This is a genomic window from Pseudoclavibacter sp. JAI123, assembly GCF_013409665.1.
GTDB lineage: Bacteria > Actinomycetota > Actinomycetes > Actinomycetales > Microbacteriaceae > Pseudoclavibacter.
The window spans coordinates 961817-1019487 of sequence record NZ_JACCCM010000001.1; the positions used below are offsets into that span (position 1 = coordinate 961817).

The following is a 57671-nucleotide window of genomic DNA, read 5'->3' on the forward strand; positions in this document are numbered from 1 at the left end:
TCGCGCCGTACAGCTCCTGCTTGGCGCGCACGTCGATGCCGCGTGTGGGGTCGTGGAGCAGGATGACCGACCGGGAGCGGTTCATCCACCTGCCGAACACGAGCTTCTGCTGGTTGCCGCCGGACAGCGAGCCGGCGGCCTCGAGCGGGCCGCGCGTGCGCACGGACAGGGCGGCGAGCACGCCGTCGAGCCAGCCGCGCTCGCGGCCGAGGCGCGGCTTCCCGCCGAGCTGCCAGGCCTTGAACCAGGGGGCGAGGAGGTTCTCTCCCACGCCGAGCTCGAGCGCGAGCCCTTCCTTCTTTCGGTCTTCCGGCACGTAGCCGAGGCCGCGCCGCACGCCGCGCACGGGGGTGAGACGGGTGACGGGGTCGCCGTCGATCGTCCACGAGTCGGCGGTGGCGGCGGATGCGCCGAACAGGGCACGCAGCAGCTCGGCCTGGCCGTGCCCCGCGAGCCCGCCGATGCCGACGATCTCGCCCGCGCCGATCGTGAGAGAGATGCCGTGCACGCCCTCGGCGCGGAGCCCCTCGACTTCGAGGACGTCGCTGTCGTCGGTGCGGGCTGGCGGGTCTGGGAAGAACCGCTCGGCCTTGCGGCCCGCCATGAGGGAGATGAGCTCATCGTCGGTCCAGGAGCCGCGCGAGAACTCGCCGGCGAGCCCGCCGTCGCGCAGCACGATGCCACGGTCGGCGATCTCTGCGATCTCGCCGAGGCGGTGCGACACGTAGATGACGCTGCCGCCGCGCGCCGTGAGCTCGCGGATGCGTGCGAACAGCCACTCGACGCCAGGGGGTGTGAGCGCCGATGACGCCTCGTCGAGGATGAGCAGCTTCGGTTCGCCCGCGAAGGCGCGGGCGATCTCCACGAGCTGCCGGTTGGCGAGCGACAGGTCTGAGACGAGCGCTCGCGGGTCGATCTGCGGGAGCTCGAGCGACTCGAGCAGCGCGCTCGCGGCCGAGATCGCCTTCTTCTGCGAGAAGCCGCGAAGCGGCGCCCCGTCCGGGAGGCTCAGGTTCTCGGCGACGGTCCACTCGGGCACGAGCGCGAGCTCCTGGAACGCGCACCGCACGCCCGAGCGACGCGACAGGCGCACGCTGCCGGACGCGAGCGGCGCATCCTCGACCGTGATCGTGCCGGAGGTCGGCGTGACGGCACCCGCCAGCATCTTCGCGACGGTGCTCTTGCCCGCACCGTTCTCTCCGACGAGCGCCAGCACCTCGCCGGGGTGGCAGACGAAGCTCACCCCCTGCACTGCCTTGACCGGGCCGTAGCTCTTGACCAGGTCGGTCGCGACGAGGAGCGCCTCGCCGCTCTGCGCCTGCCCGGTCGCTGGCGGCCCTGGCGCGGCGGCGGGCTGGAGCGCGTCCGGTGCCGCTGCGCCCACTTCACTTGCATTCATGACTCGATGTGTCCTCGCTGATCGATGCGATTGAGACCTGTCGGCGGCCCTGTCGAGCAGGGCCGCCGGAGCCGGCTAGGAGCCGGAGTAGTACTCCATGACGTCCTCGAGCTTCAGGTCGAGGCCGGGGAAGTCGTAGCCGAGCTGGAAGTTCGCGGGGCGATCTTCGAGGCAGTAGTCGGCGGCGTTGTCCGTCGTGATCTCGAGCGGCGGGAAGAACTGCTCGCGCTCGATGTCCTCGCCTTCGAGGAGCTTCACGGCCTGCTCGAGGCCCTTGGCGTAGATCGACGGCTGACCGAAGATCATGTTGCCCGAGTAGCCCTCTGGCCCGTACTCGACGAGCGCGCACGCCTCACCGTTGTAACCGGAGCCCCCGACCGTCGGGACGAAGGGGATGCCAGCGGCCTTGTAGGCCTCCGCGACGCCCTGGCCACCGGTCAGGAACGAGTAGACGCCACCGATGTCGGGGTTGGAGCGCAGGATGTTCGCCATCGACTCCTGCGCGGTGGCCTCGTTCCAGCCGTTCGTGTCTTGGGCGACGACCGATGCGCCGCCGGCTTCGAGCGCGTCGATGACGCCTGGCATGGAGCCCTCGTTGAGGGGAACGCCGGCGAGGCCTTCGAGCACCGCGACGTCCTTGTTGTCGGTGAGGTTCTCGAGCAGCCATTCGGCGCCGATGGTGCCAGCGCTCGCCCAGTCGGTCGAGACCGTGTAGACGTCCTCGCTCTCGTACGGGCCGCCGTTGGCGATGACGGGGATGCCCTGGGCGGTGGCCTGCGCGATCGCGGGGTCTGCGCCGCTCGAGGAGGCGGGGTCGAAGAGGATGAGGTCGACGCCGTCCGCGATGAGGTTCTGCATCGCGGCGTTCTGCTGGGCGGCGTCGTTGTCGTCGGTGCGGACGATCTTGAGCTCAACCTTGTCGACGTACTCGGGTGAGTTGGCGAGGGCCTGCAGCGAGGCGAGGCCCATCTCGCGCCAGGCCTGGCCGCCGAGGGGCTGCTGGAAGCCGATGACGAACTTGCCGTCCTCGCCACCTGCGGAACCGCCGCCGCCTTCGGCCGGTGCGCTCGTGCATCCGGCGAGGAGGACCACGGCCGAGGCCGCGGCGACGAGTGCTGAACCCATCCTGAAGCGCGATGTGGGTCGACGAGAGTGCATGATTTCTCCTTTGAAATCTGGCGGATGCTGCTGGCGACAGGGAGTGTGGGGTTGGCCGTCTGAGGGAGGTCAGGGGCTGTTCGCCGGCTTGCTTCGTGACACTAGCCCAAAAATGGCAGCGCTACCAGTAGCGCTGCCAAATTGGTTTGGGACGGTGACCCGGACTGGAAGGTCGGGCACACGGATGCGGGATGGGCGACCCCCGCCACCCTGTGCTGTCGGTGCGCGCTGCCCGACTCTGTCGGCGCGCTGCCTGACTCAGTCGGCGCGCAGACCTGCGACGGAAGCATGCTTTTGCGCTCGGGAGCCTGCATTCGTCGTAGGTCTGTCGCTCGGCGGCGGCGTGCGGATCGCTGCTCGACGGCGGCGTGCGGATCGCTGCCAGAGAAGTGGCCCCTTGGGAACCGGCATCGGGGCCACTTGACTGGCAGCGATGGGCCGTGCAGAGGGGGAACGGGCCATTCGGCTGGCAGCGATGGGTGCGGGTTGCGGGTTGCGGGATGCGGGATGCGCACATCACCTCACGCCCGACCTCGCCGCTCGGGAGTGCTGAGAGGCGCCGAGGAGTGCTGAGTAGGGTCGCAACGACGAGGGGATGCGACGTGGGATCACTTGCTGAAATTTCAGGGACCGTCGGTGCACAGATGCGCGAACGGCGCGACGAGACGCTTGCGCGACGTTCGGTGCTGCTTGGTGGCGGGGCGGATGTACCCGCCGAGCCGAGCGCGAAGCCCGGAATCACCGCATCCGTTCCTGCGTCGTCTGGCGCCGAAACCGCACCCGCCGCGGAGGCTGTCGGTGCGCACGCCCGGCACGACTGGGTCGCGCAGCCGATGCACTCCGACGCGGCGATCCGCGCGCAGACCGGGCAGGGCTGGGACGACTGGATCGACGCGATCGACGCCGGTGTGGGGCGCGACGCCGCGCATCCGCGGATCGTCGAGTGGGTCATGGCCAACTCGGAACAGAATGGCTGGTGGAGCCAGGGCATTGCGGTCAGCTTCGAGCGGATGACGGGCCGGCGCCTCGCCGGGCAGATGCCAGACGGCACGTTCACGGCCAACCGCTCGCGCACGCTTCCCGTGGACCGCGAGGTGCTTCGTGCGCTCATCGCCGACGACGAGAACCGGGATGCACTGCTCGGCTTCGAGACGGAGTTCCGGTCGAAGGTCGCGTCGAAGACCTACAAGGTGCTCATCGCGCGCGGCGGCGAGCCGATCGGCGGGCTGCTGTTCACGTTCGACGCCACCGCGGATGCCCGTACCAAGCTCGCCATCATGCACGAGAAGCTGCAGGTGCTCGACGAGATCGAGCTCTGGAAGGCCTACTGGGGCGATTGGCTCGACGCGCTCGAGGCGGCGCTGGTCTGACGGGGCCGGCCTAGGAACCGCCCCGCACGCGCGCCATCCGCCCGCAAACATGCGGCAGGCGCATCTTCGTGACGCCGGGACGATGCATGCGCCGTGCGGATGCACGCGCGGGCTGACGCGGGCGGTGCGCGCCAGCGAGAACACCGCGCAGCCCGCACCTCACGCGCCGAACGGGAACGGCGGCTCGTGGGCCCGGTACGACTCGATCCGGTCTGGATGCTCGCGGGCGACGAAGATGCGGCGCTCGTCTCCGGGGCTCGCGGGATCGTAGATGACGGTGACCTGGTCGCCGATCCCGGGCAGCGAGTCCTCGTGGAACAGTCCCGAGGGGGTGGTCCAGCGGGTCTGCCCGTGGTGGTCGGTGAACTGGATCGTCCAACGGCTGACGACGCGCGCGCTCGCGGGCGGACGCTCGACGCCCTGCGTGACGACGCCCGAGGTGCGGGTGCCGGTCGCGAAGACAGCTTCGAACGTCGACCTCGTGCGTCGATGTCGCCTGGCGCGAGCAAGGCGCCGCCACACCGACAACGCGAGTCCAAGCGTGAGCAGCGACGGCAGCACCCATGGCAGCACCGTGACGACCCACGGGGTCTGTTCCTCGACCGGGGTCCCATCGCCGTTCGAGATCAGCGGGCCGGTGATGAAACTCGTTTCTATGGCCAGCGCGGCGAGCGACGCCCACGCGCCAACTGCGGCGCCCGCGAACCAGATCGGCTGCCCGTCTGCCAGGGCGCGCGTGAAGTCCGTCTCGCCCGTGTAGGCGCGCCGAGCGACGGCCTGCGCAATCAGGAGGCCGACAGACACGAAGATGCCGATCGGGATGAGGAGCGGCAGCAGCGCGACGAGCGGGAAGGTGCTGGTCGCCTCGAGTTCGGCGATGAAGAACAGCGAGCTCAACCCCACGACTCCGAGAAATCCACCCGCCGCCAGGCCGAAGTCCATCACCAGGAGCACGGCGAGTGCTCGCCCGCTTCCTACGCGGTCGGCCGTGGACGCGTGGCGTTGCGCGATCGCCGGGTCGACGGTGCTCATGCGTAGTCCTCCGCTCGGTCCGGAGAGGACCTCGAGACGAAGATCCGCGAGGTGTCACCCGGACGTGCGGGGTCGAAGAGCACCCACACGCGCTGCCCCGGCTTCGGGGCGGTCTGCCACTCGAAGGCGTTGGTGCGCTTCACCCAGCGCTGGACGCCCTGGGCGTCCGTGTACGTGAAGTGCCACGACGCGATCGTGCGTGTGCCCGGCGAGATCTCCACCCCCTCGGTGATCGTGCCAGGCACGGGGCGGCCCGCCGTGAGCATCCGCCGGACCGCATCTCCTCGCCGCGACGATCGGCGTCGGAGCAGCGTGCACGTCACGAAGGCGACGACGGTGAGGGCTGCAGCGAGTGCCGGCAGCCACAGGGGGAGCCAGTAGGAGGCCCAGGCGCTCGACGACCAGGTGTCGACGGTGGCGAAGTGCTCGTCGCGCGTGAAGCCGACGTGCTGCGGCTGCGACCAGAGACCGCTGAAGGCGAGAAGCCCGACCGTCGTGCCCGCCAGCGCGATCGTGAACGGGTCCATGGGCGGCAGCGGACGCGGATCGCCGATGAGGTTCGCGTAGACCAGGAAGTAGAGGGGGAGTGCGCCGAGCAGTAGCACGAACGCGGCAGGGAGCGCGTACCAGGCGCCGTTGATCCACGGCTCAGCATCGAAGTCGCGGATCCCCAAGGCCATCTGGCGACCGGAGTTGCGCTCGGCGATCAGACCGAATCCGAGCAGGGCACCGAGGAGGAAAAGCGCGGCGCCTGCCGTCCAGAGCGCCGCGAGCGTGCGCGGACTCCCGATGCGGCGCTCCGCTCGCGCTCGCCGTGCTTGGACCGGGTCGATGGTGCTCATGGCTGGATAGTGACAGGCGGATGCGCCCCGCACCAGTCCCGGATGCTTCGACTTCGCCGCGCAGGTGCCCCGCGGTGAGGGCCGACGGCGCAGCTGGCTCGTGCGGGTTAGCGCGCGGCCCGCTCCGCATCCGCTGCCCCGTCGGCCCCGGCGACGAGGTCTTCGCCCGCGTCCTCGGCGTCGGATCCGCGGAGCTTCGCGATGCCGCTCATGAGGTGGTACACGACGAGCGTCGCCACGGTGCCGAGGACGATGCCGCCGAACGTCACCTGGCCGCTGTTGATCGTGAAGTCGCCGATCGCGACGATGAGGCCGACGCCCGCCGTGAACTGGTTGGTGGGTGACGAGAAGTCGACCTTGTTCTCGAGCCAGATGCGCACGCCGATGATGCCGATCAGGCCGTAGAGGGCCGTCGTGATGCCGCCGAGCACGCCCGCCGGGACGCTCGCGATGAGGACTCCCACCTTGGGGGAGAGCGCGAGGAGGATCGCGGCGATCGCGGCGACCCAGTAGGCGGCCGTCGAGTAGACGCGCGTCGCCGACATGACGCCGATGTTCTCGCCGTACGTGGTGGTGGGGGAGCCGCCGCCGAAGCCGGAGAGCACCGTCGCGAGGCCGTCGGCCAGCAGGGCCCGGCCCGCCATCGGGTCGAGGTTGCGGTTCGTCAGCTGGCCGACGCCCTTCACATGGCCGACGTTCTCGGCGATGAGCGCGAGCACAACCGGCACGAACATCAGGTAGACGAGCAGGTGCTCGACGGCGAAGACCGGAGCCGTGAACGTGGGGAGGCCGATCCAGGCGGCCTCGTCGAATCCCGCGAGGTCGACCTGATCCATGAACGCGGCCACGATGTAGCCGACGACCACGCCGATGAGGATCGACAGACGCCCGACCATGCCCTTGAAGGCGACCGCGACGACGATGACCGTCAGGAGCGTCACTGACGCGACGAGGGGCGACGCCTCGAAGTTGTTCTTCGCCGCCGGGGCGAGGTTGAAGCCGATGAGCGCGACGATCGTGCCTGCGACGACGGGCGGCATGAGGAGGTTGATCCAGCGGGTACCCGCGAGGTTGACGATGAGCCCGACCACCGCGAGCAGCGCGCCGACGACGATGATGCCGGCAAGTGCGACGCCCTGCCCGTCGGAGGCGACGGCCGCGAGGATCGGCGCGATGAACGCGAACGACGAGCCGAGGTAGCTGGGTACGCGGTTTCGGGTGATGAGGAGGAACAGCATGGTGCCGATGCCCGAGAACAGCAGCGTGGTGGACGGCGGGAAGCCAGTCAGCAGCGGCACGAGGAACGTCGCGCCGAACATCGCGACGACGTGCTGCGCGCCGAGCCCGATGGTGCGCGGCCAGGTGAGGCGCTCCTCGGGCAGCACGATCTCGCTTGCGGGGACGTTCTTGCCGTCTCCGTGCAGTTTCCAGGGCAATGCCACGGCGGTCTCGCTTCCAGGTCGTTCGGCGGGGATCGGCCTGCGCGGGGGATCGGCGCGTGACCTCTACGAGATTAGGGGATTCGGTGGCCGCCGTCGCGCGCCAGTCAAGGTGACGTGGGAGTGAGATCCAACTCGGTAGCGGCGGCGATCCAGCTCACGTCACCCTGAGTGTCGATGCCGTGCGTCACCCTGACTGTCGCGCGGAACAGGGCGGCGCAGAGCGGTCGAGCGGCAACGGGCACTCCGCGCGCTGGCTACGCTTGTCCCTGTACCGCGAGCAGCACGATCAGGGGAGCCGCATGAGCGACAGCCACGAGTCCGCAGTCGACTATGAGCAGGCGGAGGCGGGTGGCGACGGACACGTTGCGACGCCAACGCGTGCGACGCAGGTCGCGCCGACGAGACGTGGCAGCGGGTCGACGTTCAAGGAGCGCCTCGACACGTTCTTCGAGATCACGCACCGCGGCTCGAACGTGCCGCGCGAGATCCGCGGTGGCCTCGTCACGTTCATGACGATGGCGTACATCGTCATCCTGAACCCCCTGATCCTCGGCGGATTCTCGCAGGACCAGGCGACGCTCGACGTCGAGGGCGGCTGGCTGCAGGCGTCGCAGGTCGCAGCGGTCACGGGGCTCACGGCCGGCGTCATGACGATCCTGTTCGGCGTCATCGCGAACCTGCCGTTCGGCCTCGCCGCCGGCCTCGGCATCAACTCCTTCCTCGCCGTCAACGTGGTGCAGCAGGTCACCTGGGCCGAGGCCATGGGGCTCGTGGTCATCAACGGCCTGGTCATCGTGGTGCTGTCGGCGACCCGCTTGCGCGAGATGATCTTCCACGCAGTGCCGCCGCAGCTGAAGACCGCGATCACGGTGGGCATCGGCCTGTTCCTGGCGTTCATCGGGCTCGTGGATGCGGGCTTCGTCACGTCCTCGGGGAACGCGTCGCCGCCCGTGCAGCTGGGTGTGGGCGGTTCGGTGACGACGGTTCCGACGCTCATCTTCGTGATCGGCCTCATCGTGATGGGTGTGCTCATGGCCCGTCGTGTGAAGGGCGCGCTGCTCATCGGCATCGTCGGCACCACGATCGTCGCCGTGGTCGTCGAGGCCATCATGAAGCTCGGCCCGGCGTTCGAGAACGAGGGCGGTTGGTCGCTCAACGTGCCCATGCTGCCCACGCAGATCGTCTCGGTCCCAGACCTCGGTCTCATCGGCGCGTTCGACTTCGGCGCGTTCGAGCGCATCGGAATCCTGGCCGGCGTGATGCTCGTCTTCACGCTTGTATTCACGAACTTCTTCGACGCGGTCGGCTCGCTCACTGGCCTGACGCGTGAGGCTGGCCTGCAGGACAAGGAAGGCAACTTCCCCCGCCTCAAGTCCTCGCTGGTTGTTGAGGGCATCGGCGCCGTCGCCGGAGGCGCGACGTCGAGCTCGTCGAACACGATCTTCGTCGACTCAGCGGCCGGCGTCGGCGAGGGCGCCCGCACTGGCCTCGCGAGCGTCGTGACGGGCGTCATGTTCCTGCTCGCGATGTTCTTCACGCCGCTGACGCAGATCGTCCCCCTCGAGGTGGCGGCCGCGGCGCTGGTCGTGGTCGGTGTGCTCATGGTGTCGCAGGTGCGCGAGCTGAAGTGGGACGACTTCTCGGTCGCCCTCCCGGTCTTCCTGACGATCGTCATCATGCCGCTCACCTACTCGATCGCGAACGGCATCGGCGCGGGCTTCATCTCGTGGGTGCTCGTGCAGACGCTCACGGGCAAGGCGCGCAAGGTGTCGCCGCTGCTGTGGATCGTCGCGGTCGGCTTCCTGATCTACTTCGCCCGCGGCCCCATTGAGGGCATGTTCGCCTAGCCGCTCTGGCGGACGTCCGCTCGCCTGTGTGACGTCCGCCACCGGAACATGAAGCCCGGTTGCAGTGCGTGCATCCGCGTGACTTCAACCGTTCGAGTCGAGGGGGGTTTCTCGGCGAGAGTGCGGTGCATGACGCATCCCTCTGCTCCTCGCCGTGTGCCCCTGGCCGTGCTCGATCTCGTGCCGATCGTCGAGGGCGGTACCGCCGCTGAGGCGCTTGCGGATGCGCTCGAGCTCGCGCGATCGGCCGAGCGGGCCGGTTATTCGCGCTTCTGGCTCGCCGAGCATCATCTGAACCCGGGCGTGGCTGGAGCCTCGCCGCTCGCGTTGCTTGGCGTGCTGGCCGGGGCGACGGAGAGCATCCGCATCGGCACGGCCGCGACGTTGCTGGGCAACTACAACCCGATCCAGGTGGCGGAGGCGTTCGGGACGGTCGCGCAGCTCTTCGGCGCGCGCGTCGACCTGGGGCTGGGCCGCTCGTCGTTCAAGCACCTGATCGCTGCGGCCGTCGCTGCTGAGGCCGGCGCCGACTCGGGGGCCGCCCCGGAGCCCGGACCCGAGCAGGCACCCGTCGAGAACCGTGTTGTCGACGGGCTTGTCCTCCCGCCGAGTCGCCGCCTCTTCCTCCGTCCGGAGCGCTTCCTTGTCCAGGCGCGGCTCCTTGGCCGTTCGGCCGACGTCGAGGACACGTTCGCCGACGATGTCGCCGACCTGCTCGCCTTCTTCGCCGACGACTACGAGGCAGCGGATGCTGTGGCTCCCGTGCACGTGCAGCCGGCGGCGGGCGCACCAGTCGAGGTGTGGGTGCACGGTTCGTCGGCGGGCCCGAGCGCACGCCTGGCGGGGGCACGCGGTCTGCGGTTCGGCGCGAACTACCATGTCGCCCCGCACGCGGTGCTCGACTCGATCGCCGAGTACCGGGCGCACTTCCACCCGAGTCCCGAACTGACCAAGCCCTACGTGACGGTGTCCGCCGACGTGCTTGTCGCGGAGACGGAGGAGGAAGCGCGTCGACTCGCCGGCGGCTACGCCGAGTGGGTGCTCTCGATCCGCGAGGGGCGTGGCGCCATCCCGTATCCGACCCCCGAGCACGCGCGCGAGATCTCGTCGCTCAGCGACGAGGAGCTGCGCACCGTCATCGACCGCCTCGACACGAGATTCGTCGGAACGCCGGAGCAGGTCGTCGCGCAGCTCGAGACCCTCCAGCGGGTGACTGGCGCCGACGAGCTGCTGCTCACGAGCATCACCCACGACAGTGCCGCGAGGCGCCGTTCGCAGGAACTGCTGGCCGACGCCTGGTTCGCCGACGGGGTGAACGCGCCGACGGATTCAGTGGGGCTCGGCCAGCAGGACCTCGTGGAGCAGGGGACCATCTCAGCGCTGGGAGGAAACGCGTGAACCGGGCCGTTGGCATCGAGGATGCGCGCCTGGGCGTCGAGGTGCTTGGTCCAGTCGCCGGAGACACGGACGGTTCCGCGCTCACTGCTGCGGGGGACCTGCTTCGGGCCCGCTACCGCAGCGACGATCTACCTGATGTTGGCACGCTCTCGACGGTCATCGAGCGGCAGCTGGCACACAAGTCGGTGCGCTCGTTCCTCGCGGAGGACGTCCCGGACTCCGCCCTCAACGCGATCGTCGTCGCAGCCCAGTCGGCAGCGACATCATCGAACCAGCAGGCGTGGAGCGTCGTCGCCGTCCGTGACGAGGCGCGCAAGTCTCGGCTCGCGACGCTCGCGGGCGACCAGCAGCTCATCCGTGACGCCCCGATCTTCCTCGTGTGGGTCGCCGACCTGAGCCGCGCCCGCGCGCTCGGCGCAGTCAGCGGCGTCGAACTTATCGGCACCGAGTACCTCGAGGCGGTGCTGGTCTCCGCCGTCGACACTGCCCTCGCGGCGCAGAACGCGGTGCTCGCCGCCGAGTCGCTCGACTACGGGGCCGTGTACGTGGGAGCCGTCCGCAACAACCTCGTGGAGGTCGCGCGAGAGCTGAGCCTTCCGCCAGCATCCTTCCCGGTCTTCGGACTTGCGTTAGGCCGCGCCGCAGCCGATGACACAAGCGGTGTCAAGCCTCGCCTTCCGCTTGCCGCGGTTTTGCACTCGGAGCAGTACTCGCCGGAGCAGGCCGCTGCCGCCGTCGACGCGTACGAACCGTTGATCGCCGCCTATTGGCATGGAGTCGGCGCGGCACCCCGCGTGTGGCGCGAGGCGGTGATCGAGCGCTGGCGACATTCAGGCAGCCTGACCGGCCGTGACAAGCTCACCGAGCGACTGCGCTCCCTTGGCTGGCCCGCGCGATGACGACGGTGGATGTGCCCATCCTTGCGCTCGAGATTGCGAGCCTGTTCGACCTCATCCCAGAATCGATCCGCGCGTCGACGCAGCCCGAGCGCCTTCGTGCTCTCGACGACGCGCTCGCCGTGATCGCAGGGAGTGACGTGGGCCTGCTGGTTGTCGGTGACAGCTTCGTCGACGGGAACGTCGCCGCTTCGCTCGATGCGGGTCTCTCCCTCGCCTACGTCGCAGGCCGCTTCCCTGAATTGGGCCTCGTGGTGTCGACCGACATCGCGTTTGTCGAGCCGTTCAACGTCGCCCGCGTGCTGCAGACCATCGACTACGCGAACGGCGGCGGCGTCGCGTGGGCGCCGAGGATCCACGCCGAGGAGCGCGAGTTCGCTGCGGTCGGTCTCCGTGGCAGGCGTGTGGATGCAGACGCCAGGTTCCGCTTTGCCGAAGAGTTCATCGGCGTCGTCCGTGGGCTCTGGGACACGTGGGAGGATGGCGCGATCACTCGAGACGTCGCGCGAGGACGCTACCTCGACCCCGATCTTGTGCACTACCTGCATCACGACGGGGAGTTCTTTTCCGTGCGCGGTCCTGGGCTCACGCCGAGGTCGCCGCAGGGACGCCCGCCGATTCTCTTGCCTGCGTCTGGCGGAGACCTGGAGGCTCAGGAGCTCGCCGAGCGGAGGGCAGACGTTATCGTCGTCGAACGTCCGCTCGACGGGCAGACGGATGCACCGCGAGGCTTCGCTCAGCCCGTATTGCAGCGCGTCAGTGCGAGCAGGCTGGCCCGCGAGCCGGGGCTCGCCGAGGCTCCGAACGCCGCCGGTCTGATCATCGATCTCCAGGGCGACGACTCAGCTTTCGACCTCTGGCGGCGCGAGCTCGCCGGCCTGGCGGGCAGGAAACGCATGAGGGGCGAGACACTGCTCAGCCTGCTGGGTCTTCCGGAGTACTGGGCGACCGCGCCCTTGGCGGGAGCACGAGGATGACGCACACGCACACGCACACGCACACGCACACGCACAGCGTCCAGCAGGCGCCGGCGACGCGAAACGGGCTCATCCTCGGGGCGTACTTCACTGGCAGAGAGCGCGTCGCCTGGCAGCATCCGGAAACGGGAGACCTTCTCGACATCGCGACGATCGTCGAGAACGCGCGCATCGCCGACCGCGCCGGCTTCCAGCTGCACTTCCTCGCCGAGGGGCTGAGCCTCCGCGAGGAGCGAGGGCGGGTCGCCTGGCACTCGATCAACGGCAGGCACGACGTGGCGACGCTGCACGCCATCCTCGCCGGCGCAACCGAGCAGATCGGACTCATGAGCACCATCAGCTCGAGCTTCTACGAGCCGTTCGACCTGGCCCGCAAGCTCGCGACCATCGATGTGCTGAGCGGAGGCCGCGCGGGATGGAACGTTGTGACCGCACAGTCGGCAACGAGCTCCGCGAACTTCGGACACCGCGCATCCCTGCCCTATGAGGAGCGGTACAAGCGCGCGAGTGACGCCATCGGCGCTGTCCAGCACCTGTGGCGAGGGAGCTCGGCGCAGCGAGGCTACAGGGGTGCGTTCACGGAGCTCTCGGTCGAGACCGCCTGGCCCGCTCGACCCCAGGCCACTGGGCCCGTGCTCTTCACCGCGAGCGGATCGGATGCGGGCGCCGACTTCGCCGCGGCCCACGCCGACGGCGTGTTCATCCTGCCGCAGGACCTCGACCATGCTCTGCGACTCACCGCCAGGCTCAGCGACGGACTTGCATCGCACGGCAGGCACCGCAACGAGCTCCGAGTGATCTCGGGGCGCGACATCGTCCTCGGCGATACGGATGCAGAGGCTCGCGAACGGTTCTCGCAGTACATCGATCTTGAGCTGACCGATGAGGATGTGCGTCTCGAGCTCGAGCAGGTGTGGCAGCAGGACCTCTCAAACCTCGACCCCGACGGGTCGCTCCCTGCCGAGGACCCGGATCTCGAACGACTGCAGCGGCACCTGTCGACTGCACCCGGGGTCGAGATCCGTGACGCCCGGGCGCACCTCGCTCACTGGCGCGGGATCGCCGAGCGGGAAGGGCTCACGAACCGAGAGCTCGTGAAGCGGCGCATCCTGCGCCCCGCGTTTGTGGGCAGCCCCGCGACGGTCGCCGACGAGATGCAGCGCTGGTGGTCGGCGGGAGCCGTCGATGGCTTCATCGTGCAACCGCACGTCGTGCCCGGCGGGTTGCGAGAGTTCGTCGAACGGGTCGTGCCGATCCTGCAGGAGCGGGGCATCTTCCGCACGGAGTCCCCGCGCCAGTCGTTCCGGGAGGCCCTCCGCTACGTCTGACGCCGCGCCTGAGCGCGGCGCCGCGTCGTTCGCGCCACCCGGTGCGGACCTCACGCCGCTGGTCCCGTCGCCCGGGCCGCTGACCAACATCAGTGCTGAATGCGCCGGATCTGGCCATCGAGGGCCAGATCACCGCGATGCTGCACTGAAGTTGGACAGCGAACTCGGTGCCGCCTGCCCGGTCGGGCCGCGGATGCGACGCCGAGGGAGGGCGCCGCTCAGCTCCCGAGCACGCGTTGTGTGAGGGTCTCGTCGCGGTACTCGGTGGGGTAGACCCCGCGCTCTTGGAGGATGGGGATGACGAGCTGGTTGAAGTCGGCGAGCCACCCTCCGGAGATGTGCGGCGTGAAGACGAAGCCGTCGACGGCGCGTGCTTCCACGAGCGAGATGAGCTTGTCGGCGACCGTGGAGGCTCCGCCAACGATGAGGTCGGTGCCGCTCGCGGCGATGAGTGTCTGCCGTGCTCCGAAGCCCGTTGCGGCTTGGATGCGGCGGAGTCGGTCGACGGCTGCCTGGGCGGGTCCGTCGAGGTAGAGCCCGATGGAGAGGCCGAGCTTCGCGACGGCTCCTGCGGGCGGATCGATCTCGGGCAGGGGGCCGTCTGGGTCGATGTCGCCGAGGGGTAGGTTCCAGATCTGCTCGAGGTATCGGCGCAGGCGTACGGGGTGGATCTGGAAGGGAAGCACCTCGCGCTGCAGCTCGCTGGCTTCCGCATCGGTCTCTGCGACAAGCACTGCTGCGCGCGCAAAGATGCGCAGCTCGGACGGGTCTCGACCCGCCGCTGCCGCGCGGCGGTGGATGTCAGCAGTGAAGCCAACACCGTGCTCGAGGTTCGCGTAGTGCGTGTACACGCCATTGGCCTGAGCGGCCGCGAAGTCGCGGCTGCGCGGTGAATCGCCGGAGAGCAGCACGAAGGGCGCGCCACCGTTGGCCGCGCCGAAGCGCTTGGCTCGCACATCGAAGTGCTTACCCGAGAACGAGAACGCTTCACCCGCTGGGCCGCGGAGGTACTCCCGAACGACGGCGAGTGTCTCTGCTCCTTGGCTGTACCGGTCGATTTCGGACCGGTCGCCGATGTTGCGGTAGTTGCGGTGCGCGGTCGGGCTGCCGCCGAGGACGAGGTTCCAGCCGGCGCGGCCACCGGTGAGCGCATCCAGTGTGTGCAGTCGGCGCGCCAGGTCGTACGGGTTGTTGTTGGTGGTGTTGATGGTCGAAACGAAGCCAACGTTGTCGAACTTCTCGGCGAGGTAGCTCTGGGTGACGACGTTGTCGAGGCGGCCGACGACGTCGTGCTCGGTGATTCGGTTGTCGCTGTCGAAGCCGACGGAAGAGGTCTCCGCCTGGAAGTAGAAGTCGTAGAGGCCATCTCGCGCGAGTTCCGCCGCTCGTGTGAACGATTGGGCCGTGTTGAGCTCAGGCAGCAGGTCGGGGTGCCAGATCTCGTGTGGCTCTTCGCCGTTGTACTGGGCGGCGATGTGCACGCGTCGCTTCTGGTCTGTCATGCCTGCTCCTCCTCGAGTTGTGCTGCGGACGCGCGCAAGGCCACCTCGTCGAGCAGGGGGCTTTGCGGTGTGTGGATGAGGAGGGTCGTACGTGTGCCGTCGCCGTGGACGACTTCCCTCGTCTTGCCGTCGCCGACGATGATCGGTGGTCTGCCTTGAGGTGATGCGGGGGTCGCGGACGGCCCGTCGATGCTGAGGTGCGCTCCGGAGAAGTGGATCGGGTGCACGCGGTCGGCGTCCACGAACCTGTCTGTCTTGGCGTCGCGCACGATCGCGTCGGGTTTCCAGCTGGACCAGAGGGCGTGCAGGACGGCGATTGTCTCGTCGAGGTAACCGGGGGAGTGCACGTCTTCGAGGTAGGGGATCCCGTGCGCCCGGAGGTCCTCAGGGGTCTCGCGCGCGACGAACGCCACTCCTGCTCGTCCGTCGGAGAGGATGTCGAGGCTCGCCGTCTCGCGGGCGATGGCGAAGGGTTCGGCTATGCCGAGGTCGATCTCGGGGACAACCGTTGTGCCTGGGAAGCGAGCTACGAAGGCGCCGGCGAGTTGGGCGGTGCCGAGCGCGGCGTGTGGGTCGCCGAGGCGCGGGGCGGTGATGAGCACGAGGTCGACGTCGAGCGGGAGTCGTTCACGAGCAGGCGTGGAGAGGATGTTCGCGAGTTCGGCGGCCGTGAGCGCGAGGCCGGTTGGGGTCTTCGAAGGCAATGGCCGTCTTTCTGCATGGGTTCGGTCGGAGAGATCACCAACTTCGGTGACAACTCGCACCCTTCGGCCGCTGGGCGGCTCGAAAGGGCTGAGTTGTCACCGAAGTTGGAGGCTGCGTCGTCTACTCCGCGGGAGCCGTGGCGTCGTAGAGGAAGAGGCGCGACTCGGCGTCGTAGGCGACGCCGGAGACTCCCGACGCGATTCCGTAGAACTGGGTGACGGGGATGATCGGCACCTGGAAGCCGCGGTCGAGGACGTCTGCCTGGAGGTCGGCGAGAAGCTCATTGCGAGCCGTGACGTCGCCGATCTCGTTCTGCTCGGCGAGCGGTGCGGTCAGCGGATCGCTCTCGGGCAGGTTGCCCCGGTTGCCAGCGAGCGGCGACAGCTGGCCGCGCAGGGTGTCGCCGTCGATGTCGGTGGTGTTCGAGAAGAGCACCTCGTAGCCGAAGGTCTTGGTGAGCTCGGTGAAGTCACCCGTGAATTCGGCGTAGCTGGCGTCGATGCCCGCGGCGTGCAGCTGCTGCACGAGCAGGTCGAGGAGCGGTCCTGATGAGGTGTACGGGCTGGCGCGGGTGATGTCGAGGACAAGAGTCTGGCCATCCTTGGCCCAGATGCCGTCCGCGTTCTTGGCCCAACCCGCCTCGGTGAGGAGCTTGTCGCCTTCTGCGGTGTCGAACTGGAGCTTGTCGGCGAGGTCGACGTAGCCGGGCACGTTCGGTGTGAGAAGGCCCTTGGAGGGTTCGGCGTTGCCGGCGAAGACGACGTCGTTGATCTCGTCGCGGTCGATGTAGAGGGACACGGCACGCAGCACGTTCTCGTCGTTGAAGACGGACTTCTGCGTGTTGAAGTGGAGGCGGAGTGGGAAGCCAGGGGTGATGCGGGAATCGATCGTGGCGCCCGCGGCCTCTGCACTCTCGAAGTCCTGTGCCTCGAGGCTCTGCACGAGGTCGACCTGGCCGGAGGTAAGAAGTCCGAGGCGTGAGCTGGATTCGGGGACGAGACTGAAGATGATCTCGTCGAGCAGCGCGCGGCCGTCGTGGCTGGCCCATGTGGGGCTGGAGTCGTAGTCGTCGCGGGCGGTGAGGACGACGTCCTGGTTTTCAGCGTAGCTTTCGATGACGAATGCGCCCGTGCCGATGACGCCGGTCGAGCAGCGTTCTGCCGCGGTCTGCTCGAGTGTGGCGGGGGCGAGGAAGCTCAGGAAGTTGGATGCGGTGCGGTTGAGGAATGACGCGTTCGGCGCGTCAAAGACGACGGCGAAGGTCTGGTCGTCGATGACCTCGGTCTCGACGTAGCCGGTGAGGTAGCTCGGGCCGCGCTTGGCTTCGGGGAGGACGGCCGCTTCGTCGAAGTTGGCTTTGACGACGTCGGGGGTGAGCTCGGTGCCGTCGGAGAAGTGCACGCCTTCGCGGAGCGTGAATTCGAAGCGGGTCGCGTCGTCGTTGGGGGTCCAGGACTCGGCCAGCCATGGCCGGAGTTCGCCGGTGTCGGGGTCGATGGAGGTGAGCGTCTCGGTGACCTGGCGGTAGATGTTGTGCTCGGCTGGGCGGTCGGTCTGCCAGGGGTCGAGGCAGGAGACGACATCACCGAGGGCGACGTTGAGGGTGCCGCCGGTGACGGGTTCGGCTTCGCCGGTCGCGGCTGAGCTGCTGGCGCAGGCGCTGAGAGCGAGGGCGGTCACGGCGAGGGCGGCGCCGGAGCCGACGAGGCGGGCTCGTCGTGATGGTGGGGCGATGGGCATGTGCGTCCTGTTTTGTCGGGGTGGGGATCGGGGTGTGGGTGAGTGCGTGGGGCGGGCCTGGTGGCGGGATGTGCCGCTAGCGCGACTGCCAGGCCGAGCGGAGGGTCTGTTCGGGGGCTTCGGTGCGGAAGAGTCCGCGCTCTTGCAGCACGGGCACGACTCGTTCGGCGAACTCGAGGACTCCCTGCGGCACGACCTGCGGCTGCACGATGAAGCCGTCGGCGGCTTGGGTGTCGCGCCAATGTTCGAGGGCGGTTGCGATGGTCGCCGGCGTGCCGGTGATGGCTGGCCGCACGGTGAAGCGCTGCACGATCTGGCGGTTGCTGAGTCGCTCGGCTTCGGCGAGTTCGCGCCACTCGCGGATGTAGGCGCGCGGGTCTCGCTGCTGTGCGGGTGACTTGGAGAGGATGATTCCGAGGGCTTCGTAGTCGGGTTCGATGGTGGGCAGTGGTCCGTCCGGGTCGAGGTCGGGCAGGTGGCGCTGCCAGATGCGTTCGATTTCGAGGACGACGTCGCGGTCGGAGAACTCGAGGTCGAGGAAGTGCCTGAACTTCTCTTCGGCTTCCGCGTCGGTGTCTGCGACGACGAAGCGGAGGCCGGCGACGATGGCGACGTCGTCCGGGCCCCTGCCGAGGTCCGCGGCGTGCGCTTTGACTCGCCGGTAGGTGTCTCGGGCGACGTGGATGTCTCTCGGGATGATGTAGACGCCGTCGGCGTGCTCGGCGCCGAACCTGTTGCCGGTGTCCGAGCTGCTCGCTTGCACGATGACGGGGCGCTCCTGCGGCGGCGTCGGCCAGCTCGGTGCCCCCGTGACGGAGAAGTGCTTGCCGGAGAAGTGCCGCTCGACGGGCCTTGCTTCTCCTGCTTCCCACCCTCGCCAGAAGGTCTCGAGCACGTCGAGGAATTCGCCGGCGCGCTCGTAGCGCTCTTCGTACGGCAGGAAGTCGCCGCGGCTGAAGTTCGCGGAGGTGAGCGGCGGGGCGGCGGTCACGAGGTTCCAGGCGGCGCGGCCGTCGCTCAGCACGTCGAGCGTCGCGAGTTGGCGCACGAGGTCGTATGGCTCGTTGTACGTGGAGTTGAGGGTGTTGATGAAGCCGACGTGCTTGGTGACGCCGGCGAGCACTGACTGGATGCCGATCGTGTCGGGCCGCCCGTTGACGGTGTGCCCGAGGACGCTGCCGTCGTGTTCGGCGAGGCTCAGCGTCTCGGCGAGGAACATGAAGTGGAACAGTGCGCTGTCTGCCGCCTTCGCGTTCTTGATGTAGGTCTCGACCGCGATGAGGTCTTCGTTGTCTGGATGCCTCCAGGCGACCTGCTCTTTGCCGGGGAAGTGGGCGCCGAGCAGCAATTGGCGGGGTGCTTCAGGCATGTGCGTGCTCCTTCCTGAGGGTCGAGTGCGGTGCGAGGCCGAGGCGCTCGCGGAGGTGCCCTGCGTCTCGTGACCTGCGCCGCGCATCCCGGAGCGGATGCTCGCGGAGCGTCGGGAGGAGCTCCGACAGTTCGGTGCCCCGTGCGTCGACGACGACGCCGTCGAGGAGGGTGCGCTCGTTGACGTTCGAGGCCGGCACGAGGCGCGCGGTGAGCGGCCCGGTCTGCTCGTCTGCGAGGCCACCAGCGCGGAGGCTTTCAGCGCGGAGGCCTTCGTGGGTGAGCGCTTCGAGCTCCTCGGTGGGGAGATCGGTGACCACGACATCGGCCCAGGCGAACGCGGATCTCACGGATGCCGTGTCGGTCGCGATGGTGAAGATCGGCGAAAGGCCTTGCGGTGACCTGGGCGTGAGGGAGGGGCCGCGGACGCGCAGGTATCTGCCGTCGTGGTCCACGCGATGTACTTTGGCGGGGTCGAGGTACAGGCCGGCTTCTGGGTCGCGAACGAGCGCATCCGGTTCCCACGAGTCCCAGAGCTGCCGAACGGTGTGGACGAACTCGGCGGCGTAGGCGGCGACTTCGGGGGTCTGGCCAGAAGTCACGTGTGCGATGAGCTGCTCTGCGGCCCGGCTCCGGCGCGGTTCGACGAGCAGTCCGCCATTGCCGTGGCTGGCTTCGTCGAGCGTCTGGGCCCGCTTCGCGACGTGGTATGGCTCGAGTGAGCCGATGGGGACGCCAGCGACGAGGCCGAGACCCGGAACGCTCTGCGAGATGACCGAGAGCGCGACGATGGGGTCGAGCCTCGGCTCGGGGCCGCCCACCGGGCCGAAGTCGTCGTCGATGAGGAGATAGTCGATGCCGAGTTCATGCAGTTCGACGGCGGCTGTGGCGAGCTTGCTGCCCGAGCCTGGCCGCCAGGATTCGGCGGGCGGGATGAGCGCGGAAACAGTGTCGAGAAGTAGGCCGAGTCCTCGTGCTGGTGTGGGGTTGCTCATTGGGTGCGCGCCTCCTGCGTCGGGGTGGTCGGTCTCGCGCCGGGAATGGAGGCGAGGAGCTGCTGCGTGTAAGGGTGCTGAGGGTTGGTGAGGATGTTGATGGTTTCGCCTCGCTCGACCACTTCGCCCGACTTCATGACGAGCACGAGTTCCGCGATCTGCGCGACGACGGCGAGGTCGTGGGTGATGAAGAGGGAGGCAACCTGGGTTTCCCGTCGGATGTCGCCGAGCAGGAGGAGGATGTCGTGCTGCACGGAGACGTCGAGCGCGGAGACGGGCTCGTCGAGGATGAGTACTTTGGGCCGCACGGCGAGGGCCCTGGCGATCGCGACGCGCTGCTGCTGGCCGCCTGAGAGCTCGCGGGGTCGCCTGGTCGAGGTCGTGGAGGCGAGGGCGACCTGGTCGAGCAGCTCCGCGACACGACGCTTCCGGTCGGCGCGATCTCGCACGCCGCTCGCGGTGACGGCCTCACCGATGATCGACCCGACCGTGTACTTGGGATCGAGCGCCGTCGATGGGTTCTGGTGCACGTACTGCAATTCGCGGCGCGCGCTGCGAAGCCGGGCACCGCGCAGACTTCCGAGCTCGACGCCGTCGAGGATGACGCTGCCGGAGTCGGCACGCTCGAGGCCCCCGGCGATGCGCGCGGTCGTCGTCTTCCCGGAGCCGGACTCGCCGACGAGCGCCAGCGTCTGCCCGGCTCGCAGCGTGAACGACACGTCGGAGACGGCGACGACGCGCTCACTTTCGCGCGCATCCCCGAACGTCTTCTCGAGGTTCCTGGCCTCGAGCACGACTCTGGGGGCACCGGCCGGGGTGATGACGGCGCTGCCGGTGCTCAGCTCGAGGCGCTCGCGCACGAGCGCCATCGAAGTCGCGTCGATCGTGGGTGCCGCCGCGAGGAGGCCCTTCGTGTAGGAGTGCTTCGGGTTGCCGAGGAGTTCAGCCGTCTTGCCCTGCTCGACGATCAGCCCCTGCCGCATGACGAGGATCCGGTCCGCGCGTTCGGCTGCGACGCCGAGGTCGTGCGTGACGAGCAGCATCGACGAGCCGTTCTCACGCGTGAGTGTCTCCAACCGATCGAGCACCCGCTTTTGCACGGTCACATCGAGCGCGCTCGTCGGCTCGTCTGCAATGACGATCTTCGGGTCGCACGAGAGGGCGATGGCGATGAGGGCTCGCTGGCGCATGCCGCCGGAGAGTTCGTGCGGGTAGCTCGAAGCCTGGCGCTCGGGGTCGGGCAGGCCGACCTCCTCCAGGAGTCGGAGTGCCTCGACCTCGGCTTCCGCCCTAGGCAGTCTGCGGTGTCGCCGGATGGTCTCGGCGACGTGCTCGCCGACGCGCTTCGCAGGGTTGAGGGATGCGCCCGGGTCCTGCGGCACGAGGCCGATGCTGTTGCCACGCACGTTGGCGAGTGCGCGCGCCGGCAGCTTGAACAGGTCGACGCCGTCGAAGAGCGCCTGCCCACGGCGGATGTAGGCGTTGCTCGAGAGGAGCCGGAGAATGGCGTGCGCGGTCGTCGACTTGCCGGAGCCCGACTCGCCGACGAGCGCGATGGTCTCGCCGGGGAGGAGCTCGAGGGAGACGCCCTGCACGGCCGGCACGCTGCCGTGCACGGTGCGGTACTCGATCTCGAGGTCCTGCAGCGTGAGCAGTGCGCTCATCAGCGTTCTCCTTGGCGGTGTTCGAAGCCCCGGCTCAATCGGTTGGTGGCGAGCACGAGGGAGATGATCACGAGGCCGGGCATGGTCGTGAGCCACCATGCGGTCGCGAGGTAGTTGCGGCCTTCGGCGACGGTGGATCCCCACTCGGGCGCGGGCGGAGGGTTGCCGTAGCCAAGGAAGCTGAGTGCCGCGATCGAGAGCACGGCGGTGCCGAACTCGATGGCGGCGAGCGCGAGCACGGGCCCGAACGAGTTCGGGAGCACGTGCTTGACGAGCACGGTCGGCCACCGCATCCCGAGCCCCGTCGCAGCTTCGATGAACGGCGAGTGGCGCACGCGGAGCACCTGGGCGCGCATGACCCTCGCGAAGCTGGCGACCGCGACGACGCCCACCGCGATGGCGACCTTGGTCGTGCCGAAGCCCAGCGCCGTGACAACCATGAGGGCGAGCAGCAGGCTCGGGATGGCGAGGAGCACGTCGATGACGCGCATGAGGGCCGTGTCGACCCGACCCCCGATGAAGCCAGAGATCAGGCCGATGGCGGATCCGCCGACGAGGCCGACGGCGACGGCGAGGGTCGTCGCTCGCAGTGACTCGGCTGCGCCGTAGACGATGCGGGTGAAGACGTCGCGCCCGAGATTGTCGGTGCCGAACCAGTGCTCGGCAGACGGCGGGAGCAGCCGCATCGAGGTGTCGCCGTACAGCGGATCGCCGGACACGAACAGCCATGGCGCGACGGCCCAGCTGAGCACGACGAGCACGACGAGGGAGGACGCGACGAGGCTCGGGCTTCCCGTGATGTGGCGCAGGATCCAGACCCTGCTCGGGGCCGTCTGGAACCCGGATGGCGCGGGCGCAGGCACGCGCCGCGCGGAGGTCAGGCTCATCGTGTGGCTCCCTTCGCCTGGCTGGACGCAGTCGCTCGGCCGCGTCGCTTGGACGCGCCCGCGATGCGCGGGTCGAGGAGCGGGTAGATGAGGTCGACGAGGAGGTTCAGCACGGCGTAGATGACGGCCGACAGGATGACGACGCCCTGCACGAGAGGGACGTCCTGGTCGGTGACGGCCAGCTGCGTGAGGCGGCCGATGCCGTTGCGCGAGAAGATCGTCTCGGCGATGATCGCGCCGCCGAGCAGCCCGCCCGCGGTGAGGGCGAAGACCGTGAGCACGGGGATGAGCGCATTGCGCAGCACGTGCCTGAACAGCACGTACGGCCGAAGGAGGCCCTTCGCGACGGCGTTGTGGGCGTACGGCTGCTGCCTCTCTTCGAGCAGACTGCGTGTGAGGACCTGCGCGATCGTCGCCGAGGTCGGGATGGCCAGGGCGATGGTCGGCAGCACGAGGCTCTCGATCCCTCGGCTACCCATCGCGGGGAAGAGCGGGATGCTGAACGAGAAGAGCCAGAGCAGCACGAGCCCGATCCAGAAGCCGGGAATCGCGACCCCGACGGCTGGTGCTGAGAGCAGGAACTGCTTCAGGACGGGGGTGCGCACGTAGCTCGTGGCGAGGGCGATGATGCCGCCGAGCACCGTGGAGACGAGGAGCGCCGACCCGGTGAGGGCGAGCGTGTCCGGCAGCGCCGTCGCGATGGTCTCTAGCACGGGCTTGCCTGTCGTGATCGAGTTGCCGAAGTCACCGCGCACGACGTTCGAGAGCTGCGTGAAGTACTGGACGATGATGGGCTGGTCGAGGCCGTACTTCGCCCGCAGCGCCTCGAGCTGCTCGGGAGCGAGGAAGTCGCCCGTGCCGAACTGGCGGCTCACCGCGTCCCCCGGAAGCGCGTAGAGCACGATGAAGCTCAGCGTGAACGCCGCCCAGACCACGAAGAGGGCTTGCAGGATGGGCCGAACGACTCGCCAGGCGCCGCGCGAGGACAGCCTCGCGCGTGCCGGGCTCGGGAGCGAATCCGGCGGTCTCGCAGCGTCGAGCACTACGGCTGGTGGAAGGGTCATTGGGGTCTCGACAATCGCGCCCGGAGCGGTCGGGTGGAGGAACGATCCGTGCGCCGCGGGTGTGGGGGAGTGCGGACGGATCCGGCTCTGGCGCGGTTCGCCATGGAGCGAGTGCGACGCTATGTGCGCCGCCTCCCGCGCCCAATCCGAACCGGACCCGGAACGACAGGCTTGGACGCGGGGCGTCACCGAGCTGCCCGCGTCGTAGCGTTTGTGACGACGACGCAAACTTCGATCTCCCGTCGACCTCGATCCTTGCTTCCCCTGTTTCCTCTCGGCTCGACGCGGGCGGCACGCCGCAGCCGACGTCCGAGGTGCGAAGCTGGCTGTCCGAGTTGCCCCCTGAACGCCGGAGTTGCCCATGGGCTCAGCCGCCGAACCGAACCCGTCGACGCCTCACGCTCCGAGGTTCGCGCATCCGCTGGTCGACACCCCGAACGGCACGCTGCGCGGCGACGCGGCCGGGCAGACCGAACGGTGGCTGGGCATCCGCTACGCGAAGCCCCCGACCGGTGAGCTGCGCTGGCGGGCACCCGTCCCGGTCTCCCCGTGGACCGGGGTCGCCGACGCGCGCATCTCGGGGCCGATCGCCCCGCAGCAGCGCATGAAGGCCATGGATGTGGGGGAGCGGGCGCTCACGGACGAGGACTGCCTGTTCCTCAACGTGTGGCGCCCGGCGGCGGCAGGGCAGCCGGGCGCGACGCCTCGCGCTGTCATGGTGTGGGTGCACGGCGGCGCGTACGTGCTCGGCGGCACCACGCAGCCGGTGTTCGACGGGGCGGCGCTCGCCGACCGCGGCGACGTCATCGTCGTCACGCTCGGCTACCGGCTGGGCGGGCTCGGCTTCCTGGAGCTGTCGACGCTCGACGGTGCGGGCGGGCAGTTCGACTCCAACCTCGGGATGCGCGACGTGCTGTGCGCCCTCGAATGGGCGCGGTCGAACATCGGGGCGTTCGGCGGCGACCCGTCACGCGTGACGCTGTTCGGAGAGTCTGCGGGCGCAGGCATCGTCTCGACGCTGCTTGCGACCCCGTCAGCGCGGGGCCTGTTCTCCGCGGCGATCGTCGAGAGCTCGCCGGCGACGAGCGTGTACGGGCTCGCCCGGGCGAAGATCGTCGCCGAGCGCTTCGTCGCGAAGCTCGCGATCGAGGGCGCCGACGGGGCAGCGCTTCGTGCCCTGCCCGTCTCGAGCGTCGTCGAGACGGCGGCGGAGCTGTTCGCGGAGATCCCCACGGAGTTCCCTGGCACGCTCGCGTTCGCGCCGGTCGTCGACGGCGACCTCGTGCCGGAGCATCCCGTGACCGTTCTGAGCGAGGGCCGCGGGTTGCGGGTTGCGCTCATCATCGGCACGAACCGCGACGAGGCGACGTTCTTCAAGCTCGCCAAGTCGCCACTCCTCCCGGTGGGCGAAGAGGCGCTGACGACGATGATCACCGAGATCGCCGCCGAGAACCCGTCGATCGAGATGCCGGACCGCGAGCACATCCTCGACGCCTACGAGGGCGTTCGGCAGCGGATGGTCGGGCTCGGCATCGCCCGCGACGTCGGCTTCCGCATGCCGACGCTGTGGATCGCGGAGGGGCACTCGCGCCTCGCACCCACCTACCTCTACCGGTTCGACTTCGCGACGCCGCTCCTGAAGGTGCTGCGCCTCGGCGCGACGCACGGCACGGAGGTCGCGTCCGTGTGGGGCAACCTCGACACCGACCCTCGTGGCCTGGCCTACAAGCTCGGCGGACGCCGACAGGCCGGGGAGGTCTCCGATCGGATGCTCGCGCTCTGGACGTCGTTCGCGCGCGACGGCCAGCCCACCGACGAGGGACTGCCGGGTGCGGCGGCCTGGCCCGCGTTCGGGGAGCGCCGTTCGACGCTGGTCATCGACCGCGTGGATCGGGTTGTCGACGACCTCGATGCCGACCTTCTCGCCGCCTGGGGCGACCGGGCCTTCTCGCTGAGCTGAGCCGAGTTGAGCTGAGTTGAGCTGAGCCGACGTCCCGCCGTGCCCCGCTAGTACTGGCCTGGGTACTGACCGCCGCCGCCAGCGGGCCCGTAGCCCTGATGCGCCGTGTACGCGCCGGCCCCCGCGAGGCGCGCGTTGGCTTCTCGGACGAACTGCGGGATGAGGAAGAGCTCGACGATGACCCAGATCGCGACGCCGAAGATGAGGAGCAGGCCGATGCCGAGCCAGGACGTCGCGAATCCCACGAGGTAGAGCACGAGCTGCGTGATGGCGATGCCCGTGCGGCCGAGGTAGAAGTTGTGGATGCCGAGTCCGCCAAGGAAGATCGCGAGCACGTACGTGATGCCGACTTCCTTGCCGCCGCTGACGACAACCGTCTGCTGGTAGAGCACGGGCGCGTTGGGGGCTGGTGCCTGCGTGGGCGCGTAGTGGCCCCACTGGGAGCCATCCCAGTAGCGCTGCCTGCCCGTCGGGTCTGGGTACCAGCCGGCGGCCGGCGAGGACGGCCCGTGGTTGGCGTCGGACGAGCCGAAGGTGTCGTCTTCGGGCTGCGATGCGTACGGATCCGATGGAACGAGGCTCATCAGGCACTTCCCTGCTGTCGAGTGGATGCGTCACTCATGCTAGCGAGCACCACCGACACTGGGCGGGCCTGTGGGATTTCGGGACCGAAGCGCGTCAGGGTCAGAGCGTCGGGTGTGCGCCTGGTGCCTTGCGCAGCGCTCGCCGGACGAGCAGCCCTTCGGAGATGAGGAGTGCAGCCACGATCGCGGCGCCGAGCAGGAAGCACAGCGCGGGGCTGACGACGTCCCCCGAGGCCCAGAGCAGTTCGCGGTCCTCTGTCTGCCACGGCCACAGGGCGCGGAGCGACCCGGCCATGAGCCCCGTCATGAGGGCGAGGGTGACGCGGCGGTGCTTGGTGAGGAGCCACAGCAGCACCTGCACGAAGAGAGCGAGGCCCGTGACGGCGCCGACCGCGAAGAGCGCGATGTATCCGAGGTCGAGCGAGTTGAGGGCGCGCAGCGTCGGCTCGTACATGCCCGTCGTGACGAGCACAAACGAGCCCGAGACTCCGGGGAGCACCAGCGCGCAGACGGCAACGGCGGCGGAGACGAAGATCGCGATGGGGGATGGGTCGGCGTCGTTTGCAGACGGTAGCCCAGTCAGGACGAAGCTCAGGACCGCGGCAGGCACCGCGATCGCGTAGTCGCGCAGCTGCCAGCGGGCGCCGAGCATCCGGGCCGGAACGATGAGTGACACAGCGATGAGCCCCGCGAAGAGCGCGCGGGATGGGATGGGGTGCGCCTCGATGAGGGGAGCGACGAGGCGGGCGGCGACGACGAGCGCCGCGAGCATCCCGATGCCGATGGGAAGCACGACGCCCCACTTGACCTGCACGAAGTGCTCACGCGCCCGGTTCAGCCCCCTGCCGCGCACCGTGTCGACGGCCGCGCGCACAACGCCGCGCACGAGGTGGCCAGCTGAGTCGATGAGGGTCTCGTAGACACCGATCAGCAAGGCGATGGTGCCGCCGCTGACGCCCGGGATGATCTCCGTCACGCCGATGAGCGCGCCTCGGAGGAGATTGACGAGGACGTTGAGCGCTGACAAACCGGCCCTTCTCGGGCGCCGGGGTCGGGGGCGGCGCCGGATGCTTGTGCGCCAGGAGAGGCGGCACAAAGCCTCTAGTCTGTCAGGCCGCATCCGCGACCGCACCCGCGGCGCCTCGCCGCCGCCGGCATCCGGGTCACGAGGCGGGCGGCATTCACAGCGGATTCACGCAATCCACCGGCACTCAGCCCGGCCGGGTCTGGCGCGCGTACCGTGTCCGCCATGTCCTCCGAACCCAGCCTCGCAGTGGCTCAATCGCGTCGCGGACGCCTCCGCGGCGCAGCCCCCGCCGGCCTCGCCGGCATCGGTGCGGCGGCGCTCGGAGTCGGCCTCGGTGAGCTTGCGGCCGCGTTCCTGCAGACCACGGCGAGCCCGATCGTCGCGGTGGGGGCCCTCCTCATCGACCTCGCGCCGCCCTGGGCGAAGGACACGGCGATCGCGCTCTTCGGGACCGCCGACAAGATCGCCCTCATCGCGCTCGTCGCGGTCGTGCTGCTCGTCGTCGCCGCGGTTGCCGGCGTACTCGAGCGGGCTCGTCCGCCGTGGGGGCGCGTGCTCATCGGGCTCATCGCCGCGATCGGTGCTGTCGCTGTAGCCACCCGTACCCCCTTCTCGCCCCTCGATACCGTGCCGCCGCTGCTCGCCATGGTGGTCGCCGTGCTGACGTTGCAGTTCCTCTCGAAGACGCTGGCCGATGCTGAGCAGCGGGCCCGCCAGCGCTCGAGGGAGTCGGCCGTCGCCGTCGGGCGGGGCTCAGCCGCAGGCGCGACAGGACGCGCGACCGGAATCGGTTCGGAGGCCGAAGGGCCAGCCGGCGCCGACGTGGAGTCGGCCGCGCCGCCAGCCGGCGTCGACCGCCGCCGCTTCCTCATCTACTCGGGGGCATCCCTCATCGTCGGCGCGATCGCGGCCGCCTCAGGTGCCGCGCTCTCCGCCGGAACTCGCGCCGTCACGGCCGTCCGCGAGGCGATCGCCCTGCCGGCGGCCGCGGTCAAGGCCGCCGCCGTGCCCGCGGGCGCGCAGTTCGACATCCCGGGCCTCCCGCCTGTCGTCACCCCGAATGCCGACTTCTACCGAATCGACACGGCCCTCAGCGTGCCCCTCGTGAACCCCGAGGGCTGGTCGCTGCGCATCCACGGCCTCGTCGACAACGAGGTGACCATCACCTGGGACGAGCTGCTCGCCCTGCCGCTCGAGGAGAGCATCACGACCCTCATGTGCGTCTCCAACGAGGTCGGCGGCGGTCTCATCGGCAACGCCCTCTGGCTCGGCTACCCGCTCCGTGAGCTCCTCAAGCGCGCGGGCCCGCAGGCGGACGCCGACATGGTGCTGTCGAAGTCCGCCGACGGCTGGACCGCCAGCACCCCCATCGGCGCGCTCACCGACGACCGCAACGCGATCCTCGCGGTCGGCATGAACGGCGAACCCCTGCCCGCCGAGCACGGCTTCCCGGTGCGGATGGTCGTGCCAGGGCTGTACGGGTACGTGTCGGCGACGAAGTGGGTCGTCGACCTCGAGGTCACCCGCTTCGACCGGGTCAACGCGTACTGGACCGACCGCGGGTGGAGCGCCGAGGGGCCGATCAAGATCGGCTCGCGCATCGATGTGCCGAGCGCCGGAAGCCTGAACGCGGGTCCGACGACGATCGCCGGGTTCGCGTGGCAGCAGCACACGGGCATCGAGGCCGTCGAAGTGCAGATCGACGACGGCGAGTGGATGCCGACTGAGCTCGCCGCGCCAATCTCCGACGACACGTGGCTGCAGTGGAAGCTCGACTGGGACGCCCCAGCCGGCGAGCACTCCGTGCGCGTTCGCGCGACCTCCAGCGACGGTGAGGTGCAGACGGATGCGCGCGCCGACGTCGTCCCCGACGGTGCCACCGGGCACCACGAGATCAAGGTCAACGTCACGGCGTAGACCTCGGCGTCGGCGGGGCCCGCCCGCATCTGCTCGCGCCACACCTTCCTCCTCCGCAGAGGCGTGGGAAGCGCAGCCTCGTTCCGGGATGAGCCTGCATTTCCCAAAGGTCTGCGCCGAGTCCCAGCCGGATGCACCGCGCAAGACGCCCCGATAGCCTGGCCGGGATGCCCCCACATTCCCCCGAAGAGGCTCCCCGTCCGTCGACCCTGCGCGATCTGCCGCGCGCCGCGTGGATCTCGGCACGCGCATCCACCCCGAATACGCCCCTGGCCGTGCTGTCGGTGCCGATCTACGCGTTCTCGATCGTGCCGATGACCCTTCGAGGTGGGCTCTACCTCGACGCGTCGCGCACGGGAACCGTGCTCTTCGCGCGGCGGAGGCCGATCTTGGACGGGGTGGTCGTCGGGCTCGTCACGGCTGCGGCGTTTGCGCTCTGGGTGGCCGGCATTCTGCTGTTCGACACCATGCTCGTGCTGCTGCTCGGGATGCTCGCCTACGCGGCGCTGCTCATCGGAGCTGTCATCGCGCTGGTGCAGCCGGGAGGGACGACGCTCTCGGCGTCCGGGCCGGAGACCCCCAAGGGGGAGCGGTGGATGGTCGCGGCGCTGGCGCAGCTTCCCGGCACCCGCATGACCGCGGTGATGCTCGCGAGGCGCCTGATCGAGCAGGCACCGCCCGGCTCGATCCTGGTCGCGGCCGCGGCGACGGATGCGCTGCACGAGCGCTACGTGCGCGCCGGCTTCACCGCGGGGCGGGCACGGCGCGTCTATCGCCTCGTTCCCCCGCGGACGCAAAGAAACCCCGCCATGTAGAAGCTAGGCGGGGTTTCAGTGGCTCCGACGGGCGTCGATCCCGTGACCTCACGATTTTCAGTCGTGCGCTCTACCAACTGAGCTACAGAGCCGGAGGCTGTTGCCTCGTGGCGACGCACTGATGTTCGTCGCCGTTGCAAATTGCCCTCTTCGAGAAGAGGGCAAGATGCTTGGCGACCCTGACGGGACTTGAACCCGCGACCTCCGCCGTGACAGGGCGGCGCGCTAACCAACTGCGCTACAGGGCCTTACTGTGGTGTCTCAGCCTGGGCTGATCCATCCGTATTCGATTGCGACAGTTCAATGTACAGCATCCCAGCACCTGATGTTGTCACGACCGTGACCCCAACGGGATTCGAACCCGTGTTAACGCCGTGAAAGGGCGCCGTCCTAGGCCGCTAAACGATGGGGCCGAGTGCTTGTAGCTGACTTGACTACCGAGAGAAGAGCATAGGGGCGTTTTCGGCTCGCGGCAAATCCGGTGCCGCATCGCGGCTCGTTCGGCGTGTCGCGCCGGACGTGGTCTGGTGCGCGCGCAGGCTTCCACGTATCCGGATGTTCCCCACGAGGCGCGGGATTCCGGCCCACACGACGACCCGGTACAGGTTTCCTCACCCGGGTCTCTGTGACGCGCTAGGCAGATGTTGACAAACTTGTTACTGTTTCTCGTGTTGTTGGTGTGAAACGAGTGACTGCAGTGGTAAATGCAGTCTCGCGTTGCCGCAGAGGCGTCCGCCTCGTTCCGCACCCAAGATCCATCACGAGGAGAGCGAATGCCCGCCACCAGGAGCCGGAAGCCCCTGCGACTCCGCGACCGCTGGCGTACCCCGCTCGTGGGCGCAGCATCCGCCGCCGTGCTGGCCGCGCTTGCGCTCTCCGCCGGCCCCGCATTCGCCGCCGACGATGACTACGCCACGTGGGAAGACGTCGTCGCCGCCGAGGGCAACGTCGACCGCCAGGAATCGCTCATCAGCGAGATCGAGCAGCAGATCGCCGACCTCGACGCAAAGGTGACCGCAGCAGCCTCCGAAGCGCAGGCCGCTGGCGAAGAGCACGGCAAGGCGCAGACCGCGTCGAGCGAGAAGTTCGCCGAGGTCACGATCCTGCAGGAGCAGGCGGATGCGGCCGAAGAGAAGGCCGCGACGTCACGCGAGAAGGCCGGTCAGCTGGCTGCCGCCATGAGCACCCGCGGCGCAGGCGACCCCAAGCTCGCCCTCTTCCTCAACCCAGGCGACGCCGACACGCTGCTCTACCAGCTCGGCACCATCAGCAAGCTCTCCGAGCAGACCGACGGCATCTACAACCAGGCCGTCACCGAGAAGAACACGGCAGACGTCCTCGGCACCCAGGCGACAACCGCGCACGACGAGCTCGCGAAGCTCGAAGCCGACGCGAAGACCAAGTTCGACGCCGCGCAGGCCGAGCAGGTTGTCCTCCAGAACGAGAAGTACCTCGCCGACAACAAGAAGGCCGACCTCCAGGCCATGCTCGCGCCGCTCAAGGAGAAGCGCGACGTCACCGCCAGCGACTACGCAGCCGGTGAGAAGCTCCGTCAGGAGCAGGTCGCGCAGACGAACCGCGAGCGTGCAGAAGCCGCGGCCGCCTATCAGGAAGAGGCGTACCAGCAGGCCGTCGCCGACGCTGAAGCAGCCGGCGTCCAGGCGCCAGCCAAGCCCGACATCTCCACGGACGTCCCAGAGGCATCCGCCCCGCTCGCGCCAGCAGACCCGACGGACACCTCTGTCGCCCCGGAGTCGCTGCGCCCGCCGGCACAGGCTGCACCTCCTCGCCAGCCCTCTGCCCCGCCGACGGCCACGGCAGACCCGACTGCGCCGGTCGCGCCCCAGCAGCCGACCACTCCCGCCGAGTCGCCCGCCCCGAACCCTGACCCCGTCACGCCAGCGCCGACCACGGCCCCGGAGCCGACGCAGGCCCCGGAACCGACGCAGGCCCCGGAACCGACGCAGGCCCCGGAGCCGACGACCGCGCCGCCGACCACGGCACCCGAGCCCGACCCGACGAAGCCCGACATCGAGATCCTCCCCGAGGAACCGCAGAAGCCTGACGTCGAGCTCGAGCCGGAGCCCGAACCAGAGCCCGAGGTTGTCGCACCGACCACTCCGGAGACCCCGAGCGGCGTGCTGGCCGGCTACTACGGACCGATCAGCAGCGGCGTCGTCACCGACGAGTACGGCATGCGCCTGCACCCGATCTTCGGCACCTACCGCATGCACAACGGCCTCGACCTCGGCGTTAACGGCGGCACCTGCGGAGCCCCGCTCTACGCAGTGCACAGCGGCACGATCACCTACGCCGGCTACAACGGCGGGTTCGGCAACCACGTCGTGCTCGACTTCGGCAACGGCACCCAGGTCTCGTACTCGCACATCATGGACGGCGGCATCAACGTCTACGTCGGCCAGACCGTGAACGCCGGTGACGTGCTCGCCTACGCCGGAACCACCGGTTCCTCCACGGGCTGCCACCTGCACTTCGAGCTGAAGTACTGGGGCACCCTGATGGACCCGAAGCCGTGGCTCGCCTCGGCAGGCATCTACTACTACTGATCCCCACTCGCACTGGCTGACCCAGCGCGCGCAGAAGGGCGGCTCCTCGCTTCGGCGGGGAGCCGCCCTTCTGCGTCTGACGCCGCGCGTGTCAGTTGACCTTCAGGCTGCATCTTCGGCGGCTAGCTGTCCAAGTTCCGTGATGATTCGCGTGCCTGGGCACCTGTCAGTGGCCTACGTCCGCTCTCGTCACGGAAGTTGGTCAAGACCACCCGACCGCTCCGCCCCGAACGCTCGGCCCCGAACGACCCGCCCAGAAGGCTCGGCCACCGCGTGTTGGCAGGCACCGCGCGCACGAAGAAGCCCCGCATCCACGGCTGAACTCGTCAGGGGATGCGGGGCTTCGTCAGCCTGTCGCCGGTCGAGCCGGCGAACGGCGCCTATTCGGCTGGCTTGTACTGCGCGATGGAACGCTCGATGATCGCCTCTGCGGCGGCTGCGTCGCCCCAGGCCTCGACCTTGACCCACTTGCCGGGCTCGAGGTCCTTGTAGTGCTCGAAGAAGTGCTTGAGCTGGTCCTTGGTGGAGTCGTCGACGTCGCCGAGGTCCTGGATCTTGGCCCAGCGGGGGTCCTTCGCGGGGACGCAGAGGATCTTGTCGTCTCCGCCTGCCTCGTCTGCCATGTTGAGCACGCCGACGGGGCGCACCTTGAGGCCGACGCCGGGGAAGAGCGGGTACTCGAGCAGCACGAGCGCGTCGAGGGGGTCGCCGTCGTCGGCGAGGGTGTGCTCGAAGAAGCCGTAGTCGACGGGGTACACGAACGGCGTGAAGAGCACGCGGTCGAGGAAGACGCGGCCGGTCTCGTGGTCGACCTCGTACTTGTTGTGGCTTCCGCGTGGGATTTCGATGACGACGTCGTAGCTGCCCATGGCGCTCCTTCGTTGCGCCTGGCGGCGCTCATTCTCTGTGGCTTGTCGGCGGGGCCCTGTGGGGCGCTGCTCGCCGCACGAAACCGTTGGTCTCGTTCGGCTTCAGGGTAGTGGATGCGCCTCTGTTGGGGGTGCGGATGCGCGCTTTCCGTCGGCATCGGCGGCGGCCGTTGCCGACGCCTTGCCTTGTGACGCTCCGCTGGAGCGGCGGCGACGGATCGTGGCATGCTGGTCTGCATGGCTGATCTCAAGGAAGCGCTGCACCTCGATCCGTTCATCCCGCTTCGGGAGGGGACGGGCCAGGCGCTTCCGCACGCGTTGTCGCTTGGGACGGCTCTTGTCGCCGGCGTGCAGTTCACCCTCCTCGCCGCGGCGCTCTTGAGCCTCGTGCGTCGCAAGCCGACCGAGGTGCGGGGTTCGCGTCTCGCGTGGGGTGCGTTCTCGCTCGTGAACTTCGTGGGTCCGATCTCGTACTTCCTCTTCGGCCGCAAGCGTTGAGCCTGCTGCCCGCCACCGCGCCTCGCTGCCCCTTCGGCGGCGCTTGTTGCGGCTCCGAGCGTGACGGTTCGCGCGGGCGCGTTTAGGCTGTACCTGTGTCAGATCGCCCTCGCCTCACTCCAGCAGTCGCCGACCTTCGCCGAGCCGTCCGTGGTTCGCTCCTCGGGCGTGTGCAAAAGGGCGATCGTGTGCTCGTCGCCCTGAGTGGCGGACCCGACTCTCTTGCTCTTGCCGCTGCCGCCGTCTTCGAGGCCAAGCGCCTCGAGGTCGAGGCGGGCGCGATCATCATCGACCACGACCTGCAGGAGGGTTCGGCGAAGATCGCCGAGCACGCTGCGGAGCAGGCGGCTGAGCTTGGCCTCGCCCCGGTGAGCGTCGTGCGCGTCAATGTCGAGGACCTGGGGGCCGGCCCTGAGGCGTCTGCCCGTGTGGCCCGCTACGAGGCCATCGAGGCCGTGCGCGTCGAGACCGGCGCATCCTGGGTGTTGCTCGGCCACACGCTCGACGACCAGGCCGAGACGGTGCTGCTGGGCCTCGCTCGCGGCTCCGGCGCGAAGAGCCTGCACGGTATGGCGCCCGTCACGGGAACGCTGCTGCGCCCGTTGCTCGGCCTGCACCGCCAGGTGACGGTCCAGGCGTGCGAAGACCAGGGCATCACGCCGTGGATCGACCCGCACAACAGCGACCCCGCCTACACCCGCGTCCGCGTGCGCGACACGGTGCTGCCGCTCCTCGAGAAGGAGCTCGGCCCCGGCATCTCCGAGGCGCTCGCCCGCACGGCGACGACGCTCCGCGAAGACTCGGAGACGCTCGATGCGCTTGCTCTCGAGTGGGCGCACGAGATCGTGAACACCGATGATGACGGCCGCATCTCCCTCGACGTCGGCGGCATCGTCGCGCAGCCTCCAGCTCTGCGCCAGCGCATCTGCCGCATCGTCGCCGAGCAGGGCTTCGGCGTCTCCCTCACGCGTCGCCACACGATGGCCGTCACGGCCCTCGCGACGGAGTGGCGCGGTCAGGGCCCGGTCGACCTCCCCGGCATCCGGGTGGAGCGCGAGAAGGGTCGCATCCTGTTCGGTGCGACGGCCTCCGCGCACGACGACCACCTCGACGAGACCGCCTAGCTTCACCCGTTCCGCCGCACACCACGTTCGTCTTCTCGAGCGCTGAAACACCCCAGGAGCCAGGATGCGCGCCACTGATATCCCGAACGACGTCCGCGAAGTCCTCATCACGGAAGAGGAGATCCAGGCGAAGCTCGCTGAGATCGCCCGCCGCATCGAGGCTGATTACGCCGAGTGCGAGCCGCTGCTCATCGGCGTGCTGAAGGGCGCGGTCATGGTCGTCTCCGACCTGTCCCGTGAGCTGACGATCCCGCTGAAGATGGACTGGATGGCCGTGAGCTCCTACGGCTCCGGCACCGAGTCGAGCGGCGTCGTGCGCATCCTGAAGGACTTGGACACCGACCTCACGGGCCGGCACGTGCTCATCGTCGAGGACATCATCGACTCGGGCCTCACGCTGTCGTGGCTCAAGCAGAACCTCGAATCGCGCGGCCCAGCATCCGTGGAGATCTGCACGCTGCTGCGCAAGCCGGAGCGCCTCAAGTCGGATGTGCCCGTGCGCTACGTCGGCTTCGACGTGCCCAACGAGTTCGTCGTCGGCTACGGCCTCGACTACGACGAGCAGTACCGCCACCTGCGCGACATCATCGTGCTGCAGCCGCACGTGTACGGCGGCGAGTAGGCGGGGTAGCGCGACCCGGTGCATCCGCGCGCCTTCAGCGAACACTGGAGACCCGTGTCGGTGGTGCCGAGTACCATGACTTTCGATCGCGCGCCCCGGTGCGCTGGCGAAGAACCGGCTGAAAGGCACCGAGCACGCCACTCGAGTCTCGACTTATGAAGCAAGTTACCAAGATCCTCAAGAGCCCGATCTTCATCGTGGTGCTCGCCGTGCTGGTCATCGGCCTCGGCTTCAGCCTCATCAACGGCAGCGGCACCCGGGAGGTGACGACGCAGCAGGGCCTTCAGCTCCTCCAGGAGAAGAAGGCAGACAAGGTCGTCATCGTCAACGGTGACAACCGCGTCGACATGGAGCTGGCGCAGGCCGACCCCGAATACGGCCAGAATGTCCAGTTCTACTTCGTGGATGCGCGCGCCGACGACGTCGTGTCGGCCGTCGACACGGCTGCTCCCGCCGGTGGCTACGACGACGACGTGCCTCAGCCGAGCTGGCTGCTGTCGGCCGTCAGCATCCTCTTCCCGCTGCTGCTCATCGGCTTCTTCATCTGGATCCTCTTCGCCGGAGGCCTGGGTGGCGGCGGTGGCCGCGGCGTCATGCAGTTCGGCAAGTCGAAGGCGAAGCTCGTCTCGAAGGAGAGCCCGCAGGTCACGTTCGACGACGTCGCCGGTGCCAACGAGGCGCTCGAGGAGCTGCAGGAGATCAAGGAGTTCCTCAAGGAGCCCGCCAAGTTCCAGGCTGTGGGCGCCCGCATCCCGAAGGGCGTGCTGCTGTACGGCCCTCCAGGAACCGGCAAGACCCTGCTCGCTCGCGCCGTCGCGGGTGAGGCTGGCGTGCCCTTCTACTCCATCTCCGGTTCCGACTTCGTCGAGATGTTCGTGGGTGTCGGCGCGAGCCGCGTGCGCGACCTGTTCGAGCAGGCGAAGCAGAACTCGCCCGCCATCATCTTCGTCGACGAGATCGACGCCGTCGGTCGGCACCGTGGCGTCGGCATCGGCGGCGGCAATGACGAGCGCGAGCAGACCCTTAACCAGCTGCTGGTCGAGATGGACGGCTTCGACGGCTCGACGAACGTCATCCTCATCGCCGCGACGAACCGTCCGGACGTGCTCGACCCGGCGCTCCTGCGCCCCGGCCGCTTCGACCGCCAGATCGGCGTCGACGCGCCAGACCTCGACGGTCGCGCCCGCATCCTGGGCGTGCACGCCAAGGGCAAGCCGCTGTCGCAGGACGTCGACCTTCGCGTCATCGCGCGCAAGACGCCCGGCTTCACGGGTGCCGACCTCGCGAACGTGCTCAACGAGGCGGCGCTGCTCACGGCCCGCTCGAACGCGCAGATCATCGACAACGAGGCCCTCGACGAGGCGGTCGACCGCGTCATCGCCGGTCCGCAGCGTCGCAGCCGTGTCATGAACGACCAGGAGCGCCTCATCACGGCCTACCACGAGGGCGGCCACGCCCTCGCAGCCGCGGCGATGCGCCACACCGACCCGGTGACGAAGATCACGATCCTCCCGCGCGGTCGCGCCCTCGGCTACACGATGGTGCTGCCGCTGGAAGACAAGTACTCGGTCACCCGCAACGAGCTCCTCGACCAGCTGTCGTACGCCATGGGCGGCCGCGTCGCCGAGGAGATCGTGTTCCACGACCCGACGACAGGCGCCTCCAACGACATCGAGAAAGCCACGAAGACGGCCCGCAAGATGGTCACCGAGTACGGCATGACCGCATCCGTCGGCTCTGTGAAGCTCGGGGAGTCCTCCGCCGAGACCGTCTACGGTCAGCAGGCCGGCGCAGGTCGCAACTACTCGGAGTCGGTCGCCGAGACCGTCGACCGCGAGGTGCGTCTCCTCATCGAGCAGGCGCACGACGAGGCGTGGAAGGTCATCAACGACAACCGCGACATCCTCGACCAGCTCGCGGCCGAGCTCCTCGAGAAGGAGACGCTCGACCACGTTCGGCTGGAAGAGATCTTCGCGCCCGTGCGCAAGCTGCCCGAGCGCCCGCAGTGGCTCTCCAGCCCCGACCGGCCCGTGAGCGCGCTGCCGCCCGTGCCGCTCAAGCCGCACATCCCGGTCGACCAGATGGACCCGATCGAGCACGCCCAGGATGGCGGCGCCGAGCTCGGCTTCTAGACCCCGCATGCACGACGAAGAAGGCAGGTTCCCGGCGATGGGAACCTGCCTTCTTCGTGTGTGCGTGCACCTGCGGTCAGGGCATGGTGGCTAGGAGCCGCGTGTCTTCCTGAGCGCGGCGACAGTCACGGCGATGCTGACGGCTGCGAGGGGCACGATGAGGATGCCGATCTGCAGGAGGTTCCAGCCGAGCGCGAGGAACAGGGCAGTCAGGAGGGCCGTGGCCACCCAGAGCACGATGGCGCGCGGCGCGGATGCGAAGCTCCGGAAGCCTGGTCGTTCGGTCGTCATAGGTGCTCCTCCGATCGTCGGTACGTTCTTCGTGGCAGCTACGCCGGGGTCTGCCTAGCCCTTCGACCCTCTCGAGGCGGGCGGTGGCCTGTCAACCTGAGGCGTTGATGCCCAGGCAACACGCACCCGGCAGGACATCCCTGCTCTGGTCGGGGGCACTGCCGAGCCCGCCGGCCTGTTCCACGTGGCAGTCGCTGATGGGTGTCGAGTGTGGGTGGCTCGCCTCCGCATCGGATACACGTCTGCGGGTCGCCGCGCGACTCGCGCGGGCGGTGCGGGGATGCGCGCGGGCTTCGTTTCGCGGGAGGATGGAGACCGACCCGCGTTGCGGGCGCTGCGGAGTGAGGACTTGCAAATGAACGATGTCGGTTCCGGATCGTCGGAGCGGGTCGATCTTGGGCGCGCGCAGGCTGCCGTGCGGGAGTTCCTGGCGGCAATCGGCGAGGACCCCGACCGCCCTGGCCTCGTGCGCACTCCCGAGCGGGTCGCGGAGGCCGCGCTCGAGCTGTTCGGCGGCATCGGGGTTGACGCGATCACGCCTCTGGCTGGCGCCAGGTTCCCGGTCGCCGACACGCAGCATCCATTTGGGGCTGTCTCCGGCGCAGCCGAATCCGGGGCTCCGCTCGCCGCATCTTCGAGTGCCGTCGCGTCCGAGTCTGCCTCCGCACGCGCATCGGAACCCGCATCTGCATCCGCGGACAACGCAACCTCGCCCGTGTCGCAGCCCGTCGTCCTCCGCGATCTCGCCTTCAGATCCATGTGCGAGCACCACCTGCTGCCCTTCTCCGGCAGAGTGCACCTCGCCTACGTGCCCGGGGAATCGATCGTCGGTTTCGGCCGTCTGCACGCGCTCCTCGAGACGCTCTCCGCACGACCGACCCTGCAGGAGCGACTCGGCGATGAGCTGGTCGACGCAATGATGACGGCGCTCGACGCCCGCGGGGCGCTTGCGATCATCGAGGCGAGTCACGCGTGCGCCGGGCTTCGCGGCTCGCGGCAGCAGGCTGGCGTCGTCGTGACCGTGTCTGCGCGGGGCGAGCTCTCCGAGCCCATCGCTCGCGCCGAGATCATCTCGCTCATCGGAGCGCAGCTGATCGTCGCCGCCGATGAGGCCGCCGCCGCGACGCCCGCCGCGAGCGGTCAGTCGGCTCCGCCCGCCGCGCCCATCGTCGGTCACGTGCTGCGCGGCGCGCGCTTCGACCCACGGTTGGGGACGCAGGCGAGCTCCGCGTCAGCCGACGAGGACGACACGGCTGGAGCGCCAGAAGCAGCGGAGCCGGAGGCTGCAGCGACTGCAGCGGCGGCACCCGCATCGCACGCGCCCGCCGAGGTCACCGAGCGCGACGCGCAGCTCGACGCGGCGACGGGTGAGCAGTGGGCGGAGGACTCCGGCCCCGTGAACACGCGCCCGTTCGAGCTGCCGCAGCGGTTCACGAACCTGCTGCAGCCTGCGATCCCGAAGCGTCCGCGCATCCTGGGCATCCTGAACATCACGCCGGACTCCTTCAGCGACGGCGGCAAGTTCGAGGATCTCTTCAGCCAGAATCGCCGCACGAAGCGTGCGCTGCGACGCGCGCGTGAGCTCGTCGCACAGGGCGCCGACATCATCGACGTCGGTGGCGAGTCCACGCGCCCCGGCGCCGTGCGGGTGCCGCAGGAGGAGGAAGCCGCGCGCGTCCTGCCGGTCATCAAGGAGCTCGCGGGGCTCGGCGTGCTCGTGAGCATCGACACGATGTACGCGAAGACGGCCGAGGCCGCACTCGAGCTCGGCGCCGAGTACGTCAACGACGTGTCGGGCGGACTGGCCGACCCCGCGATGCTCGGCCTCGTCGCCGAGAGCGGGAACCCGTTCATCCTGAGCCACTGGCGCGGCCACTCGGTGCGCATGAACGAGCTCGCAGACTACCGCGACCCTGCCGCCGAGATCCTCTCCGAGCTGGCGGGTGCCCGGGACCGCGCCGTCGACGCCGGGCTGGACCCGTCGCAGATCGTGCTCGACCCCGGCCTCGGTTTCGCGAAGCGCCGCGACGACAACTGGGCCGTGCTGCGCGAGCTCGAGCAGTTCGTGGCGCTCGGGCATCCGCTGCTAGTGGGGGCCTCGCGGAAGCGCTTCACGGGCGAGATGCTGGGACCGGATGCGGACGTGACCGAGCGCGACCTGCCGACGGCGGTCATCACGGCGCTCGCCGCGAAGGCGGGCGTCTGGGGCGTTCGGGTGCACAACGTCGAGGCGAACCGCGTGGCGCTGGATGTCGTCGACGCGTGGCGTGAAGGAGCACAGGATGACTGATCACTCGAGCGGACACGAGCCGAACCTGGACGCCAGACGGGTGGCGGATGCGCCCACCGCCACACGCAGTGCGGCCGCTGACGCTGCTCGCGGGCATGCGCACGAGCACGCGTTCGTGCGCGAGCCGGTCGTCGGTGCGACCAACAGCGTCGCCGGTCAGGTCCCGTCCGAGCTCGCAGCAACGGCTACGCCAGAGCCGCACCGCCGCACCGGCGTCCCGGAGCCCGAGCTGGACCGCATCATCATCACGCGCATGCACGCCCGCGGCCATCACGGGGTGTTCGAGCACGAGCGCCGGGACGGCCAGGACTTCTACGTCGACGCCGAGGCATGGGTGGACGCGGCCGCGGCCTCGTCGAGCGATCACATCGGCGACACACTGCATTACGGCGAGTGGATGCACGCGTTGCACGCGATCGTGACCGGTGAACCGGTCGATCTCATCGAGACGCTGGCCGAGCGCCTGGCGGCGGCCACGTTCGGCTTCGACGACGCGGTGGCGGTGCGGATCACGGTGCACAAGCCCCAGGCGCCTGTCGCCTTGGACTTCGAGGATGTCGCCGTGAGCATCCTGCGGCATCGGCCGGCCGCTCCGGGGGAGTACCTGGAATCGGCGGCCGCGCACGCGGTCCAGGCGCCCAGCGCCCAGACGGCAGCCACGGCCGTTCCTGCCACCGTTCCCGCTGCGGCTCCGAGCACCGCCGCGTCGGCGAGCGCCGAGGACGATTTCCTCGCGCGTGAAGCGGCCGCCGCCGCGCACACCGCCTCCGACGCGTCGATCGTCCTCGACTCCGGGGGAGCCCCCAACGTGCCGCTGCCACGCATCGAGCCTGCTGGCGACCTCTTCTCGCCGATCGCGCAGCGCGAGCAGGACGAGCGTTCGCCCTCCGATGCGGCCGTCGTGAGCCGCGCCGGTGGCGCTCCGAACGCCACGTCGGCCCAGCTGCCGACACGCGTTCGCCAGGCGGTGATCGCGCTCGGCGCCAACCTCGGCGACCGCGACGCGACCCTGTCCTCCGCCCTGCGCAGCATCTCGGAGCTGCCAGGCACGAAGCTGGTCGCCGCTTCGAGCCTCTACGAGACGCCCGCGCTGACGCTCGAGGGCGTCAGCGAAGAAGCCCCCGCCTACCGAAACGCGGTGGTGCTCGTCGACACCGATCTGCCCGCCGAAGACCTTCTACAGGCGCTGCACACCATCGAGGATGCGCACGGCCGTACGCGCGAGACGCGCTGGGGGAGCCGAACGCTGGACCTCGATCTCATCCAGGTGTCCGGCGAGCTCCGCGACGGCGAGCTGCAGCTCCCGCACCCGCGGGCGCACGAGCGTGCGTTCGTCCTGGCCCCGTGGCTCGAGGTCGACCCGCGCGCGCAGCTCGCCCCGCACGGCAGCGTCGCGGAGTTGCGGGCGGCCGCTCCGGATCGAGTCGATCGGATCGTGCAGTGAACCTCGCGAGCAGAACGCGACCTGGCCTGCTCGTCGGGCTGGTCGTGATCGGGGGCGTGCTCGCGTGGTGCGTGGAGACCTGGCTCGTGACCTCTGGTCGTCCCGTCATGGCGCCGCCGCTCACGATGCCCCTGACGCTGGTCGTGCTCGCAGGGCTGCTCCTGTGGCTCGCGTGGCCCATCCGGGCGTACACGCGCCGCCTGTGGCGAGAGCGCCGCGAGGCAGAGTCGCGGCGGCGTGCGCCTGGCCTCGAACACGGTGGGGCCGGTGGTGGCGCGGACCGCGACGAGCGCAACGGCCGCGAGGTCGAGCGCGACGTCAGGGGAAAGCGCGTCGACCCGCAGTACGCGTTCCGCGTGCTGGCGTTCGCGCGCGCGGCGAGCTTGGCTTCGTCGCTCATGGCCGGTGTCGCGCTGGGCGTTCTCGCGTTCGCGGTGACACGCACGGTGCCGCCGGAAGAGCCCATCTGGCACGCCGTCGTCTCGGTGATCGGCGCGGCCGTCCTGCTGGCCGTCGGCCTCATCGCGGAATCGTGGTGCCGCATCCCGCCGGGAGGCGAGGAGACCGCCACTTCGCAGAACCCCGTCGCCGCGTAGCGTTCGGCGCCTCCGACCAGCGCGTTCGGCGAAACGGTCGAGCGCCTCCAGGATGGGCCGGGCTGGCCTGGCCTGGCCCGGCTGCCCGCGTGATCGGCCTGCCCCTCTGCGTGCTCGCTGATCCCGTCCTGGGAACGAATCGGTGTCGACAGCCTCGGCAGTTCGCCGCTCTGCGCGTCTCGTCACCGTGACTGTCCGCATCGAGTTCTCGGTCGTCGGGTGATCGAGCGATGACATCGCCCCGCTCTGTCTCCGGTCAACTCGCCGGCGTTAGTAGGCCAGCCCGGGCGGACGAAGTCTCTCAAGTGCTGCGTTCTGGCAGTCAAGGTGACCTGGGCCTGGGAGAGCTCCGAAAACGCACTGATGCCGGCGTCACGTCACCGTGACTGTCAAGCTTGCTTGTTGCCGCCGGCTCGACCGTCAGGCGCGGTCGCCCAGGCCGCCTTCCGGTGCAGATGTCGGCTCTCTGTTCGAGTTCTCGTGCGCCCGGTCGTCGTCGACAGGGGTTCGCTCTTGTCCGCCAGCAGTCGAGCTGATCACCGTCCGGCCAGCAACCGGCCTGATCGCGGGTTCGTTCGAGAACCGTGTCAGTCACGGTGACGTGGTGTGCCTTTGGCGCTGAGAACAGGCGCCCTCCACTCTGTCGTCACCGTGAGTGTGAGCAGGTGTTACCCACAGTTCGAGCCGCTCGGAGTCGACGGCGACGTATTTTGCGTTCTCCTGACCACATGACAGAACACGCGTCGCACACGGCGAGCATCACGAAGCGCGCGCTCGGTGGGGTCTTCTCTCGCGCCGAATGGCTTGACGAGGGGCTGACCGACGCCGAATTGCGCCGGGCGATGCGTGAGGGGCAAGTGGCTCGGGTCTGCAGAGGCTGGTACGAGTTCGGTGCTGGCCGACTCGAGGTGAAGCGCGCGGTTCGGGCGCGGGCGCGTCTCACCTGCATGAGCGCATTGGCGCTGCACGGCGCCTGGGATCTTCGTCCCACCTACCCGCATGTGCGCATTCGTTTCGGGGAGCGCGGGCACACGGAGCGTCGCAGCGAGGGCGCGCCGGCGTTCGGTCCGTCTGAGCGGGGTTTGCTTTTGCACCGTCCGTCTCGAGGGGGTGATGTTCCGCTGGGCAGGTGCGCGGTCGATGATGTCCAGTTGGCGTTGCGAATGGCGTTCGAATGTTTGGGCGCCCGCGATCTTGCGGTGGTGAGCGACTCTCTGTTGAATCGCGGGCTGGTGAGCGAGGAGGTTCTGCTCGGCATTGCGGCGAGCGGGTCGGCTGGGGCGGCGCGGAAGGTTGGAGGGGTGGACGGGACGAGCATGTCGGGAACGGAGACGCTTGTGAGGTTCTGGCTGCGTGGCCGGGGTTGTGCCGTTGAGACGCAGGCGCAGTTCGACGGCGTGGGGTATGTCGATCTGTTCGTCGACGGGTGGTTGATCGTTGAGTGTGACTCTCGGGAGTTCCATGTGTCCCCTGCGGCTGCTGCGGAGGATCGGCGACGCGACTTGCTGCTGGTTGCGATGGGGTTCGTCGTCGTTCGTTTGACGTATGAGCAGGTGATGGTGGAGTGGGAGTCGACTGAGCAAGCGCTTCTGAAGGTTCTGGCGCGTGGGCGGCGTATTTCGAGGAGGTTCTCTGGGGGTCACGTCGGGTTGTGAACGCTGTTGCGGGTCGCTACTCCCATCCCGGGAACTGGTCGGCATAACCATGCCAGGCGGTCGGGCCGGCGATGAGCTCATCGTCGGTGAGGGCGCAGTCGTGCAGGGCGGTGTCGATGGCGTCGGTGCGGAGGTTCTTCCCGAAGAAGGCGATGGTGGTGCCGATGGGTGCGTCCGGGTCTGAGCTGGCGAGGCCGGAGGCGCCGAGCTGGATGCTGCTGCCGGTGCTCGACCAGTCGCCGACGTGATCCGTGCGGCTGGCGAGGCGGAAGAGTCCGCGGGAGCGGGCGATGAGCCCGACTCGGTCGGGGGTCATGCCACCGAGGGCTGTGGTGAGGCGTTCGGGGTGGAGGGGTCTCGGCTCGTTGAAGACGTGGCAGTCGAGGGGGCCGCGGGCCGGCGGGAAGTGCGTGTGTTCGTCGAGGCGCAGCATCCAGCCGGCGGTGGAGGCGAGCTGGTGCGCGAGTCGTGGACGGATCGGCCGCAGTCGCCGCCCGAGTTCGGTGGCCGCGGCTGGTGTGGTGATGGCGGCTGTGGGGTTGAGCTGCTGGATGAGCGCGCAGGTCTCGCTGACGACGCCGGCGGGGTGCGCGTCGGCGGCGGTGAGGACGATGACGGTCGCAAACTCGAGCTGCCCGACGAGGGTGGCGGATGCGTCGGCGTCGTCAGACAGGGAGGTTCCCTCTTGGAACAGCAGGCGTCTGACGTCGGAGATGCTGGCGACGGTGACGAACTCTCGTGGGCCTATGACGAGCCCAGCTTCATCATCGCCTGGAGTTGGAGCCATCGCACCGCGTCCCTCGGCGAGGACATGCTCCATCGCGAGTCCGATGCTCTGCGGGTCTGCGTCTGCCGAGAGCTCGACGATGGTGTTGCCGCGCCGTCCGTCCGAGGCCTGCCGCAGCAGGTCCTCGGCGAGTTCGACGCCGAGCGCCAGCGCCCCCGTCTGCTCGTCGCCGTAGTCGCTCGCGGGCGTCGGGCCGCCCGGTTCGCCGCACATGAGGGCGGTCACGAGCTGTCGCCCGGAGGTCTCGAGGCCGCTGACGAGGGTCATGCCGAGTGAGCTCGTCGCGGTCTGGCTGATTGGCTGGTCGGGGGTCATGCGAGTAGTCTAATGAGAAACATTCTCAAGAAGGAAGGCACGGCCATGAAGGTTCGCAACTCGCTCAAGGCGCTCAAGAAGGTCCCCGGCTCGCAGATCGTCCGCCGCCGCGGTCGCACGTTCGTCATCAACAAGAAGAATCCGCGCATGAAGGCGCGGCAGGGCTGACCCGCCGCTCGGGCGCGCCTGTTCCCCGGAACTGCCAGAATGGTGGCGGGTGCGTTCCGGCGCGTCCGACGAAGCCCGGCGCAGCCGCTCGGCGCTGACGCACTCTGAGGAGATTCACCATGACTGTGCTCATCACCGGCGGTGCCGGTTACATCGGCGCTCACGTGCTTGCTGCCCTTGAGGCTCGCGGCGACACGGCGGTTGTCGTCGATGACCTCACGACGGGCACTCCCGAGAAGGTCGGCGCGACCCCGCACTTCAACTTCGATATCTCCACGACGGGCGCGGCGGATGCGCTTGCCGACATCATGCAGGCGCTCGAGGTGACGAGCGTCATCCACTTCGCGGCGAAGAAGCAGGTCGGCGAGTCGGTGGCGAGGCCCGCCTGGTACTACCAGCAGAACATGGGTGGGCTCGCGAACGTGCTCGAGGCCATGCAGCGCGCGGACGTGAAGAGCCTGGTGTTCTCTTCGTCGGCGGCCGTGTACGGCCTCGGGACCGGGTCCGACGAGCCGATCCGCGAGGACGATGTGAAGAACCCCATCAACCCGTACGGTCAGACGAAGCTGGCGGGGGAGTGGCTCGTGCAGGCGTCGGCGAAGGCCGCGGGCATCAGTGCTGTGTCGTTGCGCTACTTCAACGTCGCGGGTGCTGGCAGCGATGAGCTGGCCGACCGCTTCGCGTTGAACCTCGTGCCGATGATCTTCGAGAAGCTTGCCGAGGGGAAGTCGCCGCTGGTGTTCGGCGATGACTATCCGACGCCTGACGGCACGTGCGTCCGTGACTACGTGCACGTCGTCGATCTGGCGGATGCGCATCTTGCGGTGCTGGATGCGATCGCGGCTGGCGAGCCGGTCTCGGCCGAGTACAACGTGGGTCGCGGTGAGGGCTACTCCGTGTTCGATGTGTTGGATGCGGTGCGTCGCGCGAGCGGGCAGCAGTTCGAGGCGGACGTCGCGCCTCGTCGCCCGGGTGACCCGGCTTTGCTGGTGGCTGACGCATCCCGGATCAAGGATGAGCTGGGGTGGACGGCGAAGTACTCGCTGGACGACATGGTCACGTCGGCGTGGTCGGGGTTCGAGCGCAACGGCGCTCCGGTCAAGGCGTAGGGCGGCGGCGGGGACGCAGCTTCGGGAAGACGAAGACGGCGTCTCCTGCTGGCCAGCGGCGCAGCCAGCAGAAGAGGTAGCTGAGGCTCATCGCGACGGCGGTGTTGATGATGAGCATCCAGGTGGGGTCGCGCATGCCCCAGTCGCCGAGCCATGAGGTGATCATGATCTGCGCGGGGTAGTGGACGACGTAGAAGACGACGGAGTTGCGGCCGATGTACTGCAGCCAGCGGGCGGAGTTGCCGTCGAGGCCCTGTTGGGCGCCGGTGAGGCGGCGGGTGATCATCATGATCGCGGCGACCCCGGCGAGGACGACGGGGATCCAGACGAGCTCGTAGCGGTCGATGAGGCGGGTCGCGGCGGTGAGTGAGCCGTCGCCGGGGGCTGTCGAGGTTGTGCCCGAGACCCACTGCAGTGCGCCGTCGAGGCCGAAGTAGGTGCCGCGTGTCTGCCCGATGAGCAGCGCGCCGAAGCCGCCGGCGATGGCGGTGCAGGCGATGAGGAGTGGCCAGCTCTCGATGCGGGCGAGCTGCTGTCGGTGCTGGGCGACGAGGTGGCCGGCGAAGAAGAATCCGCCGTAGTAGGCGAGGTCGCCCCACATCCCGGATGGGCCGATCCCGTCGGCGGAGAGCACGGCGCTGAGGCCCCAGAGGGCGAGTGGCACGAGCGCGAACCAGGGGCCGCGGATGCGGGTGAGGAGCGGGGCGGCGAGGTAGTAGATGGCGAGGTAGAAGATGAACCAGAGCCAGCTGAGGGCGATCCAGTTGCCGGGGTCTGTCCACCCGTCTTGCATGGTGACGAGCCAGTACACGGTGCCCCAGAGCAGGTACGGCCAGACCAGGGTGCGGAGCTTGCCCGTGTAGTAGGTGGGGCCCGTCTTCGCGAGGGAGCGGCCGAGGAGCATTCCGGAGAGGAGGAGGAGCGTGCTCATCCGGTAGGGCGCGAAGAGCGTGTTGAGGTCGTTGATGACGCTGGTCGGGTCGACGCCGGCGAGGAAGATCGGGATGGCGCTGGCGTGGAAGGTGACGACGAGGAGGATCGCGGCGCCGCGGACGAGGTCCATCCAGTGCTCGCGCCGTCTTGCGGGTCCGGGGCCGGGTCCGAGGCTCGAGGCGGAGTCGGGCGTCACATGGGCCGGGCCTCTGCGGGCTGACTGCTCGGTGGGTGCTGGTGTTGGCATGGGGGTTCAGTGGGCGCTGGAGGGGTGTCACGGTGCGCGAACCGCGTTCCGATCATCTGGTGGCCGGCGTTGCTCGTTGCGGGAAGACGAAGAGCGCATTCACGACGCGGCTGCGGCGTCGAAGTGCAACAGCGCCGAACGATACGGCAAGTGCGGCGATGATGCACGCGCTCATCACGATGGGCTGCTCGGTGATGCCTGTCGCGGCCAGGAGTCTCACGAGCATGATCTGCAGTGGGTAGTGGATGAGGTAGAACACGACCGAGTTGCGGCCGATGTGCTGCAGGAAGCGTGAGAGGGCGGGTTCGCGGTGTCCGTCGAGGGTGCCGCGGATGCGTCGCGCGAGGAGCGCGGTGCCGGCGATGCCGGCGAGTACGACGGGAACCCAGATCAGGTCGAAGCGCTCGATGGACCCGTCGTCGTTCGTGCCGGGCGTCGTGGGCGAGGTGAGGGTGAGCCCGTGCTCCTGGAGCACGAGCAGTGCGGCGAAGGCGGAGCTGCCGACGAGGAGCAGCACCATCGCCGGTGCGGTGTCGAAGCGCCTCAGCAGGTGCTGGGTTCGGGCGATGAGGTAGCCGGCGAAGAAGAATCCGCTGTAGTAGCTGAGGTCGAAGAGCGTGCCGTCTGGGGCGACGGTGCTGAGCAGCCAGAGGGTGATCGGCACGAGGGCGAACCACGGGGTCGGGATGCGGGTGAGCAGGGGCGCGGCCACGTAGGAGAGGAAGAGGCAGAGGATGAACCAGAGCCAGCTGCGTGTGGCCCAGCCGTCTGGGCGCATCCACTCTGTCGGGTTGGAGGTGGCGATCCAGAAGATCACGAGCCAGACGACGTACGGCCAGGCGAGGGTGCGGAGCTTGCTGGCGTAGTAGCGGCGGGGTGGTTTGGCGAGGGCGCGGGGGAGGAGGAGGCCGGAGAGCAGCATGAGGGAGGTCATGCGGAATGGTGCGAAGTAGAGGGTGACGTCGTCGATGACGGTGCCGGGGGTGATGTCGGCGATGTGCATGGGCACGTCGATGGCGTGGTTGGCGATGACGAGGAGGATGGCGGTGCCGCGGATGAGGTCGATCCAGCGTTCGCGCTGCCGGGGCACGGTCGACGATGCGCGTGCTGTCGCGTCGTGCGTCGCCATTCGTTCTCCGTTTCGCCGTGTCTCGACGCTACACTTGCCCGTTTTCTGGGCTGTGACATGGCGAATTTGGATGAATCTGAAATGACGTCCAGGGCTAAATCCCGGGGATCTGCGCGTGTCGGAACCGCCTTCGGTTCCCCGGGCAGTACAAGGTGTGCCGCTGGGCCGGTACGATCACTGGGAAATGAAAACACGCAACCAGAGTGCGCGTCGTTGGCCCCAGCTGACACTGCTCGTGGTCGTGGCTCTCGCTGCGGCTGCGTTGGTGGCTCTGGCGTTCATGCCACGTGAGGTCCCCGCGGGGGCAGGCGCAGAACCAGTTCTTACCATTGCCAGCTCGGAAGATGCCGCTTCGGCGGCGAACTCCGGTGGGGCTCCATCCGCTTCCGCACCGTCGGCGACCCCTGCGGGAACCGGCCTGACGGTCGCGTTCATCGGCGACTCGTACACGGAGGGTGTCGGCGCGAGCGACCCGTCGCTGCGGTGGACCACGCTGCTGGCCGCGGCGAACGGCTGGGAAGAGCTGAACCTGGGTGTGAGTGGCGCGAGCTACGGCCAGGGCCTCGAAGAGTGGAACTCGTACGCGGTCCAGGTCGAGGAAGCCATCGAGGCGCAGCCTGATGTGGTGATCGTCTCGGGCGGTCTCAACATGTCGGAGCTCGATCAGGAGCTCGGCGTCGAGTCGGTCTTCACCGACCTTCGCGCCGGGTTGCCGGATGCACGCATCATCGCAGTTTCGCCATTCTGGGTGAGCACGGCGTACCCCGCGCAGCTGACGCTCACGAGTGAGCTGATCGAAGCGGACGTGACCGCAGTCGGCGGCCAGTACCTGGACGTGGGTCACCTGTTCGAGGACGAGTTCCAGTACTTCGAGCTCGACGGCCTGCACCCTGACGACGCCGGTCACCAGCTGATTGCGAACGCTGTCGACGCTGGCCTGCCCGTGGAAATCGGCGGCTGATCAGCGTTCTGCGCCAGCGTGTGCCCGATCTGCGACCAGCGCGGCACATTTCAAGAATTTACAGCCCAATAACATGACACCAGTAGTATGAGGCCGGGCTTGCCCCAGCTTGCCTGAGATACCCCCTGCGCTCCGAACCGCGAGCCACCCGTTTCGTGCCAGCCGCGAAAGCGGCTGCGGCACGAGCGCAAGAGACACACGGACGGACCTTTATGGAACTGCGCGACTACCTGCGAATCCTGCACAAGAACTGGATCATCATCCTGATCTGCACCCTGGCGGGTGTCGCGGCAGGGGCGGGCGCATCGCTGCTCATGACGCCCAAGTACTCGTCGACGGCGGAGCTGTATGTCTCGGTTCGTTCCTCGGATGGCGGAGCAGCTCAGGAACTGAGTCAGGGGTCGACATTTGCGCGGCAGGCAGTCCAGTCCTACACCTCGGTCGTCAACAAGGAGATCGTCACTTCCCGAGTGATTGAGGAACTACAGCTGTCGATGACGTCGGCGCAGCTGGCGTCGAAGATCTCTGCAGGGAACCAGACCGGAACCGTCGTCATCGAGATCTCTGTTGAGGATGAATCGCCCGAAATGGCTGCGACCCTCGCCAACTCGGTTGCGAGCAACTTCATCGAAGTGATCGTCGACGAGCTTGAGAAGCCGGATGGAGCTGCCCCCAGTCTGGTGAAGATCGAGCCTGTGCAGTCGGCGGTCGCTTCGGCTTCCCCGGTCAGCCCCCGCGTTCCCCTCAACGTTGGTCTTGGCGCAATCGTCGGCCTCGCCCTTGGTATCGGTGTTGCGCTCCTCCGCCAGGTCATGGACACGAAGATCCGAAGCACCCACGACATCTCGCAGATCACCGACCGTCCTGTCATCGGTACCATCGCGTACGACCCGGACGCCGGCAAGCGGCCGCTCATCGTGCACGAGGAGCCGAAGAGCCCCAAAGCCGAGTCCTACCGTGCGCTTCGAACCAACCTTCGCTTCATGGACATCGAGAACACGCGCCATAGCTTCGTCGTCACGAGCTCGCTGCCCTCCGAAGGCAAGAGCACGACGTCGGCGAACATCGCGATCGCGCTCGCCGAGCAGGGCGCTAAGGTCGTGCTGGTCGACGGAGACCTCCGTAAGCCCAAGGTCGCGACGACCATGGGCGTCGACGGCTCGGTCGGTCTGACCGACCTCCTGAGCGGACGCGCCGAGCCGAAGGACGTGCTGCAGCGCTGGGGTCGCGGGCGTCTCTATGTCTTGCCTGCTGGACGCATCCCCCCGAACCCGAGCGAGCTGCTCGGCTCTCACACCATGCAACAGGTGCACGACCAGCTCCTCTCCGAGCACGACTACGTCATCATCGACGCGCCGCCGCTCCTGCTCGTCACGGACGGAGCCGTGCTGAGCGAGCTGGCACACGGGACGCTTCTTGTCGTCGCAAGCGGACAAACTCCTCGAAGCGCTCTTACGGCCGCCGTGGCTCAGCTGGAAGGTATCGGCTCGGAGGTCTCTGGAATCGTCGTTACGAAGGTCCCCACGAAGGGTCCTGACTCCTACGCGTACGGTTCATACGGCGCATATGGCGCGTATTACGGAACGGATGAGCAGGGCAACCCGACCACCGAGTATCGCAAGATCGGGACTGGCCAGATGCCGATCGTCTCCACCAGGAGTCGCAAGGCGCGCGATGCGCCGCAGTAGATCGGCCGGGCTCGCCGAATCACTATCCCCCGCAAAATGATTTCCCCCGGAGCACGACCATGTATCGATATTCAGGGCGTTGGTCTGATTCGACCGAAGCTTCCGCACTTTGGACGGCTGTTGGCGGTGCTCAGCAGTGAGCGAGCAGCGTAAACTCCTCCTCATCGCGTCGACAGGCGGACATCTCGCTCAACTGACTCGCATGCAGTCGCGCCTGGGGGCAGCCGAGAACTCGCTCTGGGTCACGTTCGATACGGAGCAGTCGAGAAGTCTTCTGGACGGACGACGGGTGCTCTTCGTGCCATACGTAGCTCCCAGGGACTGGCGCTCGCTTCTGAAGGCCGCCCAGATCATCGATCGCCGTCTCCGGGTCGAGAACTTCGACGGTGCCGTGAGCACTGGGGCCGGCCTTGCGCTCGCCGGCCTCCCCTTGGCGCGGCGGCGAGGTATCCCGGCTTCCTACATTGAAAGCGTGTCGCGCGTCGAGGGGCCGTCGCTAAGCGGCCGCCTGCTCTACGCAAGCCGCCTCGTGAAAATGCACACGCAGCACTCCGCCTGGGCGACCGGGCGCTGGAATCCCATCCCTCCTGTCCTGGCCGAGTACCGAACTGTTCAACGGCAGGCTCAAGAGACGCAGTGCGCACCGAAGGTCTTCGTCACCTTGGGCACGATCAAGCCCTACCGATTCGACTCTCTTGTTGATCGGCTCTTGGAAACTGGGGTGTGCGGCGAGAATACGACGTGGCAGTTGGGCGTCACGGATCGTGATGACCTCCCTGGTGCGGTGCACACCTACATGGATGCAAAAGAATTCGAGAGTTCCGCCCGGGAGGCCGATGTCGTGGTCACCCATGCCGGTGTTGGAACGGTCATGGACCTCCTGAACATGGGCAAGTCTCCCGTGGTTGTTCCGCGCCGCGCCGCGCACGGGGAACACGTCGACGACCACCAGCAGCAGATCACGAGTCTGCTCGAATCGCTCTCTCTCGCGGTCCCGGTCCAGGTGGCGGAGCTCACCGCGCAGCACATCGAGAGCTCTCGACACCGAGCGACGCTGGCGCTCTCCGGACTGGAAGGCGATCGCTAGACATGGTTAACGGAAGTTTCGTCAGCTGGACTGACCATGGTCGCAGCCGCGATATCGCCGAAGAGGTTGACCTCTTCAACTATGTCCCGGGATCCGGGAAAAAACTGCCCCTCCCGATCAAGTACTGCGTACTTTCTTGGAAGACCTGGCGCTTCCTCAGGACCCGGCGCCCGCAGTATGTATTCTTCCTCCAGCCTCCCGCGCCACTCTTGGTGACGGCCTACGCGTACTCCGTTGCCACGGGGGGAGTGACGCTACTTGGTGATCTTCATAGCGGGTTCTTCAACGATCGCAAATGGTCTTGGTTCACGAACATCGGGCTCAGGCTGCTAAGGCGCCATCACGTTTTCGTGACCAACGAACCTCTCGCTGAGCAGGTCGGTAGCCGTGTCGATAACGTGCATGTGCTCCACGATGTTCTCCGTCCTTCTGCTCGGAGTTCAGGTCAGGTGAAGGAGCCCTACATTCTTCTTCCTCTGAGCTACGCAGCTGACGAGCCGCTCGAGTCGATCATGGAGGCAGCACGAGCCACTCCCGAAGTCAACTGGAAGCTGACGGGTAGGGCACCCGCTTCACTCCGCGCTCGCGCCGGACAAAATGTCGAATTCACTGGTTTTATCGCCAACAACGAGTATGAAGAGCTCCTGAAGGAAGCATCTGCAGTTCTCGCGCTCACTTCTCGAGCAGACACCATGCAGCGTGCCGGATACGAGGCTCTCTGCGCCAACGTCCCCCTGCTCGCTAGCGACCAGGTCGTCCTTCGTCAGTTCTTTGGAGATGCTGCGATCTACACCGACCACGATGCTGGGTCTCTCGCAGGCGCCGTTAAGCAGACGTTGGATCAGGGCGACGAACTGCGGCTGAAGTCTGAAGCGCTGCTCGAGTTGAGAATGAGTGAGCAGATCGCGACGCTCGACCAATTGAGGACCCTCGTCAATGCCGCGAACTAGAAACCAGACTTGCATTGCAACTATCTGGCTTCCGTGGGGCATGGGAAATGGGTAGTAAGTACGCTGGCCCTATCCGCTTCTTCTGGAGCATGAGCGCGCAAGTACTCTCGAGTGTCAGCTCGCTGATCTTGTCCGCTCTTGTGGCGCGCGCGTTGTCTGCGGGCGACTTCGGCGTTTTTGCGATTCTGTTCACGGTCTACGCACTGCTGATCGGGTCGATCCGCGCAGTTACGGCTGAGACCTACATCTACGCCTTCGCGCATGTCGAGGATCGGACAACCTCGGGTGACATGAGTGCCGCCAGTAGCGCGAGCCTGGCGCTGTCGGTCATGGCCGCATTGGTCACCGTCATCGTCGCCTTCTTCATTCCCGACCTGACTTCGACGTTGCTGATTTTCGCTGCCGCGATCCCATTCCTCGTCGCGCATGATCACTTCCGCTACATCCTCATCGCCAACAAACAGTCACGCAGTGCAGCGCTGATCGATCTCCTCGCGCTTGTGGCGGTTGTCGGTGGCTTGCTCTTGGTGGCACGCGAGCCCAGTATCGTGACCCAGATTTCGGCGTGGGCAATTTCAGAGGTGCTCGCTACTGCTGCGGCCCTTGCCCTTCTTCGTCCGAAGTACCGGCTGAGCAGTGCTGCATCCTGGCTCAAGGAGCGCATGGCATCAGGTCGATTCTTCCTCGGTGACTTCCTGCTCACCAATGGCGTCACCCAGGGGGCGACCTTCCTCGTAGCTGCGTTTGCTGGGTTGCCTGCCGCAGGCTCGATCCGAGCCGCTCAAGTGCTCGCATCGCCGATCTTGCTGATCACACGAGGGGTGACGGTTGCCATTGCACCCGAGACCCGCCGCCTCGCAGCAAGGGGCAAGCACAAGATGCTGCTGATCATGTCGATGCTGTTCTCGTTCTGCACGGTCATCGCGGTTCTCGCGGCTCTCGGACTCGTCGCAGTTGCGCCTCCGGAGTTCCTGGTCGTGATCCTTGGCGATAGCTCAGAGGGGGCTCAACTGGTATTCCCGTTCGTGGCCCTTGCTCTCGCCTGCACAGGGGCAGCGGTCGGGCCTGGTCTCTACCTTCGAGCCGTGGGTAGGGTGAACGTCGCCTTCCGGAGCAAAGCCATCACCGCGCCGCTGGCTATCGTTGGTGTCGCATTCGGCGCAATGACGGGAGGAGCCGTCGGCTCGCAGCTCGGGCTCTCCATCGGAGAGTTCATTCGATCGATTTTGAACTGGGTGCAGGTCCTCCTGTACCAGAAACGGAATACGAATGGTGGGGACCAAGAAGGTGCTTAAGAAGCGAATCAAATCGACGTTGCGTCGTCTCCAGCGCTCCGGAATCTACGCCGCCGCGATTCTCGTCCCAGACGAGCTTGTCGCGCGTGTGGTGCGATCCACACAGAAGGGCACCCCGGAGCGTTCGCTGTCGGTGCTTGTGGCTGCCCCAGGCAACGGCAACATCGGTGATCAAGCCATGCTCGAGGCGTACCTCGCCGCGACCCCAGGCTCGGTCATGATCTACGAGCAGGCCGAAGGACTCGTGAGAATCCCGACTGAGCACCAGGGCCGGGTGCGGACGGTAGCGAGCCTCAATCTCATTCGGGGGCTCCCCGGTTTTCGCCTCGCAGCCGTCGCGCGCTTCGCGAAGTCAGCCTCGCGGGCGAAGGCTGTGACTCTCGTGGGGGCGGATCTCATGGATGGCCTATACAACACGAATGCTTCTCTCGCGCGCGCTTCAGTGCTGCGAGTTGCCTCACTGCAGGGGGCTCAGACGAACGTCCTCGGGTTCAGTTGGTCGCCCGACTGGGTGCCGACAGCCGCGGGAGCGTTGAAGCGAACCCAGTCGGAGACCGCGATCTACGCGCGTGATCCGCTCTCCTATGCAAGGCTGAAAGATGCGGGCGTCACCCAGACGAAGATCTCTGCGGATGTGGTCTTCACCACTCGCGACACTGAGGCGTACTCGGAATTCGACCGTTGGCAACGAGACGGTCAGAACGACGGCAAGTACGCGGTGGTTAACGCGAGCGGGCTCCTGGCGAGCCGCGCCGACCAGAAGGCCGAGTACGGCCGAGTTATCGCTGCGATTCGCGAGCAGGGGCACAGTCGGATCGTGTTTCTTCCTCACGTCATCCGCAAGGATCACTCTGACGCGCAGGCAGTGAGCGAGGTCCACTCGGCGTTCGGAACCGAGAACGATCTTCTGATCACGGGAGAGTGCACTCCAGCTCAGGTTCGGGGCATCGCGCGCAACGCCTCTGTGGTCTTCACGGGGCGGATGCACCTCGCGATCATGTCGCTCGGGCAGGGCACTCCCGCGATGACGATTTCGACGCAGGGCAAGGTAGAGGGTCTCTACGAGATGTTCGGCCTCTCGTCTTGGGCGCTGCCTTCCGATGGCGGATTCGCCTCCCTCGCGGGCGAGCTTCTTCGATCCACGGATCTGGACGCGGTTCGACGCCAAATTCTGACCCGACTCCCGAAGGTCATTGAACTCGCAGAGGCGAACTTCGAATCCCGCTAAGCAGGACCGTGCCGGGAGAGGATGAAGAATGCTGTCTGAGGTGGAGCAAAGGAGAGGACGCGTGTCGATGCGAGAGCAGAAGAGTGCGACCCGCCATGACGCTCATCGAGGTGTCGCGCTTCTCTTCGTCGCGGCCATTTCGTTGAACGCTGGGGAAACGACTGGGGAGGTTTCGTAGTGGTCAAAGCAACGCGAAACGTTCACATACCCTCGATCCTCGCTGAGCCCACGGCGTCAGAGGTGGACAAGCGCGACGCCGTGCCTCCATTCATGAACTGGGTACTGAGCGTGATGCTCATCGGCGCCGGGGTGATCAGCTCCTTCGTCCTGGGACGCACCGGCCCGCTTCCTGTCACTGAAATGCTCGACGTGTGGATCGGGCTGCTCGCGCTCTACCTGCTGATCAAGACGCGCATCCACACGACTACTACAATTCTGCTGCTCAGCGCGTACATGCTCACGCGGATCATTCCAGCCATTGCAACCGACGCCCCGTTGTTCGACTTCGCGCAGGCTTACCGGTGGATTATCTACCTCGTTGTCCTCTGTCTTGCAGTGGGAAAGACGTGGGGAACTGTCAAGCCGCTGATCGTGACGACCTGGGCACTTATGATCCTCGCGATCGTCAAGGGCATCATCACTCAGTTGCTGCTGGGGCTTCGCCCGGGCCTGCTCCTGGAGAACAACTTCGAAATTCCACTGTTCGCGGGACTCGTCGTGCTCGTCTACGGGCATCTCGACAAGACACGCCTGCTCATCGTCGTGACACTCGGTCTGCTCACGGTCGTTTCTGGCTCACGCAGCGGCGTCCTCGCCTTCGTGGTCCTCGCGATGTACGCAGTGTCTCAGACGGACCGCGGTAATGTGTTCGTCCGCTACTTGGCACTTGTGGCTCTTCCGTTCGCGGGGCTTGTCGCCTACAGCCTCTTCATGGACCGCGCGGAGGGCGAAGTCCGGCTCGACCGTCTCAACTTTCTGACCGTCTTCCTCGGTGAGACTACCGACTGGACGATCATCGAATGGCTCTTCGGGACCGTGCCGATAACGCCGCTGTCACCGGGTGCTTGCAGCGCGCTTTCGTACTACGAGAACTTGTTCTCGTCGACCGGCGATGGAAGCTGCTACTCCGTCATCCTGCACTCGTTCTTCATGCGAGTAGTCTTCGATGCAGGCATCATCGGCGTCCTCATATCGTTCGGCGTCATGTGGTTCCTCATGCGCAGGTCCAAAGTGCCCGTGTCACTCATCCTTGCCCTATTGGCCATTGCCGCGGTCAACAGTCTTTCCGTGTCTGGCCCAAACAACCCATACGTGATCCTCCCTATCCTCCTGGCAGTCCTTGGATCATTCCGTAGCCCGGACGATCAGCGATTGCATCGCGAACTGCTACCGGCAGCAGCTCGAAAGCGAGGGGCACGTTGACTTCGACGAATGTCGGCAGAATGAGCGGCGCGCTCCAGGGGCGCAGTCGCTTCTGGGACGCAGCCCGCGGTGTGGCGATCTTAGCGGTCATCTGGATACATATGCCCACTGGAGCGAGTTTTCAGGGTGGCGAGCACGCCTGGAATTTCGACTACTGGATCGCCTCGCGCCAATTTCTGAACTTTCCGGTCGCGCTCTTCCTTTTCCTCGCCGGCTACTTTGTGAAGCCGCAGCGGGTGACACCGCCAGGACTCTGGCTGAGGGGGCGCATCAAGCGGCTGCTCATTCCGTACCTGATCTGGACTTCTGTTTACGGTCTTGCCGAGGTCGCCCAGGATCCAGGTTCT

General features: G+C 67.8%; 48 protein-coding genes and 3 tRNA genes (2 of these 51 running past the window's edge). 28 read left to right on the plus strand and 23 right to left on the minus strand.

Features of this window, described 5'->3' with window-relative positions; all coding sequences use genetic code 11:
• Window positions 1–1399, minus strand: partial view of a sugar ABC transporter ATP-binding protein gene (locus tag HDC34_RS04630; protein WP_179556038.1) — the 5' portion only. The gene continues 248 nt to the left of window position 1, outside the view; only the first 1399 of its 1647 coding nucleotides appear in the window; the start codon lies at window positions 1397–1399; its stop codon lies beyond the left edge, outside the window.
• Window positions 1400–1474: 75 nt separating this feature from the next.
• Window positions 1475–2557, minus strand: coding sequence for a substrate-binding domain-containing protein (locus tag HDC34_RS04635; protein WP_104310478.1), 1083 nt, complete (start codon window positions 2555–2557; stop codon window positions 1475–1477).
• A 644-nt stretch (window positions 2558–3201) separates the two neighbouring features.
• Here HDC34_RS04635 and HDC34_RS04640 point away from each other — a divergent pair.
• On the plus strand, window positions 3202–3927 hold the full coding sequence (locus HDC34_RS04640) for a hypothetical protein (protein ID WP_179556039.1): 726 nt from the start codon (window positions 3202–3204) through the stop codon (window positions 3925–3927).
• 159 nt (window positions 3928–4086) lie between these two features.
• Here HDC34_RS04640 and HDC34_RS04645 read toward each other — a convergent pair whose 3' ends face one another.
• The 3 genes from HDC34_RS04645 to HDC34_RS04655 form a co-directional block, all read right to left on the minus strand.
• Complete coding sequence (locus HDC34_RS04645; protein WP_179556040.1) at window positions 4087–4959, minus strand: DUF3592 domain-containing protein; 873 nt, start codon at window positions 4957–4959, stop codon at window positions 4087–4089.
• Entirely contained in the window at window positions 4956–5801 is an 846-nt protein-coding gene (locus HDC34_RS04650) for a DUF3592 domain-containing protein (protein WP_179556041.1), read from the minus strand. The genes HDC34_RS04645 and HDC34_RS04650 overlap by 4 nt, the downstream gene beginning before the upstream one ends.
• Before the next feature lie 107 nt (window positions 5802–5908).
• Window positions 5909–7243 (minus strand): uracil-xanthine permease family protein, encoded by a 1335-nt coding sequence (locus tag HDC34_RS04655; RefSeq protein ID WP_179556042.1) that lies wholly within the window; start codon window positions 7241–7243, stop codon window positions 5909–5911.
• A 299-nt stretch (window positions 7244–7542) separates the two neighbouring features.
• On the opposite strand from HDC34_RS04655, the gene HDC34_RS04660 reads away from it, so the two are divergent.
• The 5 genes from HDC34_RS04660 to HDC34_RS04680 all read left to right on the plus strand — a co-directional run bounded on the left by HDC34_RS04660 (window position 7543) and on the right by HDC34_RS04680 (window position 13689).
• The gene (locus HDC34_RS04660; protein ID WP_179556043.1) at window positions 7543–9090 is read left to right on the plus strand and encodes an NCS2 family permease; all 1548 of its coding nucleotides are present in this window, start codon (window positions 7543–7545) and stop codon (window positions 9088–9090) included.
• Between the two features lie 129 nt (window positions 9091–9219).
• On the plus strand, window positions 9220–10488 hold the full coding sequence (locus HDC34_RS04665) for an LLM class flavin-dependent oxidoreductase (RefSeq protein ID WP_179556044.1): 1269 nt from the start codon (window positions 9220–9222) through the stop codon (window positions 10486–10488).
• Window positions 10485–11387: an NADPH-dependent oxidoreductase gene (locus HDC34_RS04670; RefSeq protein WP_218854891.1), complete on the plus strand. Its 903-nt coding sequence runs from the start codon at window positions 10485–10487 to the stop codon at window positions 11385–11387. Before HDC34_RS04665 ends, HDC34_RS04670 begins: the two co-directional genes overlap by 4 nt.
• On the plus strand, window positions 11384–12361 hold the full coding sequence (locus HDC34_RS04675) for an LLM class flavin-dependent oxidoreductase (protein WP_179556045.1): 978 nt from the start codon (window positions 11384–11386) through the stop codon (window positions 12359–12361). Before HDC34_RS04670 ends, HDC34_RS04675 begins: the two co-directional genes overlap by 4 nt.
• A complete protein-coding gene (locus HDC34_RS04680; protein ID WP_179556046.1) occupies window positions 12358–13689 on the plus strand; it encodes an LLM class flavin-dependent oxidoreductase in 1332 nt (443 codons plus the stop codon). Before HDC34_RS04675 ends, HDC34_RS04680 begins: the two co-directional genes overlap by 4 nt.
• 218 nt (window positions 13690–13907) lie before the next feature.
• Here HDC34_RS04680 and HDC34_RS04685 read toward each other — a convergent pair whose 3' ends face one another.
• The 8 genes from HDC34_RS04685 to HDC34_RS04720 form a co-directional block, all read right to left on the minus strand.
• Window positions 13908–15191, minus strand: coding sequence for an LLM class flavin-dependent oxidoreductase (locus HDC34_RS04685; protein ID WP_179556047.1), 1284 nt, complete (start codon window positions 15189–15191; stop codon window positions 13908–13910).
• The gene (locus tag HDC34_RS04690; protein WP_179556048.1) at window positions 15188–15895 is read right to left on the minus strand and encodes an LLM class flavin-dependent oxidoreductase; all 708 of its coding nucleotides are present in this window, start codon (window positions 15893–15895) and stop codon (window positions 15188–15190) included. The genes HDC34_RS04685 and HDC34_RS04690 overlap by 4 nt, the downstream gene beginning before the upstream one ends.
• Before the next feature lie 121 nt (window positions 15896–16016).
• Window positions 16017–17636, minus strand: coding sequence for an ABC transporter substrate-binding protein (locus HDC34_RS04695; protein ID WP_179556049.1), 1620 nt, complete (start codon window positions 17634–17636; stop codon window positions 16017–16019).
• A gap of 76 nt (window positions 17637–17712) precedes the next feature.
• On the minus strand, window positions 17713–19005 hold the full coding sequence (locus tag HDC34_RS04700; protein ID WP_179556050.1) for an NtaA/DmoA family FMN-dependent monooxygenase: 1293 nt from the start codon (window positions 19003–19005) through the stop codon (window positions 17713–17715).
• Window positions 18998–19999: an LLM class flavin-dependent oxidoreductase gene (locus tag HDC34_RS04705; RefSeq protein ID WP_179556051.1), complete on the minus strand. Its 1002-nt coding sequence runs from the start codon at window positions 19997–19999 to the stop codon at window positions 18998–19000. Before HDC34_RS04705 ends, HDC34_RS04700 begins: the two co-directional genes overlap by 8 nt.
• Window positions 19996–21663 (minus strand): ABC transporter ATP-binding protein, encoded by a 1668-nt coding sequence (locus tag HDC34_RS04710; RefSeq protein WP_179556052.1) that lies wholly within the window; start codon window positions 21661–21663, stop codon window positions 19996–19998. Before HDC34_RS04710 ends, HDC34_RS04705 begins: the two co-directional genes overlap by 4 nt.
• Window positions 21663–22550, minus strand: coding sequence for an ABC transporter permease (locus HDC34_RS04715; protein WP_179556053.1), 888 nt, complete (start codon window positions 22548–22550; stop codon window positions 21663–21665). Before HDC34_RS04715 ends, HDC34_RS04710 begins: the two co-directional genes overlap by 1 nt.
• Window positions 22547–23614, minus strand: a complete 1068-nt coding sequence (locus HDC34_RS04720; protein ID WP_179556054.1) for an ABC transporter permease — start codon at window positions 23612–23614, stop codon at window positions 22547–22549. Before HDC34_RS04720 ends, HDC34_RS04715 begins: the two co-directional genes overlap by 4 nt.
• A gap of 361 nt (window positions 23615–23975) precedes the next feature.
• On the opposite strand from HDC34_RS04720, the gene HDC34_RS04725 reads away from it, so the two are divergent.
• Entirely contained in the window at window positions 23976–25574 is a 1599-nt protein-coding gene (locus HDC34_RS04725; RefSeq protein ID WP_179556055.1) for a carboxylesterase/lipase family protein, read from the plus strand.
• A gap of 47 nt (window positions 25575–25621) precedes the next feature.
• On the opposite strand, the gene HDC34_RS17640 is transcribed toward HDC34_RS04725, so the two are convergent.
• Window positions 25622–26158, minus strand: a complete 537-nt coding sequence (locus tag HDC34_RS17640) for an NINE protein (RefSeq protein ID WP_179556056.1) — start codon at window positions 26156–26158, stop codon at window positions 25622–25624.
• A 100-nt stretch (window positions 26159–26258) separates the two neighbouring features.
• Complete coding sequence (locus HDC34_RS04735; protein ID WP_257023077.1) at window positions 26259–27185, minus strand: DUF368 domain-containing protein; 927 nt, start codon at window positions 27183–27185, stop codon at window positions 26259–26261.
• 222 nt (window positions 27186–27407) lie between these two features.
• Between HDC34_RS04735 and HDC34_RS04740 the strand changes: the two genes are divergently transcribed.
• Both HDC34_RS04740 and HDC34_RS04745 read left to right on the plus strand, forming a co-directional pair.
• Window positions 27408–29102, plus strand: a complete 1695-nt coding sequence (locus HDC34_RS04740) for a molybdopterin-dependent oxidoreductase (protein WP_179556058.1) — start codon at window positions 27408–27410, stop codon at window positions 29100–29102.
• 167 nt (window positions 29103–29269) lie between these two features.
• Window positions 29270–29917 carry a hypothetical protein gene (locus tag HDC34_RS04745; protein ID WP_179556059.1) on the plus strand — a complete coding sequence of 216 codons (648 nt, stop codon included), beginning with the start codon at window positions 29270–29272 and terminating at the stop codon, window positions 29915–29917.
• A 19-nt stretch (window positions 29918–29936) separates the two neighbouring features.
• On the opposite strand, the gene HDC34_RS04750 is transcribed toward HDC34_RS04745, so the two are convergent.
• From HDC34_RS04750 to HDC34_RS04760, 3 genes are all read right to left on the minus strand, one after another.
• A tRNA-Phe gene (locus HDC34_RS04750) sits at window positions 29937–30009 on the minus strand.
• A 79-nt stretch (window positions 30010–30088) separates the two neighbouring features.
• Window positions 30089–30165: transfer RNA gene (locus HDC34_RS04755), tRNA-Asp, on the minus strand.
• Between the two features lie 92 nt (window positions 30166–30257).
• Window positions 30258–30330, minus strand: a tRNA-Glu gene (locus HDC34_RS04760).
• Window positions 30331–30690: 360 nt separating this feature from the next.
• On the opposite strand from HDC34_RS04760, the gene HDC34_RS04765 reads away from it, so the two are divergent.
• The gene (locus HDC34_RS04765) at window positions 30691–32484 is read left to right on the plus strand and encodes a peptidoglycan DD-metalloendopeptidase family protein (RefSeq protein ID WP_179556060.1); all 1794 of its coding nucleotides are present in this window, start codon (window positions 30691–30693) and stop codon (window positions 32482–32484) included.
• A gap of 380 nt (window positions 32485–32864) precedes the next feature.
• On the opposite strand, the gene ppa is transcribed toward HDC34_RS04765, so the two are convergent.
• On the minus strand, window positions 32865–33353 hold the full coding sequence (ppa, locus tag HDC34_RS04770) for an inorganic diphosphatase (RefSeq protein ID WP_068479635.1): 489 nt from the start codon (window positions 33351–33353) through the stop codon (window positions 32865–32867).
• 237 nt (window positions 33354–33590) lie between these two features.
• Here ppa and HDC34_RS04775 point away from each other — a divergent pair, with 237 nt between their 5' ends.
• The 4 genes from HDC34_RS04775 to ftsH all read left to right on the plus strand — a co-directional run bounded on the left by HDC34_RS04775 (window position 33591) and on the right by ftsH (window position 37729).
• Window positions 33591–33851 carry a PLDc N-terminal domain-containing protein gene (locus HDC34_RS04775; protein WP_104310610.1) on the plus strand — a complete coding sequence of 87 codons (261 nt, stop codon included), beginning with the start codon at window positions 33591–33593 and terminating at the stop codon, window positions 33849–33851.
• Between the two features lie 95 nt (window positions 33852–33946).
• Window positions 33947–34975, plus strand: a complete 1029-nt coding sequence (gene tilS, locus HDC34_RS04780; protein WP_104310489.1) for a tRNA lysidine(34) synthetase TilS — start codon at window positions 33947–33949, stop codon at window positions 34973–34975.
• Between the two features lie 64 nt (window positions 34976–35039).
• The gene (hpt, locus tag HDC34_RS04785) at window positions 35040–35597 is read left to right on the plus strand and encodes a hypoxanthine phosphoribosyltransferase (protein ID WP_104251707.1); all 558 of its coding nucleotides are present in this window, start codon (window positions 35040–35042) and stop codon (window positions 35595–35597) included.
• 155 nt (window positions 35598–35752) lie between these two features.
• Complete coding sequence (gene ftsH / locus HDC34_RS04790; RefSeq protein WP_104310490.1) at window positions 35753–37729, plus strand: ATP-dependent zinc metalloprotease FtsH; 1977 nt, start codon at window positions 35753–35755, stop codon at window positions 37727–37729.
• A gap of 90 nt (window positions 37730–37819) precedes the next feature.
• Here the strand turns inward: ftsH and HDC34_RS04795 are convergent, their stop codons facing one another.
• Window positions 37820–38020, minus strand: coding sequence for a hypothetical protein (locus HDC34_RS04795; RefSeq protein ID WP_179556061.1), 201 nt, complete (start codon window positions 38018–38020; stop codon window positions 37820–37822).
• A 355-nt stretch (window positions 38021–38375) separates the two neighbouring features.
• On the opposite strand from HDC34_RS04795, the gene folP reads away from it, so the two are divergent.
• The 4 genes from folP (at window position 38376) to HDC34_RS04815 (ending at window position 44005) form a co-directional block, all read left to right on the plus strand.
• Complete coding sequence (gene folP, locus HDC34_RS18020) at window positions 38376–40310, plus strand: dihydropteroate synthase (protein WP_179556062.1); 1935 nt, start codon at window positions 38376–38378, stop codon at window positions 40308–40310.
• Window positions 40303–41754, plus strand: coding sequence for a 2-amino-4-hydroxy-6-hydroxymethyldihydropteridine diphosphokinase (gene folK / locus HDC34_RS17655; RefSeq protein ID WP_179556063.1), 1452 nt, complete (start codon window positions 40303–40305; stop codon window positions 41752–41754). The genes folP and folK overlap by 8 nt, the downstream gene beginning before the upstream one ends.
• Window positions 41751–42350, plus strand: a complete 600-nt coding sequence (locus HDC34_RS04810) for a DUF3180 domain-containing protein (RefSeq protein ID WP_179556064.1) — start codon at window positions 41751–41753, stop codon at window positions 42348–42350. The genes folK and HDC34_RS04810 overlap by 4 nt, the downstream gene beginning before the upstream one ends.
• A gap of 728 nt (window positions 42351–43078) precedes the next feature.
• Complete coding sequence (locus HDC34_RS04815) at window positions 43079–44005, plus strand: type IV toxin-antitoxin system AbiEi family antitoxin domain-containing protein (RefSeq protein WP_179556065.1); 927 nt, start codon at window positions 43079–43081, stop codon at window positions 44003–44005.
• 16 nt (window positions 44006–44021) lie between these two features.
• Here HDC34_RS04815 and HDC34_RS04820 read toward each other — a convergent pair whose 3' ends face one another.
• A complete protein-coding gene (locus tag HDC34_RS04820; RefSeq protein WP_179556066.1) occupies window positions 44022–45107 on the minus strand; it encodes a GTP-binding protein in 1086 nt (361 codons plus the stop codon).
• A gap of 45 nt (window positions 45108–45152) precedes the next feature.
• Between HDC34_RS04820 and ykgO the strand changes: the two genes are divergently transcribed.
• Both ykgO and galE read left to right on the plus strand, forming a co-directional pair.
• Window positions 45153–45275, plus strand: coding sequence for a type B 50S ribosomal protein L36 (ykgO, locus tag HDC34_RS04825; protein ID WP_179557095.1), 123 nt, complete (start codon window positions 45153–45155; stop codon window positions 45273–45275).
• Window positions 45276–45394: 119 nt separating this feature from the next.
• Window positions 45395–46384, plus strand: coding sequence for a UDP-glucose 4-epimerase GalE (galE, locus tag HDC34_RS04830; protein WP_179556067.1), 990 nt, complete (start codon window positions 45395–45397; stop codon window positions 46382–46384).
• Here galE and HDC34_RS04835 read toward each other — a convergent pair.
• The gene (locus HDC34_RS04835; RefSeq protein WP_179556068.1) at window positions 46374–47564 is read right to left on the minus strand and encodes an acyltransferase; all 1191 of its coding nucleotides are present in this window, start codon (window positions 47562–47564) and stop codon (window positions 46374–46376) included. The two genes, galE and HDC34_RS04835, sit on opposite strands and share 11 nt — an antisense overlap.
• Before the next feature lie 52 nt (window positions 47565–47616).
• Window positions 47617–48693: an acyltransferase gene (locus tag HDC34_RS04840; RefSeq protein WP_179556069.1), complete on the minus strand. Its 1077-nt coding sequence runs from the start codon at window positions 48691–48693 to the stop codon at window positions 47617–47619.
• 184 nt (window positions 48694–48877) lie between these two features.
• On the opposite strand from HDC34_RS04840, the gene HDC34_RS04845 reads away from it, so the two are divergent.
• The 8 genes from HDC34_RS04845 to HDC34_RS04880 form a co-directional block, all read left to right on the plus strand.
• On the plus strand, window positions 48878–49654 hold the full coding sequence (locus tag HDC34_RS04845) for an SGNH/GDSL hydrolase family protein (protein ID WP_179556070.1): 777 nt from the start codon (window positions 48878–48880) through the stop codon (window positions 49652–49654).
• A gap of 212 nt (window positions 49655–49866) precedes the next feature.
• Entirely contained in the window at window positions 49867–51342 is a 1476-nt protein-coding gene (locus HDC34_RS04850) for a polysaccharide biosynthesis tyrosine autokinase (protein ID WP_179556071.1), read from the plus strand.
• Between the two features lie 136 nt (window positions 51343–51478).
• A complete protein-coding gene (locus HDC34_RS18145) occupies window positions 51479–52429 on the plus strand; it encodes a glycosyltransferase (RefSeq protein ID WP_218854892.1) in 951 nt (316 codons plus the stop codon).
• Between the two features lie 2 nt (window positions 52430–52431).
• Window positions 52432–53379 (plus strand): glycosyltransferase, encoded by a 948-nt coding sequence (locus HDC34_RS04860; protein ID WP_179556072.1) that lies wholly within the window; start codon window positions 52432–52434, stop codon window positions 53377–53379.
• An 89-nt stretch (window positions 53380–53468) separates the two neighbouring features.
• Entirely contained in the window at window positions 53469–54674 is a 1206-nt protein-coding gene (locus HDC34_RS04865) for a hypothetical protein (RefSeq protein ID WP_179556073.1), read from the plus strand.
• Window positions 54667–55902, plus strand: coding sequence for a polysaccharide pyruvyl transferase family protein (locus HDC34_RS04870; protein ID WP_179556074.1), 1236 nt, complete (start codon window positions 54667–54669; stop codon window positions 55900–55902). Before HDC34_RS04865 ends, HDC34_RS04870 begins: the two co-directional genes overlap by 8 nt.
• Before the next feature lie 240 nt (window positions 55903–56142).
• The gene (locus HDC34_RS04875) at window positions 56143–57324 is read left to right on the plus strand and encodes a hypothetical protein (RefSeq protein ID WP_179556075.1); all 1182 of its coding nucleotides are present in this window, start codon (window positions 56143–56145) and stop codon (window positions 57322–57324) included.
• Between the two features lie 20 nt (window positions 57325–57344).
• On the plus strand, window positions 57345–57671 hold the 5' portion of the coding sequence (locus HDC34_RS04880) for an acyltransferase (protein WP_179556076.1). The gene runs 720 nt beyond the window's last position; only the first 327 of its 1047 coding nucleotides appear in the window; its start codon is at window positions 57345–57347; its stop codon lies off the right edge, out of view.

Coding starts and splice junctions, on each gene's coding strand:
- HDC34_RS04645 (WP_179556040.1), bottom strand. CDS start 4,959: ATGAGCACCGTCGACCCGGCGATCGCGCAACGCCACGCGTCCACGGCC.
- ykgO (WP_179557095.1), top strand. CDS start 45,153: ATGAAGGTTCGCAACTCGCTCAAGGCGCTCAAGAAGGTCCCCGGCTCG.
- HDC34_RS04660 (WP_179556043.1), top strand. CDS start 7,543: ATGAGCGACAGCCACGAGTCCGCAGTCGACTATGAGCAGGCGGAGGCG.
- HDC34_RS04845 (WP_179556070.1), top strand. CDS start 48,878: ATGAAAACACGCAACCAGAGTGCGCGTCGTTGGCCCCAGCTGACACTG.
- HDC34_RS04840 (WP_179556069.1), bottom strand. CDS start 48,693: ATGGCGACGCACGACGCGACAGCACGCGCATCGTCGACCGTGCCCCGG.
- HDC34_RS04835 (WP_179556068.1), bottom strand. CDS start 47,564: ATGCCAACACCAGCACCCACCGAGCAGTCAGCCCGCAGAGGCCCGGCC.
- HDC34_RS04720 (WP_179556054.1), bottom strand. CDS start 23,614: ATGACCCTTCCACCAGCCGTAGTGCTCGACGCTGCGAGACCGCCGGAT.
- HDC34_RS04795 (WP_179556061.1), bottom strand. CDS start 38,020: ATGACGACCGAACGACCAGGCTTCCGGAGCTTCGCATCCGCGCCGCGC.
- HDC34_RS04695 (WP_179556049.1), bottom strand. CDS start 17,636: ATGCCCATCGCCCCACCATCACGACGAGCCCGCCTCGTCGGCTCCGGC.
- HDC34_RS04725 (WP_179556055.1), top strand. CDS start 23,976: ATGGGCTCAGCCGCCGAACCGAACCCGTCGACGCCTCACGCTCCGAGG.
- HDC34_RS04815 (WP_179556065.1), top strand. CDS start 43,079: ATGACAGAACACGCGTCGCACACGGCGAGCATCACGAAGCGCGCGCTC.
- HDC34_RS04775 (WP_104310610.1), top strand. CDS start 33,591: ATGGCTGATCTCAAGGAAGCGCTGCACCTCGATCCGTTCATCCCGCTT.
- HDC34_RS04700 (WP_179556050.1), bottom strand. CDS start 19,005: ATGCCTGAAGCACCCCGCCAATTGCTGCTCGGCGCCCACTTCCCCGGC.
- HDC34_RS04740 (WP_179556058.1), top strand. CDS start 27,408: ATGTCCTCCGAACCCAGCCTCGCAGTGGCTCAATCGCGTCGCGGACGC.
- hpt (WP_104251707.1), top strand. CDS start 35,040: ATGCGCGCCACTGATATCCCGAACGACGTCCGCGAAGTCCTCATCACG.
- HDC34_RS04675 (WP_179556045.1), top strand. CDS start 11,384: ATGACGACGGTGGATGTGCCCATCCTTGCGCTCGAGATTGCGAGCCTG.
- HDC34_RS04765 (WP_179556060.1), top strand. CDS start 30,691: ATGCCCGCCACCAGGAGCCGGAAGCCCCTGCGACTCCGCGACCGCTGG.
- HDC34_RS04650 (WP_179556041.1), bottom strand. CDS start 5,801: ATGAGCACCATCGACCCGGTCCAAGCACGGCGAGCGCGAGCGGAGCGC.
- HDC34_RS04685 (WP_179556047.1), bottom strand. CDS start 15,191: ATGACAGACCAGAAGCGACGCGTGCACATCGCCGCCCAGTACAACGGC.
- folK (WP_179556063.1), top strand. CDS start 40,303: ATGACTGATCACTCGAGCGGACACGAGCCGAACCTGGACGCCAGACGG.
- HDC34_RS04640 (WP_179556039.1), top strand. CDS start 3,202: ATGCGCGAACGGCGCGACGAGACGCTTGCGCGACGTTCGGTGCTGCTT.
- HDC34_RS04635 (WP_104310478.1), bottom strand. CDS start 2,557: ATGCACTCTCGTCGACCCACATCGCGCTTCAGGATGGGTTCAGCACTC.
- HDC34_RS04705 (WP_179556051.1), bottom strand. CDS start 19,999: ATGAGCAACCCCACACCAGCACGAGGACTCGGCCTACTTCTCGACACT.
- ftsH (WP_104310490.1), top strand. CDS start 35,753: ATGAAGCAAGTTACCAAGATCCTCAAGAGCCCGATCTTCATCGTGGTG.
- HDC34_RS04710 (WP_179556052.1), bottom strand. CDS start 21,663: ATGAGCGCACTGCTCACGCTGCAGGACCTCGAGATCGAGTACCGCACC.
- HDC34_RS04865 (WP_179556073.1), top strand. CDS start 53,469: ATGAGCGCGCAAGTACTCTCGAGTGTCAGCTCGCTGATCTTGTCCGCT.
- HDC34_RS04680 (WP_179556046.1), top strand. CDS start 12,358: ATGACGCACACGCACACGCACACGCACACGCACACGCACAGCGTCCAG.
- HDC34_RS17640 (WP_179556056.1), bottom strand. CDS start 26,158: ATGAGCCTCGTTCCATCGGATCCGTACGCATCGCAGCCCGAAGACGAC.
- HDC34_RS04820 (WP_179556066.1), bottom strand. CDS start 45,107: ATGACCCCCGACCAGCCAATCAGCCAGACCGCGACGAGCTCACTCGGC.
- galE (WP_179556067.1), top strand. CDS start 45,395: ATGACTGTGCTCATCACCGGCGGTGCCGGTTACATCGGCGCTCACGTG.
- HDC34_RS04715 (WP_179556053.1), bottom strand. CDS start 22,550: ATGAGCCTGACCTCCGCGCGGCGCGTGCCTGCGCCCGCGCCATCCGGG.
- folP (WP_179556062.1), top strand. CDS start 38,376: ATGAACGATGTCGGTTCCGGATCGTCGGAGCGGGTCGATCTTGGGCGC.
- HDC34_RS04850 (WP_179556071.1), top strand. CDS start 49,867: ATGGAACTGCGCGACTACCTGCGAATCCTGCACAAGAACTGGATCATC.
- HDC34_RS04665 (WP_179556044.1), top strand. CDS start 9,220: ATGACGCATCCCTCTGCTCCTCGCCGTGTGCCCCTGGCCGTGCTCGAT.
- HDC34_RS04745 (WP_179556059.1), top strand. CDS start 29,270: ATGCCCCCACATTCCCCCGAAGAGGCTCCCCGTCCGTCGACCCTGCGC.
- HDC34_RS04860 (WP_179556072.1), top strand. CDS start 52,432: ATGGTTAACGGAAGTTTCGTCAGCTGGACTGACCATGGTCGCAGCCGC.
- ppa (WP_068479635.1), bottom strand. CDS start 33,353: ATGGGCAGCTACGACGTCGTCATCGAAATCCCACGCGGAAGCCACAAC.